General features: G+C 40.3%; 53 protein-coding genes (2 of these 53 running past the window's edge). 1 reads left to right on the top strand and 52 read right to left on the bottom strand.

What is annotated here, in order from left to right:
• The 6 genes from CSV69_RS03350 to yneA form a co-directional block, all read right to left on the bottom strand.
• Positions 1–141 carry the 5' portion of a YneF family protein gene (locus CSV69_RS03350; RefSeq protein ID WP_083035511.1) on the bottom strand. It extends 96 nt beyond the left edge of the window, so the window shows 141 of its 237 coding nt (coding positions 1–141); its start codon is at positions 139–141; its stop codon lies off the left edge, out of view.
• A 111-nt stretch (positions 142–252) separates the two neighbouring features.
• Positions 253–693 (bottom strand): sporulation inhibitor of replication protein SirA, encoded by a 441-nt coding sequence (gene sirA, locus CSV69_RS03345; RefSeq protein WP_085428723.1) that lies wholly within the window; start codon positions 691–693, stop codon positions 253–255.
• 144 nt (positions 694–837) lie between these two features.
• The gene (gene tkt / locus CSV69_RS03340) at positions 838–2,844 is read right to left on the bottom strand and encodes a transketolase (RefSeq protein ID WP_099692694.1); all 2,007 of its coding nucleotides are present in this window, start codon (positions 2,842–2,844) and stop codon (positions 838–840) included.
• Between the two features lie 108 nt (positions 2,845–2,952).
• On the bottom strand, positions 2,953–3,189 hold the full coding sequence (locus CSV69_RS03335) for a DUF896 domain-containing protein (RefSeq protein WP_085428721.1): 237 nt from the start codon (positions 3,187–3,189) through the stop codon (positions 2,953–2,955).
• Positions 3,190–3,256: 67 nt separating this feature from the next.
• Positions 3,257–3,910 carry a YneB family resolvase-like protein gene (locus CSV69_RS03330; protein ID WP_099692693.1) on the bottom strand — a complete coding sequence of 218 codons (654 nt, stop codon included), beginning with the start codon at positions 3,908–3,910 and terminating at the stop codon, positions 3,257–3,259.
• A complete protein-coding gene (gene yneA / locus CSV69_RS03325; protein WP_158232599.1) occupies positions 3,907–4,233 on the bottom strand; it encodes a cell division suppressor protein YneA in 327 nt (108 codons plus the stop codon). The genes CSV69_RS03330 and yneA overlap by 4 nt, the downstream gene beginning before the upstream one ends.
• A gap of 195 nt (positions 4,234–4,428) precedes the next feature.
• On the opposite strand from yneA, the gene lexA reads away from it, so the two are divergent.
• Complete coding sequence (lexA, locus tag CSV69_RS03320; RefSeq protein WP_085428718.1) at positions 4,429–5,049, top strand: transcriptional repressor LexA; 621 nt, start codon at positions 4,429–4,431, stop codon at positions 5,047–5,049.
• A gap of 49 nt (positions 5,050–5,098) precedes the next feature.
• Here lexA and CSV69_RS03315 read toward each other — a convergent pair whose 3' ends face one another.
• The 46 genes from CSV69_RS03315 to CSV69_RS03090 form a co-directional block, all read right to left on the bottom strand.
• Complete coding sequence (locus tag CSV69_RS03315) at positions 5,099–6,358, bottom strand: methionine gamma-lyase family protein (protein ID WP_099692691.1); 1,260 nt, start codon at positions 6,356–6,358, stop codon at positions 5,099–5,101.
• A 94-nt stretch (positions 6,359–6,452) separates the two neighbouring features.
• Positions 6,453–6,677, bottom strand: coding sequence for an RNA chaperone Hfq (hfq, locus tag CSV69_RS03310; RefSeq protein ID WP_085428716.1), 225 nt, complete (start codon positions 6,675–6,677; stop codon positions 6,453–6,455).
• Positions 6,678–6,717: 40 nt separating this feature from the next.
• Entirely contained in the window at positions 6,718–7,650 is a 933-nt protein-coding gene (gene miaA, locus CSV69_RS03305) for a tRNA (adenosine(37)-N6)-dimethylallyltransferase MiaA (protein WP_099692690.1), read from the bottom strand.
• Entirely contained in the window at positions 7,634–8,560 is a 927-nt protein-coding gene (locus tag CSV69_RS03300; RefSeq protein WP_099692689.1) for an alpha/beta hydrolase, read from the bottom strand. Before CSV69_RS03300 ends, miaA begins: the two co-directional genes overlap by 17 nt.
• Positions 8,557–10,197 carry a glycerol-3-phosphate dehydrogenase/oxidase gene (locus tag CSV69_RS03295; RefSeq protein ID WP_099692688.1) on the bottom strand — a complete coding sequence of 547 codons (1,641 nt, stop codon included), beginning with the start codon at positions 10,195–10,197 and terminating at the stop codon, positions 8,557–8,559. Before CSV69_RS03295 ends, CSV69_RS03300 begins: the two co-directional genes overlap by 4 nt.
• A gap of 27 nt (positions 10,198–10,224) precedes the next feature.
• Positions 10,225–12,051 (bottom strand): DNA mismatch repair endonuclease MutL, encoded by a 1,827-nt coding sequence (gene mutL / locus CSV69_RS03290; RefSeq protein ID WP_099692687.1) that lies wholly within the window; start codon positions 12,049–12,051, stop codon positions 10,225–10,227.
• Positions 12,052–12,071: 20 nt separating this feature from the next.
• A complete protein-coding gene (gene mutS / locus CSV69_RS03285; RefSeq protein WP_099692686.1) occupies positions 12,072–14,624 on the bottom strand; it encodes a DNA mismatch repair protein MutS in 2,553 nt (850 codons plus the stop codon).
• Positions 14,625–14,899: 275 nt separating this feature from the next.
• Positions 14,900–15,391, bottom strand: a complete 492-nt coding sequence (locus tag CSV69_RS03280; RefSeq protein ID WP_099692685.1) for an immunoglobulin-like domain-containing protein — start codon at positions 15,389–15,391, stop codon at positions 14,900–14,902.
• A 108-nt stretch (positions 15,392–15,499) separates the two neighbouring features.
• Entirely contained in the window at positions 15,500–16,057 is a 558-nt protein-coding gene (gene cotE / locus CSV69_RS03275; protein WP_085428709.1) for an outer spore coat protein CotE, read from the bottom strand.
• A gap of 120 nt (positions 16,058–16,177) precedes the next feature.
• Complete coding sequence (locus CSV69_RS03270; protein WP_085428708.1) at positions 16,178–16,612, bottom strand: YlbF/YmcA family competence regulator; 435 nt, start codon at positions 16,610–16,612, stop codon at positions 16,178–16,180.
• Positions 16,612–18,159 carry a tRNA (N6-isopentenyl adenosine(37)-C2)-methylthiotransferase MiaB gene (gene miaB, locus CSV69_RS03265; protein WP_099692684.1) on the bottom strand — a complete coding sequence of 516 codons (1,548 nt, stop codon included), beginning with the start codon at positions 18,157–18,159 and terminating at the stop codon, positions 16,612–16,614. The genes CSV69_RS03270 and miaB overlap by 1 nt, the downstream gene beginning before the upstream one ends.
• A 430-nt stretch (positions 18,160–18,589) precedes the next feature.
• A complete protein-coding gene (locus tag CSV69_RS03260) occupies positions 18,590–18,859 on the bottom strand; it encodes a stage V sporulation protein S (RefSeq protein WP_085428706.1) in 270 nt (89 codons plus the stop codon).
• Between the two features lie 92 nt (positions 18,860–18,951).
• The gene (locus CSV69_RS03255) at positions 18,952–19,749 is read right to left on the bottom strand and encodes a TIGR00282 family metallophosphoesterase (protein WP_085428705.1); all 798 of its coding nucleotides are present in this window, start codon (positions 19,747–19,749) and stop codon (positions 18,952–18,954) included.
• A gap of 67 nt (positions 19,750–19,816) precedes the next feature.
• Positions 19,817–21,376 (bottom strand): ribonuclease Y, encoded by a 1,560-nt coding sequence (gene rny / locus CSV69_RS03250; RefSeq protein ID WP_085428704.1) that lies wholly within the window; start codon positions 21,374–21,376, stop codon positions 19,817–19,819.
• Positions 21,377–22,002: 626 nt separating this feature from the next.
• The gene (recA, locus tag CSV69_RS03245; RefSeq protein WP_085428703.1) at positions 22,003–23,067 is read right to left on the bottom strand and encodes a recombinase RecA; all 1,065 of its coding nucleotides are present in this window, start codon (positions 23,065–23,067) and stop codon (positions 22,003–22,005) included.
• 166 nt (positions 23,068–23,233) lie between these two features.
• Positions 23,234–24,490, bottom strand: a complete 1,257-nt coding sequence (locus tag CSV69_RS03240; RefSeq protein ID WP_099692683.1) for a competence/damage-inducible protein A — start codon at positions 24,488–24,490, stop codon at positions 23,234–23,236.
• 16 nt (positions 24,491–24,506) lie between these two features.
• A complete protein-coding gene (gene pgsA, locus CSV69_RS03235; protein ID WP_085428701.1) occupies positions 24,507–25,085 on the bottom strand; it encodes a CDP-diacylglycerol--glycerol-3-phosphate 3-phosphatidyltransferase in 579 nt (192 codons plus the stop codon).
• A gap of 74 nt (positions 25,086–25,159) precedes the next feature.
• Positions 25,160–25,969, bottom strand: coding sequence for a helix-turn-helix domain-containing protein (locus CSV69_RS03230; protein ID WP_158232598.1), 810 nt, complete (start codon positions 25,967–25,969; stop codon positions 25,160–25,162).
• A 28-nt stretch (positions 25,970–25,997) separates the two neighbouring features.
• Positions 25,998–26,792 (bottom strand): DUF3388 domain-containing protein, encoded by a 795-nt coding sequence (locus tag CSV69_RS03225; protein WP_085428699.1) that lies wholly within the window; start codon positions 26,790–26,792, stop codon positions 25,998–26,000.
• Between the two features lie 133 nt (positions 26,793–26,925).
• Positions 26,926–27,660, bottom strand: coding sequence for an elongation factor P 5-aminopentanone reductase (ymfI, locus tag CSV69_RS03220; RefSeq protein WP_099692681.1), 735 nt, complete (start codon positions 27,658–27,660; stop codon positions 26,926–26,928).
• The gene (yfmH, locus tag CSV69_RS03215) at positions 27,657–28,952 is read right to left on the bottom strand and encodes an EF-P 5-aminopentanol modification-associated protein YfmH (RefSeq protein ID WP_085428697.1); all 1,296 of its coding nucleotides are present in this window, start codon (positions 28,950–28,952) and stop codon (positions 27,657–27,659) included. The genes ymfI and yfmH overlap by 4 nt, the downstream gene beginning before the upstream one ends.
• On the bottom strand, positions 28,949–30,223 hold the full coding sequence (gene yfmF, locus CSV69_RS03210; protein WP_099624523.1) for an EF-P 5-aminopentanol modification-associated protein YfmF: 1,275 nt from the start codon (positions 30,221–30,223) through the stop codon (positions 28,949–28,951). The genes yfmH and yfmF overlap by 4 nt, the downstream gene beginning before the upstream one ends.
• Before the next feature lie 385 nt (positions 30,224–30,608).
• Positions 30,609–31,562, bottom strand: coding sequence for an ABC transporter permease (locus tag CSV69_RS03205; RefSeq protein ID WP_085428695.1), 954 nt, complete (start codon positions 31,560–31,562; stop codon positions 30,609–30,611).
• A 1-nt stretch (position 31,563) separates the two neighbouring features.
• The gene (locus CSV69_RS03200; RefSeq protein WP_099692680.1) at positions 31,564–32,610 is read right to left on the bottom strand and encodes an ABC transporter permease; all 1,047 of its coding nucleotides are present in this window, start codon (positions 32,608–32,610) and stop codon (positions 31,564–31,566) included.
• Positions 32,600–34,168, bottom strand: coding sequence for an ABC transporter ATP-binding protein (locus CSV69_RS03195; protein ID WP_085428693.1), 1,569 nt, complete (start codon positions 34,166–34,168; stop codon positions 32,600–32,602). The genes CSV69_RS03200 and CSV69_RS03195 overlap by 11 nt, the downstream gene beginning before the upstream one ends.
• Positions 34,169–34,438: 270 nt before the next feature.
• Complete coding sequence (locus CSV69_RS03190) at positions 34,439–35,527, bottom strand: BMP family lipoprotein (protein WP_085428692.1); 1,089 nt, start codon at positions 35,525–35,527, stop codon at positions 34,439–34,441.
• A 318-nt stretch (positions 35,528–35,845) separates the two neighbouring features.
• A complete protein-coding gene (locus tag CSV69_RS03185) occupies positions 35,846–38,188 on the bottom strand; it encodes a DNA translocase FtsK (RefSeq protein WP_099692679.1) in 2,343 nt (780 codons plus the stop codon).
• Between the two features lie 88 nt (positions 38,189–38,276).
• The gene (locus CSV69_RS03180) at positions 38,277–39,944 is read right to left on the bottom strand and encodes a ribonuclease J (protein WP_085428690.1); all 1,668 of its coding nucleotides are present in this window, start codon (positions 39,942–39,944) and stop codon (positions 38,277–38,279) included.
• Positions 39,945–40,057: 113 nt separating this feature from the next.
• The gene (gene dapA, locus CSV69_RS03175; protein WP_085428689.1) at positions 40,058–40,957 is read right to left on the bottom strand and encodes a 4-hydroxy-tetrahydrodipicolinate synthase; all 900 of its coding nucleotides are present in this window, start codon (positions 40,955–40,957) and stop codon (positions 40,058–40,060) included.
• 36 nt (positions 40,958–40,993) lie between these two features.
• A complete protein-coding gene (gene asd, locus CSV69_RS03170; protein ID WP_085428688.1) occupies positions 40,994–42,019 on the bottom strand; it encodes an aspartate-semialdehyde dehydrogenase in 1,026 nt (341 codons plus the stop codon).
• A 117-nt stretch (positions 42,020–42,136) separates the two neighbouring features.
• A complete protein-coding gene (locus CSV69_RS03165; protein ID WP_085428687.1) occupies positions 42,137–42,727 on the bottom strand; it encodes a dipicolinate synthase subunit B in 591 nt (196 codons plus the stop codon).
• Complete coding sequence (locus tag CSV69_RS03160; RefSeq protein ID WP_099692678.1) at positions 42,700–43,506, bottom strand: NAD-binding protein; 807 nt, start codon at positions 43,504–43,506, stop codon at positions 42,700–42,702. Before CSV69_RS03160 ends, CSV69_RS03165 begins: the two co-directional genes overlap by 28 nt.
• The gene (locus CSV69_RS03155) at positions 43,499–43,777 is read right to left on the bottom strand and encodes a YlmC/YmxH family sporulation protein (protein ID WP_099692677.1); all 279 of its coding nucleotides are present in this window, start codon (positions 43,775–43,777) and stop codon (positions 43,499–43,501) included. Before CSV69_RS03155 ends, CSV69_RS03160 begins: the two co-directional genes overlap by 8 nt.
• 58 nt (positions 43,778–43,835) lie before the next feature.
• Positions 43,836–45,095, bottom strand: a complete 1,260-nt coding sequence (locus tag CSV69_RS03150; RefSeq protein ID WP_099624519.1) for a M16 family metallopeptidase — start codon at positions 45,093–45,095, stop codon at positions 43,836–43,838.
• 83 nt (positions 45,096–45,178) lie between these two features.
• Positions 45,179–47,299, bottom strand: coding sequence for a polyribonucleotide nucleotidyltransferase (gene pnp / locus CSV69_RS03145; RefSeq protein WP_085428683.1), 2,121 nt, complete (start codon positions 47,297–47,299; stop codon positions 45,179–45,181).
• A gap of 139 nt (positions 47,300–47,438) precedes the next feature.
• Positions 47,439–47,708 carry a 30S ribosomal protein S15 gene (gene rpsO, locus CSV69_RS03140; protein ID WP_029053162.1) on the bottom strand — a complete coding sequence of 90 codons (270 nt, stop codon included), beginning with the start codon at positions 47,706–47,708 and terminating at the stop codon, positions 47,439–47,441.
• A 131-nt stretch (positions 47,709–47,839) separates the two neighbouring features.
• The gene (ribF, locus tag CSV69_RS03135; protein ID WP_099624518.1) at positions 47,840–48,778 is read right to left on the bottom strand and encodes a riboflavin biosynthesis protein RibF; all 939 of its coding nucleotides are present in this window, start codon (positions 48,776–48,778) and stop codon (positions 47,840–47,842) included.
• A gap of 12 nt (positions 48,779–48,790) precedes the next feature.
• Positions 48,791–49,702, bottom strand: coding sequence for a tRNA pseudouridine(55) synthase TruB (gene truB / locus CSV69_RS03130; protein WP_085428681.1), 912 nt, complete (start codon positions 49,700–49,702; stop codon positions 48,791–48,793).
• A 97-nt stretch (positions 49,703–49,799) separates the two neighbouring features.
• Positions 49,800–50,150, bottom strand: coding sequence for a 30S ribosome-binding factor RbfA (gene rbfA, locus CSV69_RS03125; RefSeq protein WP_029053165.1), 351 nt, complete (start codon positions 50,148–50,150; stop codon positions 49,800–49,802).
• Between the two features lie 22 nt (positions 50,151–50,172).
• Positions 50,173–50,451, bottom strand: a complete 279-nt coding sequence (locus CSV69_RS03120) for a DUF503 domain-containing protein (protein ID WP_085428680.1) — start codon at positions 50,449–50,451, stop codon at positions 50,173–50,175.
• Positions 50,448–52,733, bottom strand: coding sequence for a translation initiation factor IF-2 (gene infB / locus CSV69_RS03115; RefSeq protein ID WP_099624517.1), 2,286 nt, complete (start codon positions 52,731–52,733; stop codon positions 50,448–50,450). Before infB ends, CSV69_RS03120 begins: the two co-directional genes overlap by 4 nt.
• Positions 52,711–53,061 carry a YlxQ family RNA-binding protein gene (locus tag CSV69_RS03110; protein WP_099692676.1) on the bottom strand — a complete coding sequence of 117 codons (351 nt, stop codon included), beginning with the start codon at positions 53,059–53,061 and terminating at the stop codon, positions 52,711–52,713. The genes infB and CSV69_RS03110 overlap by 23 nt, the downstream gene beginning before the upstream one ends.
• Positions 53,058–53,336: an RNase P modulator RnpM gene (rnpM, locus tag CSV69_RS03105; RefSeq protein ID WP_085429111.1), complete on the bottom strand. Its 279-nt coding sequence runs from the start codon at positions 53,334–53,336 to the stop codon at positions 53,058–53,060. Before rnpM ends, CSV69_RS03110 begins: the two co-directional genes overlap by 4 nt.
• Positions 53,337–53,357: 21 nt before the next feature.
• A complete protein-coding gene (gene nusA, locus CSV69_RS03100; protein WP_099624515.1) occupies positions 53,358–54,551 on the bottom strand; it encodes a transcription termination factor NusA in 1,194 nt (397 codons plus the stop codon).
• Positions 54,552–54,751: 200 nt separating this feature from the next.
• A complete protein-coding gene (gene rimP / locus CSV69_RS03095; protein WP_085428676.1) occupies positions 54,752–55,222 on the bottom strand; it encodes a ribosome maturation factor RimP in 471 nt (156 codons plus the stop codon).
• A gap of 141 nt (positions 55,223–55,363) precedes the next feature.
• A protein-coding gene (locus tag CSV69_RS03090) for a PolC-type DNA polymerase III (protein ID WP_369823931.1) crosses the window boundary here: on the bottom strand, positions 55,364–57,671 show its 3' portion. The gene runs 2,000 nt beyond the window's last position; 2,308 of the gene's 4,308 nt are visible here — the last part of the coding sequence; its start codon lies off the right edge, out of view; it ends in the stop codon at positions 55,364–55,366.

Below are 57,671 nucleotides of genomic sequence, written 5' to 3'. Positions count from 1 at the left end.
CATCATACGTAACATTTGCTCATTAATTGGCGGATTTTCCTTCAAATAATTCATCATATATTTACGTGCTATGAAAAAGCCGAGAGCTACTCCGCCGATCAAAGCGACGACGATCAATAAAATTGCTATCCATAAAGTCATTGTTGCCAAACCTCCCTCATTAAACATAGTTCAATTACATACTACCAAGAGAGATTATACAACATAGCACCAGTGAATAGCAATGACTGTACGCAAATTGTGCGGAAGTTTTTACATCATTGTATTTTCCAGTATCATGCGTTCTGAGTATTTAATAGGTTTTAGCCATCCGCATTCTTCCTGTTCATTCATAATTGCAAAAAAACGATCTGTTGAAGTAGATAATGCTACAAATAAATCTAAGTCCAGCATTCGAGAACCTTGGCAATACACTTGAATACTGTGTGTCCCCATTTTAATGAATACCTCACCTTTAATTAAATGTGTTAATCGATATTCATTATGATAGGAATCCAGGTTATCAAAACTTTTCGCCAAATTATGCTGAATGATGGAATCAAGTTCTCTTTGATTTAACTGGTCACATAAGTATTCAATTTCCTGATAGTTTGTAGAAGGGCCAACCGTTAAAAGTTCGAATAACAAACGTTCACGCCCCATTATGAAGGATTGATAGGCTGACTTAATTTTAAATATTTCATACTTTCTCACAAAGAACACCTCCTGCTATCTATCATAGGACGTGTAGTAGATAAATCATGTCAGTTTGCGGAAAACTTCATCACTATTATTGTCGTAAAGCTGCGCAAAAAAACACACGACTCTTTAGAACTTAGAGTCGTGTGCCCAAAATAATTAGTTATTTAGTAAATTTTTCATTTCTTTAACAACATTTTCTACGGTAAAGCCATATTTTTCAATGACTAAGTCACCTGGCGCACTTGCACCGAATGTGTCGATTGCCATGACAGTACCTTCATCACCAGAGTATTTATGCCATCCAAGTGAAGCACCCATCTCAATCGCTACTCTCTTCTTGATATTCTTTGGTATAACAGAATCTTTGTATGCTTGATCCTGCTTCTCAAAGAGATCCCATGAAGGCATTGAAACGACACTGACGTCGATATCTTGTTCTTTAAGTGCTTTCTGTGCTTCCACAGCAAGACTTACTTCAGAGCCGCTTGCTAGCAGTAAACCATCTGCTTGCTCTTTAACAGCAGGTGAAATGACGTACGCACCTTTTGGTACGTATTCCATAGCAAGCTCTTGTGATTTTGGCAATACTTCAAGATTTTGTCTAGACAATACCAACACAGTTGGTGTGTCTTTTGAAGTAGCAGCTATATGCCAAGCAGCAGATGTTTCATTTCCGTCAGCCGGACGAATGATAGACAATCCAGGCATCGCACGTAATGAAGCCAACTGTTCAACAGGTTCATGTGTTGGGCCGTCTTCTCCGACTGCAACGCTGTCATGTGTAAAGACGTATGTCACAGGTAATCCCATTAGCGCCGAAAGACGAATAGCAGGTCGCACGTAATCGCTGAACACGAAGAATGTTCCGCCGAAAACTTTCACTCCGCCATGAAGAGTCATACCGTTAAGTGCAGTCCCCATCGCGAATTCACGTACTCCAAACCAGATATTCCGTCCCGAATAATCACTAGCGGAGAAATCACCCGTATTTTTAATTGTTGTCTTATTTGATCCTGCAAGATCCGCACTACCCCCAAATAAAGCGGGAACAGCTTTCGCTAATGCATTGATTGAATCACCAGACGCAGAACGTGTCGCCACAGAAGCACCTGCTTCATAAACTGGCATTTGGTCCTGTAAGTCAGCTGGAAGTTCATTTGCAATCGCTTGTTTAAATTGTGCAGCTAATTCTTTGTGTTCGTTTTGATAACTTTCGAACAAGTCATTCCATTGTTGCTCTGATTGCACGCCTAATTGATCTGTTGCTGAATTGAATCGGTCATAAACTTCTTCAGGAACATGGAAGTCTTCTTCGAACGTCCACTTATAATACTCTTTTGTAAGAGCCATTTCATCTTCACCTAGTGGCGCTCCATGTGCATCGGCCTTACCAGATTTGTTTGGTGAACCATAACCAATGACAGTTTTCACTTCAATGATTGTCGGTCCGCCTGTGTTGCCTTTTGCTGCTTCAATTGCATCTGAAACAGATTTTATATCATTGCCATCTTCTACTCTTGAGTAGTTCCAGCCATAGGATTCAAAGCGCTTTTTAATGTTTTCAGAGAAAGACATATCCAAGTCGCCATCTAAAGAAATATCATTACTGTCATATAATACGATCAATTTATCTAATTGAAGATGGCCAGCCATAGAAATAGCTTCCGCTGCTACGCCTTCCATTAGATCGCCATCACCACAAAGTGCGTATGTGTAATGGTCTACAATATCAAAACCTGGTTTATTGTACGTTGCAGCAAGATGTTTCTCTGCCATTGCCATACCTACAGACATACCAATGCCTTGTCCAAGAGGTCCTGTAGTCGCTTCCACTCCTGCTGTGTGTCCGTATTCCGGATGTCCTGGAGTTTTTGAATCCCATTGTCTGAAGTTCTTTAAGTCATCAATACTCAAGCCATAGCCGCTCAAGTGTAACAAGCTGTAAAGTAACATCGAGCCGTGACCCGCTGAAAGTACAAAACGATCACGATTGAACCATTGTGGGTTGGATGGATTATGATGCAAATGCTTCGTCCATAATGTATAAGCCATCGGTGCTGCGCCCATCGGTAATCCTGGGTGACCTGAATTTGCTTTTTCAATCGCATCGATTGATAATGTTCGGATTGTTGTTATTGCCAGTTGATCGATTTTTTCGGTCATGCTGTACATCCTTTCCGTCCTGTCTCATATGAGTGTTTTATAGTACATATTCCTACTCTAGTGTAGTCAATTCCAACGCTAATTACAATATTAATCCTTTACCTATCATCAATTTAGCGGTTTTTGGTTCGCACGAGCTTGTTTGACTTTTTCAGGTGTTACATCATTTCCTTCTGGATCCAACACTTTGACCGATTCAATTGTCTCACGCATACTTGAACGGAATGTTTCTAAGTATTCTTTTCTTAGTTGCGTTTGTTCTTTGGCTTCTTCAATCGATAATCCTGTTGTTTTCTTTTTTTTCGCAAGTTCATTGATACGTTGTATTTTCTTTTCTGATAGCATTATTAAAAGCCTCCATAAATAAGTCGTTTAGTAAAATGTAAACAACCTGAAGGAAAAGTGCAACCTATTAGTGTTGCTGTGTTATAAACTCCCTATACCTTCTATGAACCGTCGCTTTGCTAACCGCATGACCTAACCCATTTAATACAGTTGCAATTTCTTCGTATGTTAGACCTTTGTTGCGTAGTGAAACAATTTCTTCTATTGGAACCTCAAGTCGCTCACGCCCTGGAGCTTGGTCGATATTACGTAAATTCTTCGAAGGGTCATACCCTTTGTCAACAGCACGTTTCATCCCTCTACGTATTTTTGCATTATGTAATTTCCGTTGATATTCTTCTACGATTGCAAGAATTTCAAGCAACATCGTATCCATTTCATTCAGTTCTATCGTACCGTTAGAATGATTGGTAATTACAGTAGTCTCACTTTTAGCAATCACATGTAAAATTGCGACCCTGGCATTGCCTCGTCCTAAACGTGTTTCGTCTTGAATGAACAGTGCATCGACTGTGCCATCTTGGATTTGATCTAACATAGATAAAAGACCTTCGCGATCCATGTCATAGCCACTTTGCCGATCTGTATAGATTCCAACACAATCATAAGACAACTCAGATGCTAATTTTTCAAGTTCTTCTTGTTGCCTAATAATAGATTGTTCTTGTGTCTCCTTTTCTGTACTCACACGGCAATAGATTACACATCTCTTTTCTGTCATCTGGATCCCTCTCCTACTTCAGCTACTCGGATATCTGTCTGTTTATCCATTTTAACAGGCACACGTAGTAATTCACCCGAAACGATTTGATCAGTAGGTAATTCATTTAATGAACGTACTTGTTCGATCCAGTGGCTAGTTGGTATATCTTCAGAGTAGTTGGACGCTAGCTGCCAAAGTGTATCTCCTTCATTAATAACGATTTCTATATAGTGATCTTCTTCAGCCATTTTATCGAACTGAACCCAAGCGAATGAAACACAAACAGCTAATAATACTGCAAAATAATAATTATTTTTGATAAATTCTTTAATATACTCCATCATAATTCCTCCTCTATTTCCTGCATTTAGAATACACGTTCGGAATGCTTGTTCTTAATTATAAGAGAACATACGATTCCATGTCAAGCAAAATTAGAACCTTTGTTTGATTAGTAGCCGAACACATGTTATACTATATTCAAAATAGTGGTTCAGTATTCCATTGCTCGTAAACTAGTAGAAGAGGTGAATCTGTTGAAGAAAATATCAAAAAGACAAGAAGAAATACTCGCTTTCATAAAAGATGAAGTTCGTTTAAAAGGCTATCCACCTTCCGTTCGTGAAATTGGAGAAGCTGTCGGACTGGCATCAAGTTCCACGGTTCACGGTCACTTATCAAGACTCGAGAGTAAAGGTTTCATACGCCGGGATCCAACTAAACCCCGCGCCATCGAGATCTTGGATCCAGAAGGATTGGATGAATTAAAAAGTGGTGTTATGCATGTACCATTAATCGGGAAAGTTACTGCTGGTAATCCAATCACAACAATTGAAAATATAGAAGAATACTTCCCATTACCAGATACGTTCGGTTCATCAGAAGATGAAATCTTCATGTTAGAAATTGTAGGAGATAGTATGATAGAAGCGGGAATTCTTAATGGAGACCGTGTAATTGTTAGACAAACACACTCTGCAAGTAATGGTGAAATTGTTGTTGCCATGACAGAGGAAGACGAAGCAACTGTTAAACGTTTCTTTAAAGAAAAAGACTATTTCCGGCTACAACCAGAAAACTCCTCCATGGAGCCGATCATTGTAGATAAGGTTTCTATATTAGGTAAAGTTGTTGGCGTATTCCGTATGATTCATTAATAAAAAAAGTGTATCGTGAAACCTAGAAGGTTTTCGATACACTTTTTATTTATACTAAGTTCTTTTCAAGCAACTGTTCCATAGAATCGAGAACAGCCGATTTTACATGTTCATATGTCAAACCACCTTGAATATATGCTGTGTAAGGTGGTCGAATCGGGCCGTCAGCTGTTAATTCAATACTGGACCCCTGAATGAATGTACCCGCTGCCATGATGACGTCATCAGCATAACCGGGCATATATGAAGGCTCCGGAGCGTACTGGGCATTGATTGGGGAATTTTGCTGGATCATCTGACAAAATGCAATCATTTGTTCCGAGTTCAAGAAATTAACTGATTGGATTAAATCCGTACGACGCTCACTGTAATGCGGTGTCGTGTCCATACCGAAACTGCCAAAAAATGCAGATGTGAAAAGTGCGCCTTTGACTGCCTGGCTTACTACATGCGGCGCTAAGAAGAATCCTTGATACATCTCCAGTAACGTGTCGAGTGACGCCCCTGCTTCGGCTCCAAGGCCTGGTGACGTCATACGATATGCACACTTCTCAACCAAGTCCTTATTGCCCGCTATATAACCACCTGTTCTTGCTAATCCGCCACCTGGATTCTTAATAAGTGAACCTGCCATTAAATCAGCTCCAACTTCAACAGGCTCTTTCATTTCAACAAATTCTCCGTAGCAATTATCTACAAAAATCACGACATCTTCCTTCATTTTACGTACTTCCTTAATTATCGCTTCTATTTCATGGATTCTGAATGACGGATTGCTTGAATATCCTTTTGAGCGTTGAATGGCAACAATCTTCGTCTTAGAGGAAATAGCTTCTTTTGCTTTTGCGTAATCAACAGATCCATCTTCTTTCAAATCGATATGCTGATAGGATATTTGAAAGTCTTCCAATGAACCTGTATCTTTGCCGTTCCCCGAAATAATGGATTCTAATGTATCGTATGGCTTACCTGTTATGTAAAGCAATTCATCGCCTGGACGTAATATTCCAAACAAGCTGATTGTAATAGCGTGTGTGCCGGAAATAATCTGATTTCTTACGAGACAGTCTTCCGCCCCGAATACATCCGAATAGACTTGTTCCAACACATCACGGCCGCTATCATCATATCCATAGCCAGTAGAGCCTGATAGATGAAAGTCGCTTACTTGATTCTTTTTGAATGCTTGTAATACTTTTCTTTGGTTATAAAAAGCGATTTCTTCCATTGTCTTCACAAACGGAGCGATTTCTTCTTCTGCTTCTTGAGCTTTTAACAGTAATTTCTCATTAATTGGTGCGATTTGCATGTGTAGTACCTCATTTCATATTATCATCTTCTATTTTAGCAGATGGAATGCGTATGCCAAATAAAAGACAACAAAAAAACAGGCAAGCGCCTGTTTATTGTTCATCTTTTAAAATAACCGGTTTCGAAGGAGCATACGTAGAGATTGCATGCTTATAAATCAGCTGTTGTTTACCATCTGACTCGAGTAGAACGGTATAATTGTCATATGACTTGATTAGACCTTTCAATTGAAAACCGTTAAGCAAAAAGATTGTAACGAATGTGTTGTTCTTACGTAAAGAATTCAAAAACGTATCTTGCATATTTCCTTGTGCCATTCAATTGCCTCCTCATTCCTATTATTAAGTTATTCCCTACTTACTTCTGAAAATCCTTTATTATTTTACAAGTTGCTTGAAAAATTTCTTCCGTAGATTGATTAGCATTTACCCATTGAACCGGTAATTTATTACGGAAATAGGTAAGCTGTCTTTTCGCGTAATTACGTGTGTTTTTCATCACAGCTTCAATTGATTGTTCTTTCGTCAATTTTCCATCAAAGTAGGAGATCAACTCTTTATAGCCTATCGCCTGAACTGATTGCGTTTGACGAATTCCCTTATCCCATAATTTCTGGACTTCTTTAAACAAACCTGCTTCTACCATTTGTTCAACACGCAAATCGATTCTCTCATAAAGTAGTTCGCGGGGAAGATCAAGTCCAATAATCAACGAGCGATACATCGGCTGATTTCCTGACTGTTTTTCGTGATCTTGTTTTGTCAGACCAGTCACTTCAAGGATCTCAAGCGCACGCACAAGACGTCTGTGATTGTTTGGGTGTATTTTCTCCGAGCTTTTCGGATCTAACTCCGTCAGTCTTGCATGCAATACATCAGCACCTTTTGCTTCAAGCTCTTGCTCCAGACGCGCACGCACTTCAGAATCAGCAGCCTGTTCTGTAAATCGATAATCGAATAGCACCGATTGTACATACATTCCGCTACCACCTACAATAATCGGCAATTTCCCGCGAGATTGAATATCTGCAATCCATTGTCTAACTGCCTGTTGATATTCCGCCACAGAAAACGACTCTGTCGGTTCTTTTACATCAAAGAAATGATGTGGAATTCCATTCATTTCAGATGCATGGATCTTAGCCGTACCGATATCCAGTTCTTTATAGACTTGCATAGCGTCTCCATTAATGATTTCTCCATTAAATGATTTGGCAAGCGCTGTACTTAGTGCTGTCTTCCCTGAAGCTGTAGGTCCTACTACTGCTAGTACATCAAATGGCAGATTCATGTTTTTTCATCCACTCCACTATAGTCGTATACACTTGTTTATAATTAGTTTCTTGTAGCATTTCATGTCTGCCGCCTTTAAACAGCTGAACAGTAACATGTCGTTGATTCGCTTTATCAAATTGTTTGGCTACTTTCCAAACACCCTTCGCTCGATTCCCAACTAAATCATCGGTTCCTGATAATAATAAAATGGGCAGTTCATTTGGAATATTTAACAAGAATTCAGGAGCTTCTATAGAGTTCATTCCTTCAAGCACCACACGGAACATTTGAGCAGTCGGCACAAACCCACACGCTTCATCGTCTTTATAATCGCTGACACTTACCGTATCGCGTGATAACCAAGAAAATTCACCTTCGTCTGGGAATTGCTTTGAATAATTACCGAAGACTAAACTGTTTAAAAGCTCATCTGGTTGGTCTTTCGGATATTTGTCTTCTCTATATGCAGCTAATGCAATCGCTGCATGCGCTGTAAGCTCAGAATTCGATCCAGTGCCCGATAGAACCACACCACTAAGCGTAGAACCATATAACTGAATATAGCGCCTCGCAACGAATGAGCCCATGCTGTGCCCTAGTAGCACTAACGGAAGTTCAGGGTTTTGTTGTTGATAGGCTTGGTTGACTTCAAATGTATCATCTACTAATTGATCGAATGTGGCAGATTGACCCAGATAACCATACGTATTACCGTTTTCGATAGCCGTCTTACCATGACCACGTTGATCGTGGAGCGTCACAACATATCCTTGCGATTGTAAATGTTTTGCAAAACGATCATACCGACGACTATGTTCCGCTAGTCCATGAATGATATGCACACGTGCTTTCGGATTCGTTGCTGTTGTATAAGCTCTACTGTACACTTTTGTACCGTCACGCATCTCTATCCATTGATCCGTCATGAGCTTACACTCCCTTTCGCTTCCGCTATTGCATTCTTCAAATCATTTTCGTGAATTGATTTCTCACTGTCCGTGTAGTGCAATAACGTAGCCATATAGTCTGTTACTTGTGCTGCCAATGATTCTACTACATCGATTTGAAAATACAGATCTCCTTTTCGGCGAATAAAGAAATCACTTGGTGAAGTAATCATTTCATAATGAATGCCATATAAAATCTCTGCACGTAAACTAATAGGCAACTCATTTTCCTCTGCTGAAACTACATGGGCAAATTGGAATACTTGATCACTATTTCTACCATAAAACGAAGCAAGACGTGCGCCTTGCTGTGAAGTTAAACCAAATTGGGGTGCACGTTCAGCCTGTTGATGAATAAACTGTTGCAAATCCTCATCATTTTCGAAATCACTTCCGGACACACAGATGTTTTTAGTTTCACAGTGTTTGATAAAAGGCTTTTCTAATCGTTCGGCAATTCGATCCACTACGACTTCAGCCATCTGTCGGTAACCCGTTAACTTTCCGCCAGCAATTGTTAGCAGCCCAGGTGCCGTTTCCCACACTTCATCTTTTCTTGAAATTTCAGAAGCATCCTTGCCTTCTTGAGCAATCAGTGGACGTATTCCAGCCCATGTGGATTCTACATGATGACGTTGCAGGTGAACACTCGGGAAAATTTGATGAACTGCCTTAATAATATAATTAATATCTTCTTCTGTGGCTACAGGGTTCTGTTTATCATCTGAGTAAAATGTGTCCGTCGTTCCGATGTACGTCTTATTCTCTCGTGGAATTGCAAATAGCATTCGACCGTCTGAGTTATCAAAATAGATTGCTTGTTGGAGTGGGAATATGGATTGATCAACAACGATATGAACGCCTTTCGTAATATGCAATTGTTTCTTGTGTTGGCTACTAACCTTTTTCTGTAATTCATCAACCCATGGACCGGAAGCGTTGATGACCATTGAAGCCTTAACCGAAAACCGTTCGCCCGTCTGTTGATCACTTAAGACAGCTCCCACAATATGTTTGTTTTCAAAATTGAATTGTTCACATTTCATATAATTTAAACAAAGAGCACCTTTTTCTGATGCTTTCTTTAACACTTCAATCGTCAAGCGCGCGTCATCAGTTTGATATTCTACATAATGTCCGCCGCCTTTTAAATTTTCTTTCTTCAACAATGGTTCAAGTTCAGCTGTTTCTTTTTTTGTTAGCATTTCACGACGTTCTGCATGCTTAACCCCTGCCAGTAAATCGTAAACGAGAAGGCCAACCGAAGTAGAATATTTGCCATACGTTCCTTTTTTATAGATCGGCAATAACATCGGCCTGGATTTCGTAATATTACGCGAATTGCGGAAAACGATTTCCCGTTCTTTCCCCGTTTCCGCCACGATCTTTACTTCAAATTGTTTTAAATAACGTAAACCGCCATGTATCAATTTTGTTGAGCGACTAGAAGTGCCTGCAGCGAAATCCTGCATATCAACTAGGGCAACCGAAAATCCTCTTGCAGCCGCATCTAATGCGATACCCGCCCCTGTAATCCCTCCACCGACAACTAATACATCGAATGATAAGTTTTTCAGGTTCTGAATTCTGCTTGATCTCTCTAATGTTGAAAACATAAAATCGCTCCTCTCTGACTTGCTTTGTTACATCACTCGTTTAAACATCTTCTCTAATTCATAAGTTGTAAAGTGGATTAACACAGGACGACCGTGTGGACATGTGTACGGATTGCGACAAGCACCAAGATCCGTGAGCAAACGTTCCATGTCTTCTTGTCTCAAATAGTAATTTGCCTTAATAGATTTTTTACAACTCATCATGATAGCACTTTCTTCGCGTAATTTCTCAACATCCACTTTTCGTTTCTCAAGCACTTGTTCAATCATTTCTTCAATGATTGAAGTAGCCTGTCCTTCAGGAAACCAAGAAGGATATTCTTTTACTGTATATGTGGCAGGACCAAATGATTCTAAAAACACACCGACTTCTTCCAGTGCGCTTTTGCATTCCTCAATCTTCACTTGTTCATCAGCAGAGTAATGAAAGACGAGCGGCAAAAGTAATTGCTGGCGCTCACCTGAATCTACTTGACCAAGCTTCACCTTAAAATATTCATATTTGATTCTCTCTTGGGCTGCGTGCTGATCGATTAAATAAAACCCATCCTCATTTTGCGCAACAATATACGTTCCGTGAACTTGTCCTATAGGCACAATGGACGGAAAATGGTTTCCTTCTTGCTGCTCTTGTTCATACACAACAGGCTCTTCCGGTATAGATTCATCCCGCTGCTCAAAAATAGCTTCTGGAAATACCGATGTTGTCAGCTCTGTTTCAGGTTCTTCCACGGGCATAATGGTCGGTGAAACTTCTAGACCACCTAATGGAACGCTCACTTCTGGACGGCGATAAGAAGGTGTCCAAATAGATTGCTGTTCAGAATCCCTTTTTATTGGCTTCTCTTTCTTTACCGCGTCAGGGATTATGGTGACTCCTTGAATCGCTTCTTTGATTGCATTTTTTATAAGAGAAAGTAATTCGCCTTCTTTACTAATACGGATATGGCGCTTTGCTGGGTGAACGTTAACATCCGTCAAAATAGGATCGGCTGTAATATCAATGACCGCAATTGGAAATCTTCCAATTGGTAAGTACGTATGCATCGCATCTATTGCTGCTTGCGTCCCCGCATAGCTTTTAATCCATCGCCCATTCATTAGAAGTGAAATATAGTTTTTCGAAGCACGTGTCATTTCGGGAAGTGTAATAAACCCCTTCACCTTGAAATCAGCATCCTCTTTTTGAAATGGAATCATTTTACGCGCAACTCCAACACCGTATATATCTGATAATACCCGTAATAAATCTCCTGAACCTGATGTTCTGAGAATTTTATGCTGATCGTGCGTTAATGAGAAGGATATGTCAGGGTGACTCAGTGCTAATCGGTTTAATAAGTCAATGGTATGTCCCAGTTCCGTTTGAATTGTTTTCATATATTTTAAGCGTGCTGGTGTATTGAAGAATAGATGTTGTATGAGAAAATCTGTACCTTTTCTTAAAGCACCTGCTTCATATTTCAGTACTTTCCCACCTTCAATCTCTACTACAGCACCATCTTCACCATTCGATGTCCATAATGAAACTTTCGACACAGCCGCAATACTCGCTAATGCTTCTCCGCGAAATCCAAGGGTACGGATACGAAATAGATCATGTTCATTGGATATTTTACTAGTAGCATGCCGTTCAAAACAGCGGATAGCATCGTCTTCAGACATACCGTTACCGTTATCGGTTACGCGAATAGAAGAGAGTCCCGCTTCTACTAGAGATACTTCTATTTTTGTACTCTGCGCATCAATCGCATTCTCCACTAGTTCTTTGACGATTGAAGAAGGCCGCTCCACTACTTCTCCCGCTGCGATTTTATTGGCTAGGGTGTCATCCATAATGTGAATTTGATTCATCCCATTCACTCCTTCTTGTCTTACATCAAACGTTCTTTCCATTCCATTAATTTTTGCATCGTTTGCATGGGTGTCATGTTCATCAAATCTATCGCTTCTATCTCTTCAAGCAACGTTTGTGTTTCTGGTGAAAAAATCGGTTCGCTAGTGGTATCAAAGAAAGCCAGTTGCTCCGATACAGAAGAAGCCCCTTTAGTTGTACTGTCTTCTTCAAAACGCTGTAGCAATGTTTTCGCACGTCCGACTACATCTGCAGGGAGACCTGCAAGTTCAGCTACATGGATTCCGTAGCTTCGATCGGCTGCACCTGGTAATACTTTGTGTAAGAACACAACTTTACCATTTTGCTCTTTGGCTGCAACATGAACATTCAGCAAGCGATCCAACACATCTTCTAATTGGGTCAATTCATGATAATGCGTAGAAAACAGTGTATTGGCACCAATTTCTTCGTGGATATATTCCATCATTGCTTGTGCAAGTGCCATCCCATCATATGTTGAAGTGCCGCGTCCGATCTCGTCAAACAATAACAAGCTGTGAGACGACGCATGTGCAAGTGCATATTGAGACTCCATCATTTCCATCATAAATGTACTTTGGCCAGACGCTACATCATCTGCTGCCCCAATCCTCGTGAAAATTTGATCTGTAATAGGCAATACAGCCTTTTCACAAGGTACGAAACAACCGATTTGCGCCATCACTACAGTCAGTGCTACTTGGCGCATATATGTACTCTTACCGGACATATTTGGACCTGTTATGAGCAGCATATTTTCATCTTCAGCAAGCGTGCAGGAATTTGGAATATATAGAGAATGATTCATCATTTTCTCTACGACAGGATGCCGGCCATTTTGTATATCGACTGCTTTCCCTGCATGGAATTCGGGTCGAACGTATTGATTTTTCTCCGACACTTTCGCAAATGCTAGAAGTACATCCAGTTCACTGATGACAGCAGCCAGTTGTTGAATTCTTTGTACGTCTCCTTTTACTTGTTCACGAATGGATTGGAACAATTCAAGTTCTAATGTCTGGCTGTCTGCTTCCGCATTTAGAATTAGCTCTTCTTTTTCTTTTAACTCTGTTGTTATATATCGCTCCGCATTGGCGAGTGTCTGCTTGCGTTCATAGCGTGACAGATCAGCTAAATGAATATTGGATTTTGTAATCTCAATATAATAACCAAATATACGATTATAGCCAATTTTCAACGTTTTAATCCCCGTCAGCTGCCGTTCTTTTTGCTCGAGCTGCGCTAACCAATTCTTTCCGTTACGTGACGCATCCCGAAGCTCATCCAATTTCTCATGATAGCCGTCTAGTATTAATCCACCATCTTTGGCTGATATAGGTGGGTTAACTGCGATTGCATCCGTTAGTAATTGAAAAGTTTCTCGACACGGGTCCATTTTCTCAGCAAACTGTTGCAACATTGGACGTTTAGATTCCTTCAGTAATTGTTTAAGTTTCGGTATATGGGACAATGAATTCCTTAACTGCGCCAAGTCACGAGCGCTCGCACTGCCCATAGAGATTCTTCCAGCAAGTCGTTCCACATCATAGACGTCATGTAATTCTTCCAGTAGTTCTTCACGTAAGAAATATTCATCAATTAAGTTATTTACAGTTTCCAGACGATTTTCAATCGCCTGACGCTGAGCTAGCGGCTGGTGAATCCACATGCGTAATTTTCTTGCCCCCATCGCCGTAACGGTTTCATCCAATACCCAGAACAATGTACCTTCTTTTTTTCCAGAACGAATGGTTTGTACAAGTTCTAAATTCCGCATTGAGTTCGCATCGATCGATAGTTTTGTATTTTTCTCTATATAGATAAAAGGACGAATGTGACCGAAAACCATTTTCTGCATACGCAACAGATACGATTGTAATTTGCGACAAGCTTCTTGTAGTTCTACCGGCAAATGTTCATATGTGTCGTGACCAATCGATCCCGAATGCTCTGTGTCTTCAATCGAAAGCATAATTTCCCGACTTTCGAACAGTTCTGCGAAAATGACATGAAGTTGCTCATCTACAATAATCTCCTTCATGCCAAGAGCTTCGATTTCAGCAAGCAGTGTACGCTCACTTCCTTCTATCAGTTCTACTTTTCCTTCGCCTGTACCCACATCTAGATAAGCTAATGCATAACATTGATTACCGAGACTATCGACGGCACCGATAAAATGATTGGCTTCTGTGTCAATCGTTTTACCTTCTGTTAATGTGCCAGGTGTAATCACTTTGACTACTTCACGTTTAACAATTCCTTTTACCGATCGCGGGTCTTCCATTTGCTCGCATATCGCTACTTTATGACCTTTATGAATTAATGTTTCAATATATCCTGTGGCGGAGTGATACGGAATACCGCACATTGGTATACGATCACGTGCGCCTGAGTCCCTACTCGTTAATGTGATTTCTAATAATGCAGATGCGTTAACAGCATCCTCAAAAAACATTTCATAGAAATCTCCCAAACGAAAGAATAAAAACGCGTCCGTATATTGCTCTTTAATTTTCAAATATTGTTGCATCATTGGTGTATGTTCAGACATGGTAAACCCTCTTTTTCTCGCTCATTTTCTATACATTATACCAAACCCCCTTTGAGTTAACGAATCAAAAGGGGCTGAGGTATTTTAAAATGTAGAAGGGATGTAATGAATTGAATACAAACTACTTTAAAAACAACAAAAAACCATCTCGGTTGTTAACGGCCCGAGATAGTTTTCAATCTTGAAAATCAGTATTCTGTTATTAAAATAAAAAATTGGCCGAACAGCTCCAAATAAAGTAAGCTACCAACTTTAATGACATATGATTGTGCTGTCTATACTGCAGAAATCACTGTGAACGGAACAGCAAGTGTTACTACATAATAAGGGGCTACCGGTTTCAAAAACATTTTGACTAGGCGATACTCTCCTGGCATGAGGGTCACACCTATTATTTCCACGGAAAACAATTGATGAATCACTTTTGCCGGTGCAATTAAACGACCCAAATTAGTGAACTGTGGATTTTCATAAAACACAAAATCTGAATGTGCCAACGTATACCATTCGTTATTTTTCAGTATTTCTATATGATAGTATTCGCCATATTCATAACTAATTTGGCTATCATTTCTTAATGTCGTGTGGAATATCGGCATACCTTCTTTATATTGTTGTGCCGAAATCGATAGCGTCAGACCACTTCTACTTGCCCCTAATTCTTGTTCAGGAGAAGGAGCCGAAAGAGTTTGCATATCATTTCCTTTGCTACATGCTGACAGTATCATTAGAAGTGCTGGAATTATAAACCATTTTATTTTCACCATAGGATCTCCTCCTATCCTAAGGCTACACCCATTACCGCAAAGTAAACTTGATACAGATCATTTTTATTAACGTATAGCAAATAAAAAAAGCCGGTGAAACTCCCGGCTTTAAAATGGTGAATCTTTACGCTGAGGCGGTTGATGCGGTCTCTCTTTATTCGGAACCTCTTTATTCTTTTTATCTTCCATCACAATAGAAGAAGATTCAGCTTCTAGTATTGGCCATTCTTCATCGTACGGATGTGGATGAATCGTTACAGATACTTTTGTTTCACCAATCATCTCAACCAATAACTCTCTTTCAATCGAAATCGAGAAGTTTTGTCCGCATTCAGAAATACTAGCTTCTGTACAATTCGGATGCTGTAATACTGTGACAATCGTTTCCTCTTTTGCTGATGTCGGCTCATCGCGATAATGCAATGCAATCTTATCTTTATAAGGAATCGATTCAGTAAAGACGGAAGTTTTAGAATGATCATGGTGTGAGTACCAAACATTCACATCAAAACTACCGGTCACTTCCACGTACTTACCAACTTTCTTTGCTTGTTGCGTGTGATTGATCACCCAACAGCCCAATATACTTGAAGGACGATTAGGTGGCTTCAGCATCTCAGTAGACTCTGATCGATGCTTCCCTTTGGCAATAACAGCTTTAGTCACAATTTGTCTTAAGTTTTTCAGTTTTCTTCCTCCTTCTTTGGCTTCTATCCATCCTATGCAACAGCAGCCCAGAAATTGAAAAAAATCGGCAAGGAATTTTCTCCTTAGCCGATTTATTATTTAAGACAATGATTTTTTCTGTGTATTTTCTACGTATGAACCTGTTTCACCACGTAAAAGGTCGCCGCCAGTAGACTCGATAATTTCATCCGTTACACTGTTCGCAATCGTATTAGATACCAATTGTAGTAAATCATTCACTTCATCTTGAGACTGTTTGAACTCTTGTACCAATGGAATCGCATCGATTTCAGCTTGGACTTGATCAATTTTCTTCTCAATTGCTTTTAAAGCGCGTTCTTTTTCATAGTTTTGGAAATTTACTGCCTGCGTTTGAAGTGATTTCATACTAGCGATTTTTTCACGTACTTTTTGATTTTCATTAATTTGTGCTTCTGCACGTTTATAAAACTCGACTTCTTCTGTATTTGCCAACATATGTGCCAAATCGCGTGCTTTTTGTATGATTTCGTCTTTTGTAAATTTCTTCTCCATTATCCTATCACCTTTTCTTTCTGGACTACTCCGATGAATTCACCATTGAGCGACCATGATTTTGCTTCTACTATTTGCACTTCTACGATCTCACCGATTACAGAACGTGGGGCTACAAAATTAACCAACTTACTTTTTTCTGTATAGCCCGCTAGTACGTCAGGATTCCTTTTACTTTCTCCTTCAACCAGCACTTTGACAATTTGTCCCTCATATGGCTTCATAGCCTCTGCAGACATATCGTTCACTAGTTTAAGAAGTCGTTGCAAACGTTCCTTCTTCACTTCCATTGGTATATTATCTTGCATCTTTGCAGCTGGTGTTCCTTCACGGGGTGAGTAAATATACGTGAACGCCATATCAAAACCAACTTCGCGATAGAGGGACATTGTTTCTTGAAATTGTTCTTCGGTTTCATTTGGGAATCCCACAATAATATCCGTCGTGAGCGATAGATTAGGAATTGCGGTTCTAATCTTATCGACTAGTTCCAAATAGCTTTCCCGAGTATATTTACGAGCCATAATCTTTAGCATATCAGATGACCCCGATTGTACTGGCAAATGAATATGGTCAACTAAATTTCCGCCTTTTGCAAGAACTTCGATTAAATGATCATCGAAGTCACGAGGATGACTCGTCGTGAAACGAATTCTTGGGATATCAATCAACCGCAATTCATCCATCAAATCACCTAATCGATAGGTGATATCATCAAAATCTTTACCGTATGCATTGACGTTTTGACCAAGCAAAGTGACTTCTTTATATCCTTCAGCAGCCAACTGACGAACTTCTTGAATGATGTCTGACGGTCGTCTGCTACGTTCTTTACCACGCGTATACGGTACGATACAGTACGTACAGAACTTATCGCAGCCATACATAATATTAACCCAAGCTTTGATTTTTCCATTACGCACTTTAGGCAAGTCCTCGATCACGTCGCCCTCTTTTGACCACACTTCAATAACCATCTCTTTAGACATGTATGCTTCATGTAAAATGTTCGGTAGGCGATGAATATTATGTGTACCAAAAATCATATCTACTTGATCATACGTTTTTAAAATTTTATTTACAACGGATTCTTCTTGTGACATACAACCACATACACCGATCAGTAAATCTGGGTTTGTCAGTTTAAGTGGTTTGTAGTGGCCCAATTCTCCAAATACTTTATTTTCTGCATTTTCACGGATTGCACATGTGTTTAGTAATATGACATCTGCTTCTTTTACATTGTCAGTTGCATTATAACCTAACGCCATTAAAATGCCTGCAATCACTTCCGTATCGTGTTCATTCATTTGACAGCCAAAAGTACGTATGAAGAATTTACGGCCTTGTCCCATTCCTTTAAAGCGTTGATCTATTTGAAAGTTATCGTGATATTCCACTTCTTCTTTCCCGCGTTTTTTTGCGTCTTTCAGAGAAGGCCCGCTGTAGACAGACTCGAAATATTTGCTATAGTCTTTTTCTGTGATGTTTGATTTCGATTTGTTTTCTGCTACGAGTCCAGCTTGCAAGCGCTGTTCTTCATTCATTGCAGTAGCCCCTTTCTATTACTTATCGGGAAATAAGCATACATGATGTTATTATACTGAAGTTTTGATTGATATGACAGCAAACGGTTAAATTGTCGCTGGTTTGTCATGAAAAAGGAGATGCAATGAATATATCAGAGCATCTTTTTGCTTGATGGTGGGCATTTGAAAGTAATAAGGAAAAAGAGAGTGAGTTTTTTAATGCGAGGGGGTAGAAGCTCCAGTTGGCGGACGCTTTCCCATGGGCCTGCGGGAAGAGCCGTAACGAAGAACGGCTTTTGCGAGTAAAAGCGCAGTGTTAGGAGCTTGTCTTTGCATTCAATCCCCTACTATCTGCCACCAGACAACAATTATATTATTTCATAAAAAAAAGAGCTATCTTCAGTTGTCATTTAAACTAATGACGACTTGGACAGCTCTTTTTTATATTCTACTTACGTTCCTTTTTTTCGACGAGAAGTTTGAGTGCAGTCCTAGCTTCCCCGTTGATTTCGATATCGGTGAAAGCAGGCGCGCAAATTAGGTCGCCTCCACTTGGTGCTACGAATCCTCTAGCGATTGCAATTGCTTTTACTGCTTGATTTAATGCTCCAGCTCCGACCGCCTGTATCTCGGCAAAGCCTTGTTCACGAATAACCGCAACTAATGCTCCTGCTACTGAGTTCGGATTTGAGCGAGAAGATACTTTCAAGGGACTCACGATATTTCCTCCTTATTTTGCAATGTCTATGGAACGCGTATATTCCATACAACATCCTATGATTGGTAAGGAGGATTTAGACACTTGGAAAATTAGTTTTTAAACGGATGATCTTCGTTAATCCTAATACGCTCAATTTTGAGAGCTTTACCAGTTTTATCATCCAATTCTACGAACATTCCGTTAAGCTGTGGTCTTCCACTTTTCGGTACTTCAAATCGAGTAGGCAAGTTCGTATAGAAACGATACAATACATCTTCTTTTTTCATTCCTAATATCTCATCGTATGGACCCGTCATGCCTGCGTCAGTTAAATATGCTGTTCCTCCTGGAAGGATTCGCTCATCGGCGGTTTGCACATGTGTATGTGTTCCGACAACGACTGATGCTTTGCCGTCCAGATGCCAGCCCATCGCAATTTTTTCACTTGTTGCTTCTGCGTGAAAATCTACAAAAACGAGTGGAGATGTTTGCAAAGCTTCTTCTAGTAGTTCATCCGCTTTGGCGAATGGATCATCGTGTGGTGGTAAGAATGTTCGACCATGTAAGTTGATAACTGATAAAGTAACACCATTCTTTGTAATGGACGTCATGCCTTTACCAGGAGCTTGATCAGAAAAATTCGCAGGTCGAATCAAGTAATCCACTTCATCTATAAAATCATAAATTTCACGTTGATCCCATGTATGATTACCCATTGTGATGACATCTACTCCAGCATGTAATAAATCATGATAAATTGATTTTGTAATCCCTCTGCCTGAAGCTGCATTTTCTCCATTTGCTATAATGACATCGGCTTGATATTTACGTTTTAAACGTGATAAGTAATCAATTACCATTTCTCTTCCCATAGATCCAACGATATCTCCAATAAAAATTACTTTCATCTGTAACAACCTCTTTCCAAAATGAAAACAGCTTCCAAACGAACCGGAAGCTGTTTTGTGTTAGGTATTATTTTGCATATTCTACTGCACGGGTCTCCCGTATGACCGTCACTTTAATATGCCCTGGATAGTTTAATTCTTCTTCGATTTGTTTTCGTATATCACGTGCTAAGCGATGTGCGGTAATATCATCGATCTGTTCGGGGCGGACAATGATACGCACTTCCCGTCCTGCCTGAATGGCAAATGACTTCTCCACACCTTCATATGATTCCGAAATTTCTTCGAGTTTTTGCAAACGTTTTATATAGTTTTCTAATGTTTCACTTCGTGCACCTGGTCTTGCTGCAGATAATGCATCCGCTGCTGCGACTAGCACTGCGATAACAGATGTTGCTTCTTCGTCACCGTGGTGAGAAGCAATACTATTGATGACAACCGGATGTTCTTTATACTTCACTGCAAGCTCTTTACCGATCTGCACGTGACTTCCTTCTACTTCATGATCGATAGCTTTACCGATATCGTGAAGTAAACCGGCCCGTCTAGCAAGTGTAACATCTTCACCCAACTCAGCTGCAAGCAAGCCTGTTAAGTATGCTACTTCAATGGAGTGCTTCAAAACATTTTGTCCGTAACTTGTACGGAAGTGTAGACGACCCAAAATTTTGATCATATCCGGATGTAAATTATGAACACCCACATCGAATGTAGTTTGTTCTCCTTTTTCGCGAATCAGCTCGTCCACTTCTCTTCTAGACTTGTCGACCATCTCTTCGATACGTGCAGGGTGGATACGGCCATCCTGAACTAATTTCTCAAGAGCTAATCTTGCTGTCTCTCTACGAACCGGATCAAAACCAGATAGGATAACTGCTTCTGGCGTATCGTCAATAATCAAATCAATACCCGTAAGTGTTTCGAGTGTACGAATATTTCGCCCTTCACGACCAATGATGCGACCTTTCATTTCATCATTCGGTAAATTAACGACGGAGACTGTTGTTTCTGCCACATGATCTGCTGCAAATCGTTGCAGTGCCAATGAAAGGATTTCCCGTGCTTTACGCTCGGATTCCTCTTTAGCCCGTTGCTCGGATTCTTTCGTCATGACTGCAATATCCGTAGAAAGCTCTTCTTCTACATCTTCCAAGATGACGCGTTTTGCTTCATCTCTTGTTAAGGAAGAGATTCTTTCCAGTTCGGTCTTCTGTGTAGTAACAAGTTCTTCCGCTTTGCGTTCCATCTCTTCAATATGCTGTTGTCTTTCTAATAGCGCATCTTCTTTGCGCTCTAGACCTGCTTCTCTTTTATTGAGCGCATCATCCTTGCGATCAAGGTTTTCTTCACGCTGTAAGAGACGGTTTTCTTGTTTCTGTAATTCCGTCCTTCTCTCACGGACTTCTGTTTCTGCTTCAATCCGCAGTTCGTGAGTTTCATCTTTCGCTTCTAACAGTGCCTCTTTCTTCACTGACTCCGCTTCACGCTTCGCCTCTTCGACGAGTTGGTTGGCAGTATGCTTGGCACCAGTCACTTTTGAATCATTCACATTCTTCAATATAAAAAAGCTAACAACTGCACCGACGATGAGACTTAGCAAAACGGAGATGAGTATTTCAATACCCATTGAGGTCACCTCCTCCTGCTTATTCTTTTCTTTTCAGTCGGCTCGTATAATCAATTTTGCCATGGCGGTTATATTCACGTTACTTGTTACCAGGGTTTCCTGGTAATGTCCCGACGATCTGTGAAAACGCCGAAGGCCTAACTTAATCCAACGGGTAGTAGAAACCCTGCTGTTTCGGGACTAATTTTTATTGTTGTCACTACTTTTTACTTATCTTTTTATTTTGCTGAATTAAGTTAAATCAACATACTGCCAAAAACAATTGATTGGTTTGTTAAATATAGGACGTATATAATACGCCACTTTAATTGTATAGTTGTATTTTTATTGTGTCAAGGAATGATGGAGGAAAAATGATCCTACAGTCGCTTTTGTATTGTTTAACTGAGTCTTTCCACTTTCATTTCCCTTGATTCATTTAAATGACCATTAATTTTCCCGGAAAGCAGAAAATATGTAAAACAAGTAGATGGTGATTATATACGTCGAACCTAGAATTTAATGTGCTTTGTAGTGCGTTGGTTTTATAAAAGAATTAGTTTATCTTATGTAGTTCTATATAAAATTGCATTGGTTCAACTTCATAAAAAAACCGCCAATAGAAATTGGCGGTTTACATGCATAACTTACTTCTCTTCTGGTAGAGATAGTAAGTCATCAAGCTCATCTTCATCATCACCGTGCGCTGCAATCACATAGTTTGTAGCATTTAAACCATATGATTCACGAATCTTCCCTGCAATTTCATCACGCATTTTTAGATTTTCTTTCAAGAATTGTTTCGCGTTTTCACGGCCTTGTCCCAAACGCTCACCTTCATAAGAATACCAAGCACCGCTTTTTAGTACTACTTCCAATTCTGAACCTAGATCTAGAATTTCACCTTCTTTTGAAATTCCTTCACCATACATAATATCTACTTCTGCCGTACGGAATGGAGGTGCGACTTTGTTTTTCACAACACGGATTCTTGTCTTATTACCCATAATATCATTACCTTGTTTAATTGCTTCGCCTCTACGAACTTCAAGACGAACGGAAGCATAGAACTTCAGTGCACGTCCACCCGGTGTTACTTCAGGGTTACCGAACATCACGCCTACTTTTTCACGAATCTGGTTGATGAATACTGCAATCGTATTTGATTTATTAATTGCACCAGAAAGTTTGCGCAAGGCTTGTGACATTAAACGAGCTTGCAAACCAACGTGTGCGTCACCCATTTCACCTTCAATTTCAGCTTTAGGTACAAGAGCAGCTACTGAGTCCACTACGACGATATCTACTGCACCTGAACGTACAAGAGCTTCTGCGATTTCCAAAGCTTGCTCGCCTGTGTCGGGTTGAGATAATAATAATTCATCGATGTTAACTCCTAGCTTTTGTGCATAGACAGGGTCTAACGCATGTTCCGCGTCAATAAATGCCGCTGTACCGCCACTTGCTTGTACTTCTGCAATTGCGTGCAAAGATACAGTTGTTTTACCTGAGCTCTCTGGGCCATATATCTCAATTACTCGTCCGCGTGGATATCCACCTATTCCTAAGGCCGCATCCAGTGCTAATGAACCTGATGATGATGTATCGATTTGAAGATCTGTCTTTTCACCCATTTTCATGACAGAACCTTTACCAAATTGTTTCTCTATTTGTTTTAACGCCATATCTAAAGCCGCTTTACGATTGCTCAATTACAATTCCTCCTCAAACTCTTTTTCTACTCTTATTATACCTTTTTTCAATACAATACACAAGAATTAAACGAACGGGTATTCGATAAATTAATAAAAGGAATTGAAAAAAAGATACAAAATACTAGGATGAATTGAATTTTGGTAGCTAAATCGACTTGGAAATTCAATACTTCAATTCTTTTTTCTCTCTCATCATCTGAATTAAATAATGTAATGCGAACTGTACAGAACGCATACGGTTCGTATTACGTGAACCTGATAATTGAAGCTTGTAAGATGCCGTCTTCATTCCTTCTATTGCAATGCCGATCCAAACGGTACCTGGTGGCTGACCATCATGTGGTTCAGGACCAGCTGCACCTGTCAGACTAATTCCAATAGTAGTTGAACATCTCTCCTTGATACTTTCGGCCATTGCTTCTGCACATTCGGAACTAACCACGCCGTGAAAATCAAGCAACGACGACAAGATACCCAATTGCTCGATTTTCATCTCTTTATTGTAAACTACAACGCCGCCTTTTAGCGCATTTCCAATTCCCGGTTGTGAACCAAGTTCCGCCATAAACATCCCCGAAGTCAAACTCTCCGCTGCTGAAATTGACCAGTCATTTTGCAGCAATAATTCAGTTGTTTTGGAAGCCAGTGTATCATCATCTACACCATAGATAAACTCCCCTACAATAGCACGGATTTCCTGCTCTACAGGTGAAATCAATTTTTGAGCTTCTTCTTCCGTTTTGGCTTTTGCAGTAATACGCAACTTAACCATTCCTGGTGAAGCGAGCGGTGCGATGGTAGGGTTTGTCTGTTTTTCTAATAAAGACTGGAGACGCACTTCCAATTCAGACTCACCAATTCCTTGCAATTTCAATACTTTAGAGGATATTATGTCCTGTTTACCGTACACACCAAGTAAGTACGGAATCGCTTCATGTTCAAACATAGGTTCCATTTCGTGAGGTGGTCCAGGTAACAAAATATACTGCTTATCTGCCTTGCCAATAGCAATACCCGGAGCCATACCATTACGATTCGGCAATACCGTAGATCCTTTTAAAACGAGAGCCTGCTGCTTATTATTTTCTGTCATTACTTTCCCGACATGATCGAAATATTCTTCAATAGTTTTCATCGCTTCTTCGTTAGATACCAGTTCACAACCTAATTCATGTGCAATAGTTTGTTTCGTGAGATCATCTTTAGTCGGACCTAACCCTCCACTAAATATGAGGATATCTGCACGTTGTTGCGCCAGTTTGATCGACTGGGACAAGCGTTCAGGATTATCTCCTACTACGGTATGATAATATACATCAATTCCAGCCTCAGCCAATCTTCCTGATATGAATCGTGCGTTGGTATTCGTGATTTGTCCCAATAGAAGCTCTGTTCCTACTGCAATTATTTCTGCTTTCATGAATACATTACTCTCCTCACATTGACTCGACTAAAATTTTACGATTTTTAACGAAGTAATCTACACCTGACCATACAGTAAATACTAATGCAATATACAACATGATAGTTCCGAACGGAATGCCCAGTGCTTCGAAGAAAATGTTATGCAATAAAAGAAAAGAAATTGCCAATAGTTGCGCCACTGTTTTTATTTTACCTAACTGGTTGGCAGCTACTACTTCCCCGCCACCTGCTAAAATCAAACGTAATCCTGTTACCGCAAATTCTCTACTGATAATAATGATGACAATCCATGCAGGGGCTGTGCCCATTTCCACTAATAAAATAAAAGCGGCTGAGACCAGTAATTTATCTGCCAATGGATCCAAAAACTTACCCATATTAGTTACTAAGTTGTTTTTTCTGGCTAAGTATCCATCTAACCAGTCAGTTGTCGACGCTACGATGAAGATAATTGCGCCTACCAAATGTTCGACAGGCATTTCTACTCCCCCGAGACGAATCATTCCCCAGCCAAAATCAACTGCAAGAAACAGGATGAAAATAGGAATCATAAAGACCCTGGAGAGCGTAATTTTATTTGGTAAATTCATTACATGTCCACCTTTCTAACGATTAAGTCCATTTATTAACAATAAAATAGTCACCCCTTGAGATGACTATTTTTCTATGGCTTTTTTAATACGATGTTTTGTGGAACGAGATCTGTTGGATAATCTACTCGCTGACCGTTAACTGTCAGTTCTGCGTTTTCATAATTCCCAACACGGATTCTCAAACTTTCTGCATCGTTTGCTTCAATTTCAATTGTTTCGCCTTCTTGTAATACACGGGCACCAGCTGGTTGTGGCATTCGTTCTTCTCCATTTTGATCCGTTACTGAAATCCAAGAATTACCCGTAGTCTTAATGACTAATTTGATAGTTTCAGAATCAGACAATTTGTATATAGACGTTTCTCCCGAAGTGGAAGCGTGTTCGAACGGTTGTTTTGGTTTTTCGATTTCAACAGGATCTGTTTGTGGATCCGTTACCACATTTGAATTCGACCCCAATGAGTCACCATCCATCGCTGGATCTGCTGCTTTGTCTTTTAACAATGTATAAACAATAACAAAAATCATAATGATAAATAGTGCAACAATAATTTTCGGCATTGCCTCTTTTAATGTGTTATTCTGTTTCGAACCTGCACTACGTTGCATAGTTGCTGGCACAACTTTCTCTTGCTCTTCTTGTACAGCAGTTTCATACTCGTCTTGATAAAGAGTCAGTATTTCCTCTGCATTCAAGTCCACCGATTCTGCATACTGTTTAATAAAAACCCGAACGTAGAAAGCCCCTGGAATGACTTGAAATTCTTCATTTTCAATTGCTAACAGATAACGCTGTTGAATTTTCGTACTGTCTTGCAAATCTTCCAGCGTCAATCCTTTTGATATTCTCGCTTCTTTCAAACGAGCACCTATTCCGATCAAATTCAACACCTACCCAATTCATCTCAAATCAATTAAACATATTAAAGCCGCCCATAGGACTACGGTTAGAAATAGGATCATTCTTTTCCAGAATGTCGTATGTGATTTCCTGATCTACTGTAGTCCGTAACTCTATGATTATATCAAAGTCATCGATTGTATATTCCGATTGCTTCACAAACATATCTGGATGTTCGACAACTTTAATCGTAGGCAAGCCCATAATTTCGCGTACTAATTGCATATGACGTTCATCTGATGTTTTTCGTGTTACGATACCATCTAGTATAAAGATGTTATCATCCGAAAACTCATCTCCCATCATACTCGTTCTAACTGTTTGCTTAATCATTGTGGAGGATAAAAACACCCATTTTTTATTGGCACACACACTTGCCGCCACTACAGATTCTGTTTTACCTACTCTCGGCATTCCTCGAACGCCAATTAGCTTATGGCCATCTTGTTTGAAAATCTCCGCCAAAAAGTCCACTAAAATCCCAAGCTCGCTTCTTATAAATTGGTATGTTCTTCGGTCTTCGGTACCGCGCTGAATATAATGTCCATGACGAACAGCCAATACATCACGTAATTTCGGTTCTCTAATCTTATGGATGACAATCGCATCCATAGTAGAAGCAATCAACTCGAAACGTTTAATTTGTTGATCATGATCAGTGTGGACAAGCATACCGCGGTATCTTCCATCCACCCCGTTGATGGTTACAATATCGACTCGCAACATACCGAGTAATGAAGCAATATCCCCTAGTAATCCAGGGCGATTGACTTGCAACTCATATTCGACATACCATTCTCCCATTCAACACACTCCTTCATAAAACTACTTTTTTCCAGAATGCACAAGGCTGCACTTAGTTCTATAATAGCGGATTGCTAGAGTGATGAAAAGAAAAAAAGAAAAGGACATCACGTATCGTCCCTTTCCCAAGGCCTTAGATATACCAGCCACCATTTATTTGAATAATTTCACCTGTCATATAATCTGCTTTACCACTCAGCATAAATTCCACCATATTCGCTATTTCCTGCGGTGTTCCGACTGACAATAGCGGAATCTGATCCAGTACCATCTGCCGCTCTTCCGCAGTAAACTCCTGATTCATACGGGTATCGATCCATCCTGGTGCAATCGCATTCACTCGTATACCAGAATATGCAGCTTCCTTCGCATACGCTTTAACAAAGGCATGCTGTGCACCCTTAACTGCGGAATACATTACTTCGCCAGCTGCACCTGCACTTCCCCAAATTGAGCCAATAAACGTAATATAGGAAACTTCATGCTTACGCAGTTTTTCGGATAACAACGCGATTAATCGTGCTGGATTCTGCATATGAACTTGCCACAATTCCAGCATATCCATTTCGCTCGTATCTGATAATAATTTTACGACAGCTTGACCATTAGCTACAACGATCGCTTGAATGCTTAGAATGCTCGCTGCCAGTTTTTCAGCGGCTTCAGCCTCTCTGAAGTCAGCTTGCACACTGCGAAATTGCTGATCCGGATATGTCTCTTCCAGCTCTGTTCTCAATACATCCACCTGATGTTTTCTTGTATTATAATGTAAATACAAAGACCAACCCGCTTCTGCCAGTTGCTTACAAATTACTTCCCCTATGCCGCCAGATGCTCCTAAAACGAGTGCAAATCTTGACTGGTTCATTGAGTCTTAGGTGGTAATACTTTGAAAATTGTATAGCTACTGTCATCAGAGAACGTGGCAAATGCCTTTTTTAACTTATCCATTGATAGTTTTTCTAAAGTTGGTACCACATCGAATAAATTCATATTATTAAATTCATATCGTGTATATTGATTCGCGATGAATTCAATGGAGTTTAAAGAGCGCATAAATTGCCCGATTTTCTTTCTACGCATTCTATCCAAATCTTCTTCTTGCACTGGCCAATTTGTTTTTGCATCTTTAATGGTATGACGAATTAATTCTTCCAAGCGCTCCGGCTCATCTGTATCGGAACCAACCATTGCAAAACCATATCCTTCTTCCAAAGAGAATTCATATGAAAACGATTCATCCACTAAACCTTCCGCGTTTGCTTTTTCATAAAATGCAGATGTACGACCGAATAAACTATCTAGTACGAGGTTTGCTGACAATTCCATTTCAAGCATTTCTTGGCCCTGTAGCTCTGTCTCGGTACATTTCATACCGATATTCAACTTAGGTTTTGAAACATCCATCGTCAAAGTACGTTCAGGCACATCCACTTCTTTCGATTCGGATGGGAATTGGCGTTCGATTGCTTCAGGTTGATCGAATGATTTTTGCGCTTGATCTTCTTTGACAAATGCCATCATTTCCTCGGGTTTTACTGCTCCCACGATAAACAGCAACATATTGGATGGATGATAGAACGTCTCATAGCAAGTGTATAAATGTTCAGCTGTTATGTCCTGAATAGACTCAACGGTACCCGCAATGTCGATTTTCACGGGATGGTTTTCATAAAGGTTTTCAATTGTACCGAAATATAGTCTCCAATCAGGCTGATCGTCGTACATAGTGATTTCCTGGGCAATGATTCCTTTTTCTTTATCGACAGTTTGCTTTGTGAAGTATGGTTGTTGAACGAAGTCAAGTAATACTTTTGTATTTTCTTTTAGTTTATTCGTTGCAGAAAACAGATAAGCAGTTCTACCAAATGTAGTATAAGCATTTGCAGAAGCGCCGTTTAAGCCAAACTTCTGAAATACATCTCCATCTTCCTTTTCAAACATCTTATGCTCAAGGAAATGGGCAATACCATCAGGCACTGTGATAAATTCGTCTTTGCCATGCGGTTTGAACGTACGATCAATAGATCCATACTTTGTTGTGAACGTTACAAATGTTTTAGAAAATCCACGCTTCGGTAGAATAACTACTTTCAAACCATTATCTAATGTTTCAGTGTAGATTTTCTCTTGTAGTTGATCAAAATTTACTTCTTTCATTCGGAAACATCCTCCTTACCTGAAAGCAAATACACAATTTCTAATTGAACTGTATTCGCCATGTCCTTTATATCTTCCAATGTGACGGATTCCCACTTTTCGATAAGTCGATCTGCAGTGAAGTTCTCGTCCAATTCTTTATATTGATCATAAATTTCAATCTGACTACGAGCCGAATCATTTGCGCTCAAAATACTATTTTCAAGAAGAGCGATTGTTTGATTCAGTTCCACTTCTGTACTTTCCCCATTCTGTAGTGAGGTCAGTTGCTCAAGAATTAGTTTTACAGCTTTCTCTTCCAAGTCCGCATCAATACCTGCTGTGACGTAGACTATACCGTAATGCGAAGCAAATGCACTATTCGCATAGTATGCCATGCTTTCTTTTTCCCGCACATTCATGAACAATTTACTGTGAGCGAAGCCACCGAAAATACCGTTTGTTATTTGCATCTTATGATAGTCAGGATGATGGAAAGAAACAGGCGTATGGAATCCAAGATGAAGCTTACCTTGTTTCATATCTTGCTGCTCTCTAATTGTATTCACTGAATCCGACACTTTTACTTCAGGTAAATCCAGTTGCTCTTCTGCATCACGTGCAGTAAACGGTAGGAATTGCTTAATTTGCTCAATAATATATTTTTCATCTACATCTCCTACTACATAAATATCAATCAAATCGTTATTGATCATATCTTCGTATGTAGTATAAAGACTTTCCTTTGTAATTTGAGATACAGCTTCTTCTGTGCCGTAAGCAGAAATAGATGCAGGATGATTAGGTCTCATGATTTCAAGCATGCGCTTCTGAGCGAAGCGCGTTTTGTCGTCATAAATAGAACGAATCCGATCGCGGACATTGCGTTTTTCTCTATCCGTGACATCCGGATCAAATGCTTTATTCGTTACGTTAGGATCGAACACTACAGAACGAATTAATTGCCATAATTGCTTAAAGATATCTTCGCCTGCAAAAAATTCATCGTTTACACACTCTGTATAAAGCGAAACTATATGCTGCGAACTTCTTTTCGAAACGTCAGTAAATAATACCGTACCGTACAACTCGTCCAGTGCTTTGCGCATGGAACTCATTGTTGGATACTGCTTCGTTGAATTTTCCATCACATTCGCCAACACCGTACGTTCAGAAGCTTTCTGCTGATCCAGTGGTGCTTTCCACTTAATTGTCACATTAACCGTTTTGAACTGTTCCGTTTTCCGTATATACAAATGTACGCCATCTTGTAATTTTGTTTTATTGAACATACAAACACCTCGTTTACCTTATTATATGTAATCCTAGTCTCACTATACATTTAAGCCCGCCATTTGGAAAATGATACAACTCTTTCTAGTGCTGATGGTGGCGTTTAGCTGCGACAGACACTGGAAGATGTAAAAATAAAGGCGCCTTTTGCCTTTATCTTTACATCTGAAGTGATCCGAGCAGCTGCCACCATTCAGCCGGATGTTGTTGGTGCTGAGAGCGCTGTTTAGCCTCGACAGGCACTGGAGGACTTAAAAATAAAGGCGTACTTTGCCTTTATCTTAAATCCACATGACTTTTCAGGACATTTAACTAAAAACTTTCTATAACAAACTTAGAAAAGCTATCTGAAGAGTATGCGTCTCCAGATAGCTTTTATAACTTTTATCGATTTCCTTTAACGTACGGCTTACCAAGTGCTTTCGGTGCTTTTGCTTTTCCAAGGAATCCAGCAAGAGCTAGTATAGTCAAGACGTAAGGGAAGATGTGGAAATAAACTGCTGGAATATCAGCTAGTAACTTAATACTTGACGAACTAATCGCAAGTGCCTGGGCAAATCCGAAGAATAACGCGGCTCCCATTGCACCCAGCGGATGCCACTTTCCAAAAATCATTGCAGCTAAAGCCATGAACCCTTGACCATTGATAGTCGCATGCCCAAAATCATTTGTGATGGTCTGTGAATAAACTGCTCCACCAATTCCCGCCAGTCCACCTGAAATAATAACTGCAATATAGCGTATTTTCGTTACTTTAATTCCCATTGTGTCTGCAGCCATAGGATGTTCTCCTACAGATCGCAGACGTAGACCAAACGGTGTTTTGTAAATTACGAACCATGCGATAATTGCAGTAGCAATCGCTATAATAGAAGACCCATATACTAATTTGAAGAACATCGGTCCGATAATCGGAATATCTTCCAAATACGGCACGTTAAATCTAGGAATTTTTTGTTGAATGAAATCTGTTTGTCCTTTACCAAAAATCATTTTCACGGAAAATAATGCAATGGCAAGACCTAACATGTTTATCGCAACACCTGAAACTACCTGATCCGCTCTGAAGGAGATAGAAGCTACTGCATGAAGTGTTGCAAATAGTGCTGAAACAAGCATAGCAACAAGTAATGCGAGCCAAGGTGTCCAAGCGCCAAAGGTATCCGCGAAAAATAGATTGAACAGAATACCGATGAATGCACCCATGATCATAAGACCTTCCAAACCGATATTGATAACACCGGATCGTTCAGAGAAGACACCGCCAATTGCTGTAAAAATAAGAGGGGCTGCTGAAGCAATTGTTATAGGTATGATGAAATATAATACGTCTAACATGTCACTTCGCCTCCTTCTTATTACGTAAACGTATGAGTCCTACACGGATGATGTATCCGCAGGCTACAAAGAAAATAACCAATGCAATAATAATCGAAACGATTTCTACAGGAATTCCTGCCTCATTCGGCATATTATTTGCTCCATATTTCAATGAGCCGAATAACGTTGCACCGAAGATGACACCTAGTGGCGTATTTGCTCCAAGCAAGGCTACGGCAATTCCATCAAAACCGATCCCTGTAAAGCCGCCCATTGAAGACATGTTACCAAACGTACCAAGTGCCTCCATTGCACCACCAAGTCCAGCGAACGCGCCAGAGATGACCATTGCGAGAACAATATTCTTATTAGCGCTCATCCCAGCATAGCGCGCTGCGTGTTCGTTATACCCAACAGACTTCAATTCAAATCCAGTTTTAGTTTTCTCTAAAATGAACCACATGACGATCACCATAGCCAGAGCTACAAATATTCCGTAGTGCAATGTGGAGTAGTCCGTTAGATTAGATAAGAACTCTGACCGGAGTGAGGCTGATTCATGGATACGCTCCAATTTGAATCCACCACCGGAAAGTGTTTTAATTAATGCGTTAACCACATGTAAGGCAACATAGTTCATCATAATAGTGACAATAACTTCATGTACTTTCAATGTAGCTTTTAAAATACCCGGTACTAGTCCCCATAATGCTCCTGCAGCTGCTGCCGCAATGAGCGCGAATGGTAAGTGAATAATTTTGGGAAGTTCAAATGCCATCCCTACGTAAGCCGCAGCAAACCAACCTACGATCAATTGTCCTTCTACTCCAATATTGAAAAGTCCAGTTCTAAATGCGAATGCTACTGCAAGCCCTGCAAGGATGTATGGACTGATCTGACGAATCGTTTCACCTATCGCATAAGAATCACCAAAAATACCATTCCATAATGCAATATAGCCTGTGATTGGATTATAGTCACTGATCAGCATCACGATCGCGCCTACCAAGAGTCCTAAAAAGATCGAAATCACTGGGACCAGTATATTGATCACTCTATTCGACATGATGTTCATCACCATCCTTCGTAGCAGCTAGTACCTTTTTCTCAGCAACATCTTTTGAATGGCCTGCCATCATCAACCCTAATGCTTGTTCCGTAGTTTCTTGCGGAATTACCGTGCCTACAATAGTTCCATCATAAATAACTGCGATTTTATCAGAGACGTTCATGACTTCATCTAATTCAAACGTAATGAGTAAAACCGCTTTTCCACTGTCACGTTGTTCAATCAGACGACGATGAATAAACTCAATTGCACCAACGTCCAAACCACGTGTTGGTAATGCGGCAATCAGTAAGTCTGGATTTCTCAAGACTTCTCTTCCGATGATCAGCTTTTGCTGATTTCCTCCGGATAACGCTCTCGCCAATTCGTGTGTACCTTGAGTCCTTACATCAAATTCCTTGATTAGTTCTTCCGCTTTTTTATTAACAACTTTATAATTCATAATACCGCCTTTAGATAACGGTTCATGATAATACGATTGAAGAGCAGCATTATATGCAACTGAAAAGTCTAATATAAGCCCATGTTTATGACGGTCCTGAGGAATATGTCCAATACCAGTCTCTGTAATTTTTCTTGGCTTTTTATTGGTTACATCTTCTTCATTAATATAAATATTTCCACTTTTCACTTTCGTCAATCCAGTAATTGCTTCGATTAATTCGGATTGACCGTTACCGTCAATGCCGGCAATCCCCACTATTTCACCACGTCGTACAGAAAGGTTAAGGCCTTTTAACTTGGCAACACCTCGGTAGTCATTTACTTGTAGATTTTCTATCTTTAATACTTCTTCAGTCGGATTGGATGGACCTTTTTCCGTTTTAAATGTGACTTGACGTCCTACCATCAACGTCGCCAACTCTTCGGGATTCGTTTCTGATGTGATAACAGTACCGATTCCTTTACCTTTGCGGATGACAGTTACTTTGTCTGAAACGTTCATAATTTCCGCCAATTTATGGGTGATCAAGATGATTGATTTTCCTTCTGCTACAAGTTTTTTCATGATATTCAATAATTCATCAATTTCTTGAGGTGTTAATGATGCGGTAGGTTCATCAAATATTAAGATATCTGCCCCACGATAAAGCGTCTTCAGAATTTCGACACGTTGTTGCATACCTACAGAAATATCTTCTATTTTGGCGTACGGATCAACGTCAAGTCCATACATCTTGGAAATATCCGCAACTTTTTTCGCGGAATCCTTAATGTTGATAATCCCTGATTTAGTTGGTTCACTGCCTAAAATAATATTCTCGGTAACAGTTAAATTCTCCACCAACATAAAATGCTGATGCACCATCCCAATTCCTAGATCATTTGCTACGTTTGGATCAGTGATTTCTACTTTTTCGCCATGAACACGAATTTCGCCACCATCCGGTTGATATAAACCAAATAATACGTTCATTAAGGTAGATTTCCCAGCACCGTTTTCACCTAGCAATGCATGAATCTCGCCTTTTTCCAGTTGTAATGTAATATGATCGTTTGCATAGAAATTCCCGAACTTTTTTGAAACATCTAGCATCTCAATTACATAATCCATCCCAATCACTTCCTTGCCCATAATAGAATTCAATAAATTAAAACAGCACAATTCTTATCTTCAATAATACGTGATAAAGCCCCTATATGAAAAGTTGAAAGCGTTGCTATTTATTAATAAATAGCCTGTCGATATTATTTAGTATATTTTATTATTAATCTTAGAAATTAATAAAATAAAAGTTCCAGAGCAAATACTAAGAACCTTTATTTTATTAACTTAATGAAATGAAGGCCGGATATGAAACCGGCCTTCATCTGTTTAATGACCTTATTTCTTCTTTTCTACAAACTCAGGTACTTCAATTTCACCATTTGCAATTTTTTGTGCATGTTCATCAATTTGATCCAGCACGTCTTGTGGAATCGCTCCACGTGAATCAGCAAGACCTAAACCATCATCTTGAAGACCATATACTTTTGTTTCCCCACCTGGGAAGTTACCAGCCATTGCAAGATCAGCAATGTCTTTAACTGCTACGTCAACACGCTTCAACATAGATGTTAGTGTAACGTTGTCATCTCCAACTTTACCTTCTTCATACTGGTCAGAGTCTACACCAATAACCCAAACGTATGCATCTTTATCTGCTTGCTTACGCTCTTTTGCTTCTGAGAATACACCGTTGCCTGTTCCACCAGCAGCGTGGAAAATAATATCTACGCCTGAAGAATACATACGGCCTGCCTCAGCTTTACCAAGTTCTGCTTTATCAAACGCACCTACATATTTTGAGTCTACTTTAATTTCAGGCTTCACTGCTTTTACGCCTTCAAGAAATCCAGCTTCAAAACGCTCGATTACAGGATTGTCCATACCGCCGATGAAACCAACCTTATCTGACTTTGTCATTAATCCAGCTGCCACCCCAGCTAAGTATCCTCCTTCTTGTTCTTTAAAGAGGATGCTAGCTACGTTTGGAGCATCTACTTCACCATCAATAATTGAGAATTGAGTATCTTTTTGTTGAGCTGCAATATCTTCAATTGCATCTTCCATCAAGAAACCTACTCCGTAAATTAAGTTGAAATCACGACGAGCCAAGTTATTTAGATTTGTTGTATAATCTTCTGGGCCAGTTGACTGAAGGTAATCGTATCCACCAGTTCCCTTTTCCCATCCTTGATCTTCCCCGAATTCTCTTACACCTTTCCATGCAGATTGGTTGAATGATTTATCATCGATACCTCCAACGTCAGTAACCATAGCAACTGAGAATTCGCTTTTCTCACCGCTATCTCCCGTTGCTGGCTTTTCACCTGCATCGTTTTTGCCTTTATCGTCAGAGCCACATGCTGCTAACATCGTACCTGCGGCTAGCACCAAAGACATTGCTAGACCAAACTTTCTTTTTTTCATCAATAATGACCTCCCCTTGATAATTTTGGTATTATGTTAGGACGCTATACGTCTTATACCCCGCAACATTACTTTATATCTGGAATCTCGTTTTAAAAATAATCATTTGATTAGACTATTCAAAATTCCATTACCTTGCACGTTACATAGTATGATAACGCTTTCTGTTCTGCTTACTATTGAATGTCACACTCTATTTCAATAGCCCAAAATGATAATTTCCTTCTACCTTCACTATAACATTTACTTAGGTAGAAGGAAATATCTAGCCATAATCACGAATAACTTTGACTAATCAAAATAAAGACGAATGAATCCTTACATTTCGAACTCAGACTTAGTGAGTAGTACGTGTCTTGGTTTACTGCCCTCAGGCGGTCCAACGACTCCCCGTGCTTCCATTTGATCCACAATACGTGCAGCTCTGGCATAGCCGACACGGAACCGCCGCTGGATCATGGAGACGGAAGCAGTTTGCATATCTACTACCATTTGTACCGCCTCATCATATAAATCGTCAGTTTCTTCATGCGGTGCCACAACTTCTACTTCAGTTGGAATCATTTCTTCTTGATACTGAGCTTTTTGTTGCTCGATCACGAAATTCACAACCGCTTCTACTTCTTCATCTGATACAAATGCTCCTTGTATACGTGTCGGTTTTGAAGCGCCAGCAGGTAGGAATAACATATCTCCACGGCCTAATAACTTCTCTGCACCGCCGCCGTCTAGAATAGTTCGTGAATCGATGGCGGATGATACGGCAAATGCAATCCGAGAAGGAATATTTGCTTTGATGATACCCGTGATCACATCCACACTTGGACGCTGTGTAGCGATAATTAAATGAATACCCGCGGCTCTTGCCATTTGTGCCAGACGCGTGATGGAATCTTCAACATCACTTGACGCTACCATCATTAAGTCTGCCAGCTCATCGACGATGACGACGATATACGGCATGCGTGGGTGTTTCTCGTCATGATCTTCATTCCATTGTTCAATGTGATTGTTATACCCTTCAATATTTCGAGTACCTGTATGGGAGAATAATTCATACCTACGCTCCATCTCAGACACAATACGCTGTAATGCTTGGGCCGCTTTTCTTGGATCTGTGACTACCGGTGCCAATAAATGTGGAATCCCGTTAAAGACATTCAGCTCCACCATCTTGGGATCAATCATCATCATTTTCACTTCATGCGGTTTTGCTCGCATGATGATACTCATAATTATACCGTTGACACAGACACTCTTACCGCTACCCGTTGCCCCAGCAATTAATACGTGTGGCATCTTATTAAGTTCAGTCATCATCGCTTGTCCTGTCACGTCGCGGCCTAAACCTACAAGTAACTTGGCACCCGGTGGACTATTTTCTTTTGATTCAAGCACTTCACGTAAACTAACCATTGCCACAGAATTGTTTGGCACTTCAATCCCAACCGCTGATTTACCAGGGATAGGTGCTTCAATACGAATGCCACTAGCCGCCAATGCCAATGCAATGTCATCTGCTAAACTAACGATACGACTTACCTTCACACCCGTATCAGGCAGAATTTCATATTTGGTGACTGCTGGTCCCAGATGGACTTGTGTCACGCGCGCTTTAACTCCAAAGCTCAAGAACGTTTTCTCTAGTTTCTTTGCGTTCGCCTGAATCAAATCATATTCACCAGATTGATCGCTTGTTACAGGGGGCTCTAGTAGATTAGTTGATGGTAAAATATACGCTTCATTTTCTTGTTCTCCACCCATTACTGGATAATCTGCTGCAGGATCTTTAGGATCTATCGCAGGTGCTTCATTTGCTTGTGTTTTTAATTCTTCTGTATGTTGCGGTTCTGCGGCTTTTTCTATTTTTGCTGTAAAACTAGAAATAATCGGTTCACTAGCAGGTTCAATATACTCTTGAACCGTTTGCGTTTCAGCAGTCTTTTCTACCTTAGGCTTACTCTTCCTATTGGTCCGAGCACTTTCTTTTCTCTTTTCTTCAGGAGACTTAACAGTTTTCTTTTCACGAGCTGCCCACTTCTTTTTTATATCACCAATAAAGATAGGTGTTTGCTCCACCAAAAACGGAATCAGCGCTTTTCCTGTCAAAAGGATAATACCAATGAGCAGTAGCAACACGCCCGCCACAGTAGCACCCGAGGAATCCACTAATGAATAAAACATCGCGAACAGCACAGCGCCTAGCATGCCGCCACCGAGCGTCCCTGTCTGATCATGGATCCCATCATTGGTAATGAGGACTTTCCATGTTTCCTTAAGTGCAGAATTCGACATCAATACTTTACTTTCATACAATGTTTGAAATAAATGTACATGACTGAATAGCAACATGCTTCCTAAAATAAATAAGCAGCCGATAACTATTCGGTGCTTATATCCACCGATCTGTCTCTTAACCATAAAGATCAAGGCTTGCACTATAATCAAAAATGGCAATGCTACATACCAATTACCTAATAAAAATCGGGAAAATGCCGATAAACCTTGGCCTATGATGCCGAATTCAAAGATCATAATTATCGCAATACCAATCAATACAACACCAAGTATTTCAAACCAGAGCGGTTGCATTTGACTTTGCTGATTTTTCTGTTGTTTTTTCTTAGCGGGTGCTCTCTTTTTAGCTCGTTTTTTTGCCATTTGCCAACCCCCTTTCTGAAAAAAAGATTTCCAGCCAGGAAGGCATGGAAATCCAATTGTTATTTAAATCGTCAACAAACGGTATAGATTAGTATTCCATGATGATTGGAATAATCATCGGACGACGTTTTGTCTGCTGATATAAATACGAACTTAATGTTTCGCGGATCTCTTGTTTAATGTTTGTCCATTCAAACGTTTCTTTATTCACATATTTCTCAACAATCTTCGTAATCAATTTCGTCGCTTCTTCAAACAACTCTTCCGATTCTCGAACATACACAAAGCCTCTAGATACCACTTCAGGACCTGCTGCAATTCGTTTTTGTTTTCTATTCAAAGTTACAACGACTGTAAAGATTCCATCTTGTGATAAGAGCTTGCGGTCGCGCAATACGATATTTCCTACATCTCCTACACCAATACCATCAATCAAAACATTGCCCGCCTGAACTCTACCTGCCATACGAAGCTTTTCGTTCTTGAATTCAACGATGTCTCCTTTATCCGCGATGAAGATGCGGTTTTTAGGTAGACCCACTTCTTGAGCAAGTTTGGAGTGTGCAATTAACATACGGTATTCACCTTGAATTGGAATAAAGTATTTCGGTTGCATCAAGTTGAGCATCATTTTCAAATCTTCAGCTGAACCGTGACCGGATACGTGTACATTGCGTGTGGACGTCAGTACAGTCGCTCCAGCTTTAGCTAGTTCATTCATCATCTTGTACATGGAAGTTTCCATGACAGGAGAAGGTGTGAATGTGATCAATACCGTATCTGAACTTTTGATATTGATTTCTCTATGATGTTTACGAACGATTTTCTCCAAAGCATCAAGTGGCTCACCTTGGTTACCCGTTACAATAATAACGATATCTTGATCATCGTATTTTTCCATGTCTTTCACTGGAATGACTACATCTTCTTCTACTTGTAAATAACCTAATTTCAATCCGACTTCAAAGTAGCTCTCCAAACTTTTACCAACAACTGCAACTTTCTTTTTCTTAGCTGCCGCCTGATCTAGTACTTGTTGAATCCGTATAAAGTTAGATGCATACAACGCCACTAAAATTCTACCTTGTGCTTCGTGGAACGTTTTAGAAAGTCGTTTTACAATCACAGATTCAGATGTCGTATAACCTGGACGCTCTGCTTCTGTGGAATCGGACATCAAGATAAAGACGCCTTCTTCACCAAGTGTAGCCATTTTCGCAAAATCAGGGCGATATTTGCCTTTTGCTGCTTGGTCAAATTTAAACTCACCTGTATTGACGATTGCGCCCTCACTTGTGTGGAATACAATCCCTAGAGAATCAGGGATGCTGTGAGTTGTGTAAAAGAATGTCACATGCGTGCGCTTGAAGTTCATGCGGCTTTTGCTTGTCACTTCAAAGAATCGAACATTAGATGGTGCTGGCATTTTCTTCAAATGTTCTTTCGCTAACGCTAATGTCAACTTTGTACCGTAGACAGGTGCTTGTACCTTTTGTAATAAGTATGCAATTGATCCAATTGCATCTTCATGACCGTGCGTTAGGAAGATTCCTTTGACCCGATCTTTATTTTCTTCCAGATATGTCATATCAGGTATTACGAAGTCAATACCTAGCATTTCCGTTTCAGGGAACATTAATCCGGAATCCATAATAAATAGTTCATCGTCAATTTCAACGACGTACATGGACTTCCCGACTTCTCCTACTCCACCTAGTGGAATCACTCTAATTAATTCATTTTGTATTTTCGTCACATTGTTTCCTCCTATATTCTATTCCCGCCCACAACGACTAAACCCCATTATACGAGATAGTAGGTGTTCTGTACAAACAAAAAAAGCCGGATTGGTCGTCCGGCTTTTGTTTATTACAGAATCCGTGTTCTTTTTTCAAAATTTTCAAGTGCAATGTCAATCATTGCCGCTTCACTTGCGTCCATTTCAACAAGTGGTAACCGAACACCACCCGTTGCTACGCCTATCTTTTCCAACGCATATTTTACGGGTACTGGATTTGGCGTTGAGAACAATGCCCGAAATACCGGTAATAATGAACGATGAATGTCAGCGGCTTCTTTTGTGTTACCATTTTGGAAAGCTTGGATCATTTTCTGCATTTCATTGCCTACAACATGTGAAGAAACTGAAATAATCCCCCTACCGCCAATTGAAAGCAAAGGTAATGTCAATCCATCATCACCACTGTATACTTCAAAATCATCAGCGGTTCCTTCAATGATTTCCGCCATTTGCTCTAAGTTTCCACTTGCTTCTTTAATCGCTTTGATATTATCGATTTTTGATAATGCTATAACAGTTTCAGGAAGCAAATTGACGATGGAGCGACTTGGAATATTATAAAGCAAAATAGGCAATGCCGTAACGTGCGCAATCGTTGAGAAATGTGCATACATACCTTTTTGGTCAGGTTTATTATAGTAAGGCGTCACAAGCATGATCCCGTCAGCTCCTGATAGCTCAGCAGCCTTCGTCAGCTCGATTGATTCAGCTGTATTGTTTGACCCTGTACCTGCAATTACAGGTATACGCTTATTCACTACTTTCACTACAAAATCCAGTAATTCCTTCTTCTCAGTGACAGTAAGCGTGGGTGACTCACCCGTCGTACCACTGACGACGACAGAATCTGTCCCATTCGCAATCAAATGCTCAAGCAGAGTTGCTGTTTGAGCGTAATCAATCATACCGTCAGGAGAAAAAGGAGTGACCATTGCTGTTCCTATATTTCCAAGTTGCACATAGATCATTCCTTTTCATTAGCATTCTTGATTCGCCTATACGATTTATTTGATAAGTGCCTCAGCGATTTGTACAGAGTTCAGTGCAGCACCTTTTAATAAGTTATCGGATACGATCCAGAGATGGAAGCCTTTAGGGTTATCCAGATCTTTACGGATTCTTCCGACAAATACTTCATCCTTATCTTCTGCATAAAGTGGCATCGGATATAGTTGTGAAGCTGGATCATCTTGAAGTACAATACCCGGCGCATTTTCCATCAATGACTGGATATCTTTAACCGTGACATTCTCTTGATCGATTTCAATATAAACTGATTCCGAATGTCCAGACACAACAGGAAGTCTGACACAGGTAGCTGCAACTGCCATATTTTGATCACCAAAGATTTTCTTCGTTTCATTGATCATCTTTAGTTCTTCCAATGTATAGCCAGACTCGTCAAATGAGTCAATTTGTGGAATTGCATTAAACGCAATAGGATAATGATTCTTTGCTGAAGCCGAAGGTAATACTTCCGCTTCTATTTCACTACGATTCACAAACTGTTTGCTCTGCTCTTCCAATTCTTCTATTGCTTCAACACCAGCGCCTGAAACTGCTTGATAAGTAGATACGATCAGCTTGCTAAGACCATATTGATCTTTAATAGGCTTAAGTGCTGCTACCATTTGAATTGTAGAACAGTTTGGGTTCGCTATGATTCCTGAATGATTCTGTAATTCTTGAGGATTCACTTCAGGAACTACGAGCGGTGTGTTAGGGTCCATACGGAATGCACTTGTATTATCAATTACTACTGCTCCACTTTTCACTGCATCTTGTGCAAACTTTTCAGAGATACTCCCACCTGCACTAAAGAATGCAATGTCAATACCTTCAAAAGCATCCGGTGTCGTTTCTTGTACAATGTACGTTTTTCCACCTGCTTTGATTTCATTGCCTGCAGAACGTTTGGATGCAAGTAACTTAATCGAAGTTGCAGGAAAATTACGTTCCACCAATTTCTCAAGTATTTTTGTTCCTACCGCTCCCGTTGCGCCGACAATTGCAACATTAACATTCTTCATCTATATCTTCCTTTCAATGATTAACAAGTATTATTTGGGACAGTTGGTAATGTCCACGTCTCGTTAATTGTTATTGAACGAATTATAACATATTTTGCGGTATTTAAAAATCTATTTTCATGCATTATTATGAATTATTAGTAAGGGTTGCAATTGTTTGCTTTTTATTGCAGAAGCCACAGTAGTAGGTAGTAATGAGAAGTCCGATATTAAAGAGTTCGGTTTTTTTATACAGTCATCTTGACCGAACGGAATAAAAAAGACATGTTTCATATTTAATAACTTCATAAGATTCATGCCATTGAGACCTAGTGCATCATTAGTCGAAATTCCGAGTACTACCGGTTTTCCGTTTCGCAAAGTCGCTTTTGCTGCCATCAATACTGGTGAATCAGTAGCAGCATTAGCGAATCTACTCATTGAGTTACCTGTAAGTGGCGAAATAACCATGCAGTCAAGTGGATTGGACGGACCGAATGGTTCTGCTTCAACGATACTCGTCACTACTTTCTCTCCTGTCGCCTCTTCTATTCGTTTGATCCATTCTTCACCTGTACCAAAACGTGTAGCAGCATGGAGGACTGAATGTGTAATGATTGGAACAACGATCGCTCCTTCTTTTTGTAAAGAATGAATCATTGGAAGTAATTGGTCATACGTGCAGTGTGAAGCAGTGATTCCTAATCCGATTCGTTTTCCTTTGAGCATTTAGTTCCCCTTTCGTCTATACTCATTCTCAAAACCGCGTCAACCAAGACAGCTGCCGCGTCCTTAGGAAAGTGCTTCCCAGGCAATTTGAGGTGTATTGTATAGTATTCAGAGGAATCTCCCTGCTTTAGGCACCCAGGTGCTGAAGACACATCAAAAACAGGCACAGAACCACTTTGTTTTATATCTAGCCACTGGGCTGGAACCGTATTCACTAAGTAGCCGTTTGTGAACATAGTCGTTTCATTCAGCTGCAGCGTGTTATAACCTAGTACTCCCGCTTCTGCTAACTGTTCTTCTGAACGGGCAACTACAGTAACAGTAGCTTGCAATTGGTGCAATGTATGCGCAATTGCTTTGCCAACCCTTCCAAATCCCGCAATATAAAAATGCTTACCTGCAATTTGCCGCTTCGTTTGCTCATAAAAAATATGGACGAAGGCTTCTGCAGTCAATTGAGCATTTCTCCAAATGAACTGTTCTTTTTCCAAATAATTAGTATGTCGAATGCTTTTTTCAACTAGCTCTTGTCTCCATACCGCAGACGTATTGCCGGAATAAACAGAAGAGCCTTCTTTCAAATATTCGATGGGTATGCTTTGTTTCATCGACAGCAATGGAAGTAGAAGACAATCTGGCTTTGTTTCTAACAGAATCTTCTTCAACTGGTCGTCAAAGGTATCCGTTGAAATATACACACTGTCAATTCCCGATTCCACTAATAGTTCATTCGCTATCCGCAACCGTTGATCTGTGCCTACTACAAGCCATTTAGTCATAGCCTTCTACCTCCTTTTTGTTTAGTTCATGCGTTTTTCCAAATAAAATTCGATCTTCGCCTACCAACACAATTTCATGCCACGGAATGTATTCGATAATATCCTGATCTTTTTGCCGAAAAAGTGTTTTTCCTAACTTTTTGCGGATTTCAAATCCAATAATGGCTCCAGTTTTACGGTCAAAAAGTAAATCTGTTTCTGCTAGAAAGCCATATCTCATACCTTCTTCTACTTGTATCAGCTCTTTTTGTGCCAGCTCAGATAATCGCATGGAAGTCCTCCTTCATATTAGATCTCTATCATCTTATGTGTAGGAAGTGAGAAGTCGACTAGTTCTGTAGTTTTTTAAATTGCTGAATATTGGTTTTAGGCGCGATAATTGATGTGGCGCGTTTACTTTCTAACATTTGCTGGCCAAGTCGATAGACACTTCGCTTTTCAACGTTTTCAATATGATTGACCACTTGTTCAATTGTTTGATGCTTACCAAGCACTAATTCATTGCGACCATTTCTATACATGCGTGATTCAGAACTTTCTAAACCGAGCACAAAGCTACCTTTTAGCTGTTCCTTAGCATTTCTTAACTCTTTATCTGTCAAACCATCATGCAGCACTTCACCTATAACTTGATCGATTGTACGATAGGTTTCTTCGAAGTTCTCAGGAGAAGTTCCACAATAAATCACAAAGGAACCAGCGTTTTCATATGCAGCATAATAGGTGTATACCGAATACGCCAGTCCACGGTTTTCTCGGACTTCCTGAAACAATCTAGAAGACATGGTTCCCCCGAGTATACTATCGAATAAACTTAACTCATAAATTTTATCATGAGTAGAAGGTAAGGACGGATAACCAAAACAGACATGAGCTTGTTCAATATCTTTTGCTTTGATAATTTGTTGAGCAGTGAAATTCGGAACTCTTTCTTCATGCAATAAAACAGGAGCTTGTTCCTTGCTTTGATAATTTCCAAAGTTTGCTTCAATCAATTTAATCAATCGTTCATCATAATTTCCCGCAATCGAAATGACCAAGTTTTCAGGTCGATAGTGTTTCACCATGAATTGTTCAACCATTTCTTTTGTGAAAGACTTGATGGTTTCGATTCGTCCCCCTACCGGTCTTCCAATTGGATCTTCCGGAAACATTGCTTCCCATAATCTTTCATCTACATCTTCGTCAGGCATATCTTCAACTGAAGAAATTTCATCTAATATGACGGATTTTTCTTTTTCCATCTCTTCTTCTTTAAACTTTGAATGGAAAAACATATCAGCTAGAACAGTCAGTGCGTATGAGGCATGATGACTTAAAACTGTAGTGTAATAGCAAGTCATTTCTTTAGAAGTAAACGCGTTAAGATCGCCTCCAATCTGATCGAATTGTTCGGCAATCATTCGCGCACTTCTTGTATCTGTTCCTTTAAATAGCATATGCTCTATAAAGTGAGCGATTCCCTCTTGCTCTTTTGTTTCATTTGCTGAACCTGCATGTACCCAAATACCGATCGCTACGGACTGTACATGGGGCATCTTTTCATGAATAATACGAACACCATTTGAACAATTATACTTTTGTATCATAGACTTCACTCCTTATGTAAAGTACAAAAAGCCTCCTTCGCCGCAACTTGTGCAGGAAGAGGCTTTTTGAATAATTCATTTGATTACTCTTTGCTAGCTTGTTCTTTTTCTTTTTCTTCTAGAATGACTACTTTACGTGAAAGATTGACTCGACCTTGTCTGTCGATTTCAATTACTTTTACAAATAGCTCATCATCTAATTTAAGTACATCTTCCACTTCTTTCGTGCGTGCTTCTTGAATTTCAGAAATATGAAGCAAACCATCTTTGCCAGGGAAGATTTCTAAGAATGCGCCAAATTTCTCAATACGTTTAACTTTTGCCAAGTAGTACTCGCCTACTTTTGCTTCACGTACGATATTTTCAATCATCTTCTTAGCTTTCTCATTCATTTCAGAGTTTGGTGACGAGATGTAAACCGTTCCGTCTTGCTCTGTATCGATTTTCACTTGAGTTTCTTCGATAATTTTATTGATTACTTTACCGCCAGGTCCGATTACATCACGGATTTTGTCTGGTTTAATATGAATCACTATAATTTTCGGTGCATATTCAGACAATTCTTCACGTGTTGAAGAAATTGTTGTCAACATATGATCAAGAATTTTAATACGGCCGATTTTTGCTTGCGCAAGAGATTCTTCTAAAATCTGACGAGATAATCCGTCGATTTTAATATCCATTTGAAGTGCAGTGATACCTTTACTTGTACCTGCTACTTTAAAGTCCATATCGCCTAAATGATCTTCCATTCCTTGAATATCCGACAGAATAGAATAATCTTCATCCTTTTTGATCAAGCCCATAGCAATTCCTGCTACTGGTGCTTTAAGTGGTACGCCAGCATCCATCATAGCCATTGTAGAGGCACAGATCGATGCTTGTGAAGAAGAACCATTAGACTCCAATACTTCTGCAACGAGACGCATTGTGTAAGGGAATTCTACTTCATCCGGAAGCATAGGCTGCAACGCTCGCTCTCCTAACGCACCGTGACCAATTTCACGACGGCCAGGACCACGAATTGGTCCTGTTTCCCCAACACTAAAGTTTGGGAAGTTATAATGGTGCATGAAGCGCTTAGACTCATCTGAGCCTATACCATCAATAATTTGGTTTTCACCAAGCGCACCTAATGTACATACGCTTAGCACTTGCGTTTGTCCACGTGTGAATAATGCGGAACCGTGAGAGCGAGGTAGTAGACCCGTTTCAGAAGATAATGGACGTATTTCGTCAAGTCCACGGCCATCTGGGCGTACTTTGTCGACTGTAATCAGACGGCGTACTTCATCTTTCACCATTTGCTCTAGAACTGCTTTCACTTGCTTGATTGTAGTTTCATCTGCTTCGATTTCTGTATAATGCTCAAGAACGGATGCTTTCACTTCATTGATCGCTTCTTCGCGTGCATGCTTCTCTTCAGTTTGTATCGCTGTTATTAATTCTTTTTCACAACGATCTTTCACTTCTTTACTGATGTCTGTATCCAATTCGAATAACTCAATCTCAAACTTTGGCTTACCGATTTCAGCTATTATCATTTCTTGGAATTCGACTAATTTCTTAATTTGATCATGACCAAACATAATTGCTTCTAGCATGATATCTTCAGTCACTTCTTTAGCTCCTGCTTCTACCATGTTGATTGCATCTTTTGTTCCTGCTACGACCAAATCAATTTCAGATGTTTCAAGTTGGCTAGGTGTAGGATTAACGATGAATTCTCCATCGATGCGACCTACTTGAACACCTGCAATCGGACCATCAAATGGAATATCCGAAATGGAAAGAGCTAATGAAGAACCGATCATTGCCGAAATCTCAGATGAACAATCCTGATCTACAGACATAACAAGTGAAATAACTTGAACATCATTACGGAAGCCGTCTGGGAATAAAGGTCTAATTGGACGGTCAATTAATCGACTAGTCAATACCGCATTTTCTGAAGGACGCCCTTCACGCTTAATAAATCCACCCGGAATTTTACCTACTGAGTACATACGTTCCTCATAATTTACTGTTAGGGGGAAGAAATCTAAAGGCTTCGGCTTTTTAGAAGCAGTCACCGTAGAAAGTACTGTTGTTTCGCCATAACGAACGAGCACAGCACCATTAGCTTGCTTTGCAAGTTGGCCGGCTTCGATTGTTAGCGTACGTCCAGCCCAATCGAGTGTATAAACTTTTTTCTGTTCTGACATTGTAGAACTCCTCTCTATTGTAAAACTTTCTACATCTAGTATGTAATTAGTAATAGTGTATCAAAAGTGACACATTTATGCGAAATATATTATCTTTAGTCCATAGAAAAAAGCGGGCAAAGCCCGCTTTTCAGTCTTATTAACGGCGTAAGCCAAGTGATGCAATAAGATCACGGTAACGTTGAACGTTAGTTTCACGTAGATATCTCAATAGACGACGACGTGTACCAACCATTTTGTACAAACCACGACGTGAGTGGTGATCTTTCTTGTGCGTACGTAAGTGGCCGTTCAAGTTGTTGATCTCTTCAGTAAGGATAGCAATCTGAACATCAGCCGATCCAGTATCATTTTCATGAGTCTTGAATTCGTTGATCAATTCAGCTTTGCGCTCTTGTGTAATAGCCATCCTTTTCACCTCCTAAATAAAAGTATCCCCGTCTCCCGAGCAAACGTTGGTGACTCGTGTTGCCAAGAAGAGGTTCGTGTATTGAACACTATTGTATCATATCACGGCATTATGTCAGTTGCAACAACCAACTAGTCGATTAATAAGTCCTTTGCCGTTTGTTTGTCTTTGCCAATTTGTGTTTTCAATGCATCAAGCGAATCGAATTTTTGTTCTGAACGTATGCGGTGTAGCCATTCAATCGCTATTTGCTGTCCGTAAAGATCCATGTTTACATCAAGGAGATGTACTTCAGCCGTAGGAATACGATGTTCTGGATCATGAAATGTCGGCTTCACGCCCATATTACAAACTCCACGATACCAGGTATCTCCGATTAGACAACGCACAGCGTATACCCCATTGGCGGGAACGATATGTTCTTCAGCTGTTTGAATATTAGCCGTAGGAAAACCCAATTGACGCCCTCTTTTTTCACCATGTATCACTTCACCGAATGTACGGAATGGCCGCCCAAGAAGCACTGCTGCGGCCTCTACATCACCATTAGATAACAACTGTCGAATTTCAGTCGATGAGACTTTATATTCTTCATTAAATGTTACTTTAGAAATGACCGTAGTGCCGTACTTCCCTTCTGACAGTTCCTGCATGTCTTTCATCGTACCTAAACCCTTCGAACCGAACGTAAAATCAAATCCTGCCGTCACATGCTTAACATTGAGTCCTTTAATAAAGATGTCTATGAATTTTTGCGGCGAAAGACTAGCCAGTTCCCAATCAAAGCTAACGATGAATAACGCATTCACTCCGAGCGACTCGAGTACTCGGTTTTTTTCTTCAGCCGGTGTAATATAGCCAATATTCTTTCCCGAAAAGAGTTGCGATGGATGAGGATCGAATGTCATGACAGCCGTTTTTATCGCTAATTCATCTGCAACTTTTTTTGCACTACGGATGACTTCCTGATGTCCTTTATGTACACCGTCGAAAAATCCAATAGCTAAAGAATAAGCATGTTGTTGTTCAATTTCTACCTGATCTGGATATCGTAATCTGTAGATTTCCATTTCTATCTCTCCTTACTCACTAGCCAGTAGCATTTTTTCTGGTTTCATTAATCCAGGCTTTGTTGGGTGGTTTTGATAGATCGCCAATACGCGACCCTCGAACATCATCATGATGGAAGGGTGATCGTTGAGCAGTGGTACTGCTGGGAGCACTTGACCATTTCGTATGGATTCTACTAAAGATTCTTCCAGTTCTAGCTGTGGAAATTCAGTCAACACGTCTTCGATAGGACGCAAGATGGTCTGCACTTGTCCTTGGTCCATTATTTGCGCTACTTCAGCTAAAGTTTTACAATGGGATTCATTAAAATTACCCGAAACGGTACGGATTAAAGAATGCATATGTGCTGGATATCCGAGAAGTTCACCAATTTGCACTGCTAGCGTTCGAATATAAGTTCCTTTTCCACATCGTACTCTAATGGAAAATGTCACTTCTTCACCAGTAAACGATTGTTTCTCATCCAATAAATCGATTTGATCGATCTGCACTTTACGAATCGGTCTTTCTACTTCGATGCCTTTCCGCGCGTATTCATACAGTCGTCTGCCGTTTACTTTTACCGCTGAGTACATAGGAGGGATTTGTGTAATTTCCCCTGTCAATTGCTCTAGTGCTTCCATAATTTGCTTCTTCGAGAATTCCTTATGTGTCAAATCACTAGCGACCGTCTCACCTTGCGCATCCTCAGTTTCTGTTGAGCGGCCTATCGATACAGTAGCAATATATTCTTTTCCCGCATCGGTAATATAAGAAGCCACTTTTGTAGCTCTTCCTATGCAGATGGGCAAAACGCCTTCTACTTCAGGATCCAACGTACCGGTATGACCTACTTTTTTCGTCTTTAATATTTTCCGAAGTTTAAAGACACAGTCATGCGATGTCATGCCCTTCTCTTTCCATAAAGGCAAAATCCCGTTCATCCTATCCCTTCTTCCTAAATTCATTCAGAAATACTTGCTCTATGTAAGAAGAGAGGAAGCCATACCGCGTAAGCGACTATGAACTTCCTCCTCATGTTTATTGTTCGTTTTCATCATTTACTTTGCGGATTAAGCTTTCGATCCGGTTACCGTAAGCAACTGATTCATCGATTTCAAATTCGATTTCAGGTGTTTTACGCAAACGAATTCTCTGACCAATTTCTGATCGTATGAAACCTTTCGCTTTAGAGAGCCCAAGTAACGAATCTTCCTTTTCTTTATCTGTCCCTAAAACAGATATGAAAATCTTCGCTTGTTGCAAGTCTCCAGTAACATCTACACCCGTAACAGTTACAAAACCGATACGTGGATCTTTAAGTTTTTGGCCGATGATATCGCCCAATTCTTTTTTCATTTGTTCAGCTATACGATTAGCACGCACTGACATGGCAATTCACCTCGTTCTTCGCTCATAAGTAGTCAACTGTACACGCGGTCATTTCCCAATCAGGATTGGATTCAAACAGACGAATCGCACGTCTTACTTCTCGTTCTGCTGCGTCTTTCGAAGATGCAACAGCAACTAAAGCAAAAGTGGTACGTTGCCATAAATCCTGATGATCAATTTCTGCAACAGATACATTATAGGAATTTTTCACCCGATCTCTCATCCGGTTCAGCACTGATCGTTTATCTTTTAACGAAGCTGCTGACGGGATGTAGAAAGAACATTCCGCGTAAACAATCATACTCGCTTGATTTCTTCCATAATGTACGCTTCGATGATATCTCCTTCTTTGACATCATTGAATTTCTTAATGGTAATTCCACATTCATAGCCTTTTGCGACTTCTTTTGCATCATCTTTGAAACGCTTCAATGTATCAAGTTCGCCTTCAAAGACTACAATGTTATCGCGTAATACACGAACGCCAGCATCACGAGAGATCTTACCATCGATTACATAGCTTCCTGCAATCGTACCGATCTTCGATACTTTAAATGTTTCACGAACTTCCGCCTGACCAATTACCTTTTCTTCATACTCAGGATCAAGTAATCCAGTCATAGCAGATTCAATTTCTTCAATTACTTTATAGATGACACGGTGTAGACGGATGTCTACGCCTTCTGCTTCCGCAGCCCGTTTTGCATTGGTATCAGGTCGTACGTTAAACCCAATAACGATTGCGTTGGACGCAGCAGCCAATGAAATATCGGACTCATTGATAGCACCTGCACCAGTGTGGATGATTTTAACGTTAACGCCTTCAACTTCGATCTTCATTAGAGAAGCCGCCATTGCCTCAACCGCACCTTGTACATCTGCTTTAACAATCAAGTTCAATTCTTTCATTTCACCTTGTTTCATTTGGTCAAATAAGTTATCAAGTGTCACACGAGTTTTTTCTACGCGTTGTTCTTGAAGAGCTTCTCCGGCACGTGTTTCCCCGATTTGACGAGCAGTCTTTTCATCTTTAAACACAACGAAACGATCTCCTGCAAATGGAACATCACTCAATCCAGTAATTTCTACCGGTGTGGATGGGCCTGCTTCTTTTACGCGACGTCCAAGGTCACTGACCATTGCACGTACACGACCATACGTATTTCCGACAACGATTGGATCTCCTACATGTAATGTACCATTTTGTACAAGCAATGTAGCTACTGAACCTTTACCTTTGTCGAGCTGCGCTTCAATTACAGTTCCTCTAGCTCTAATAGATGTATCCGCAGTAAATTCTCCTACTTCTGCAACTAGTAAAACCATTTCAAGTAACTGTTCAATTCCTTCACCTTTTAGTGCGGAAATCGGAACGAAAATGGTGTCGCCGCCCCAATCTTCTGCGACTAAACCGTGTTCAGTCAATTCTTGCATGACGCGGTCTGGATTTGCTGCTGGTTTATCCATTTTATTAACTGCTACAATGATTGGAACTTCAGCAGCTTTCGCATGATTGATCGCTTCAATCGTTTGCGGCATTACACCGTCATCCGCTGCAACAACTAAGATTGTCAAGTCTGTGACTTTTGCACCACGTGCTCTCATTGTTGTGAAAGCTTCGTGACCTGGCGTATCTAAAAATGTGATTTTCTTGCCATTAGCTGTTATTTGGTATGCACCAATATGCTGAGTAATACCACCCGCTTCACCTTGAGTTACTTTAGTGTCACGAATCGAGTCAAGCAATGTTGTTTTACCATGGTCTACGTGACCCATGATAGTGACGACTGGTGGTCGCTCTGTCAACTCGCCTGCTACTTCTTCTTCCTCTTCAGGATCTTCGAAGTAGATCTCCAAGTCTGTTACGTCAATACGGATCTCTTCTTCTACCTCAACCTCGTATTCAGCACAAATCAATTCAATTGCATCTTTATCTAATTCTTGGTTAATGGTAGCCATTACCCCAAGCATGAACAACTTTTTAATGATCTCGGAAGGCTCTTTACCTAACTTTTTAGCTAGCTCGCCAACTGACAATGATTCATAAAATGTGATTTTATCCGGTAAAGGTATTTCAACCTTTTGTGCTGGTACTGCCGGACGATATCTACGGCGCCCTTGGTTGATTCCGCGTGCTGGTGGTCTTCCACCGCGACCGCCGCCTGGACGACCGCCTCCACCAGCTGGACGTGGTCCGCCGCCTTGTGCTTGACGAGGTGGCGGAGTGCTACCCGTTTTTGGAGCTGATGTAGATTGCCCTTGTGGACGTGTTGATGATGGTCGGTTCGATCCGCCTTGGTTACTAGCAGGACGATTAGTACCTTGTGTTGAGGCTGGTTTGTTTGTATTGCTTGGACGATCTGTTCTTTGGTTCGCTGGCTTGCTCGCCGGCTTAACTGTAGCAGTTTTTACCTCAGGCTTTTTCAGGTCTCCAAACTTTTCATCTAATTTTGCAATTGAAACTGGATCTAGTTCTTCCATATGGCTCTTAATCACAATATCACTCTTAAGTAATTCTTCAGCAAGATCTCTACTTGTTTTTCCTATTGATCTGGCATATTCATGTACTTTCATTTTCGTCATTAGCCCACCCCCGGTTATAATCGTTGAGTAGCTCGGATAATTTTTTTGCGAATCCTTTATCTGTTAGTGCCAAGACAACTCGGGCTTCTTTTCCAATTGCATGCCCCAGTTCTTCACGACTTCCAAATACATGCTTCTCAACGTTGTACGTAATACATTTATTCGTTAATTTCTTCATTGTATTCTTTGATGCATCGCCTGATAGGATGACCAGATGTGCTTCACCTGAACGAACCGCCTGTACGACTAAATCTTCACCCGTTGCAATTTTACGTGCGCGGGCAGCCATACCTAGCAGTTGATATATTTCTGTCGGATCTTTTGTCATTTGATTGCCTCTCGTCGAATTGCATGTAAAAGGTCATCGTAGACTTGTTCCGGTACTTTAACTCCCAATTGATGTTCAAATGAGTGTTGCTTACGTGCTTTCTCCACGGCATCCTCCGTTTTAGAAACATATGTACCGCGGCCTGACTTCTTTCCTGTCAAATCTACGGATACTTCTCCTTCTTTCGTACGGACAATTCGTATCATTTCTTTTTTAGGTAACATGTCACCAGTCGCTGCACATTTACGCAAAGGGATTTTCCGATTGTTCGACATCAGCATGCAATCCTTTCCAAATCAATCTTCTTTGTCTTCATCTGCGTATAAATCAAAGTCTTCAGCTGTTTCAACAGGTGTTTCTTCTTCATACTCGTATGTTTCCAAGAACTCATCTGTTTCGACTTCAGGTTCTTCTACTAGAACTGCAAGAGATTCTTCACGAGGATAGATCCCTAATTCTCTAGCGTCAGTTTCGCTTTTGATGTCGATTTTCCAGCCTGTTAATTTAGCAGCCAATCTTGCATTTTGCCCTCTTTTTCCGATAGCTAATGAAAGTTGGTAATCCGGCACGACAACTGTTGTCGAGCGTTCTTCTTCATTTACTTGTACATCAATTACTTTAGAAGGACTTAGAGCATTTGCAACGAAGACTACAGGGTCTTCTGACCACTCTACGATGTCCACTTTTTCGCCATTTAATTCATTTGAAATAGATTGTACGCGCGCCCCTCTTGAACCTACACAAGAACCGACCGGATCTACTTCTTCATTTGTTGTGTAAACAGAGATTTTCGAACGATCACCGGCTTCGCGTGCAATCGATTTAATTTCCACTGTTCCATCATAGATTTCTGGTACTTCAAGTTCGAATAAACGACGTAGTAGCCCTGGGTGTGTTCTAGAAACAAACACTTGCGGTCCGCGTGCTGTTCTTTCGACTTTTGTAATATACACTTTAATGCGATCGTGCGGAGCATAGTTTTCTGTTTGGATTTGTTCGCTTGTCGGCAATACAGCCTCCACTTTTCCTAATCCAACGAATAAGTTTTTCGGATCCATACGCTCTACGATTCCGTTTACGATATCTTCTTCACGGTCGATATACTCTTCATAAATCAAACCGCGTTCAGCTTCACGTACACGTTGTGTCACAACTTGTTTAGCGGTTTGCGCAGCAATACGGCCAAAGTCACGTGGTGTAACTTCTTCTTCGACGACATCTGTTAGTTCATAGACTGGATTGATCATTTGTGCATCTTCCAATGAAATTTGCAAACGATCATCTTCCACTTCTTCTACTACGTCTTTTCTTGAATAGACAGCCATAGTGCCTTTATTTAAGTTCAAATCAACACGGACGTTTTGCGCCTGGTTAAAATTTCGTTTGTACGCTGTTACAAGCGCTGCTTCAATCGCATCAACTATTACTTCTCTTGATATACCTTTTTGCTGTTCAAGAGCTGTCAATGCCTCGAGTAGCTCACTACTCATGTTCATCACTCCTACATTCCGATTGTCATTACTCATGGTGATTTAGTCGCTAGCACAGGGCTAGACGGTGTTTGTGCTTTTGTTTACATCTAGCTTCAAGCACCAGGGGTCACTTCGAAATTCCCATAAAGGCAAAAAGCGCCTTTGTGGGAATTTCTCCAACGCCTGTCGAGGCTAGATGGTTCTTTGCGCTTTTGTTTTTAAAAGTCAATCGCCAGTCGCGCTAAAGCAATTTTTGTTTTATCGATTTCTACTAGTACTTTTCTTGTCTTGATCCGTATTTCCACTTTTGCATGGTCCGGTCCGTATCCGAGTAAGTAGCCTTCGAATTCTTTCATTCCATCAATCGGTTCATAAGTTTTGATGAACACATATTGGCCTACGGCTTTTTCAAAATCTTCATCTTTTTTCAATGGTCTTTCCGCTCCGGGAGAAGACACTTCAAGGAAGTAATTTTGCGTAATCGGGTCCACACGGTCCAGTTCCTCGCTTAGCTTATTACTAACAGCCGCACATTGATCTATGTCAATGTTACCTTCCGGCGTATCGATGTAGACGCGTAGAAACCAATCGCTACCTTCTTTTAAGAACTCAACATCAACCAGCTCAAGACCCAATTCTTCAACGATCGGTCTTGCCAACTGTTCGACTTCTTCTGTAATTTTACTCAAATGGTATCCCTCCCGAAATTCAAAATAACAACAGAAAAGAGCGGGGAGCCCCACTCTTTTCCGCAAGACGTATAGCAAAAGTTGTTTTAATCGTATCACATGGCCTTTTACAATGCAACTGAAGCAACCGCCACGAGCCCATTAGAATAGGGATAATTGGTTCGCTTCTGGCATTCCTTCCATACAACCAAGATTATCTAGATACTCAACTACTGTTTTAGAAACACGGCCTCTCTTCTGAAAGTCCTCTTTCGATAAAAACTCGCCATCTTTTCTTGCTTCAACAATCGTCTTCGCAACGTTCGTTCCGAGTGACGGAATCGAGTTAAATGGTGGAATTAATTTATTACCTTCAATAATAAACTGCGTTGCATCTGATTTATAGAGGTCGGGTTTAGCAAATGTAAATCCTCGCTCGACCATTTCAAGTGCAATCTCTAAAACAACTACTAAGTTCTTTTCTTTTGGAGGTGCATCCAATCCCTTAGCATTGATCTCTTTAATCATCGCTCGAATACTTGCTGAACCTTTACACATCGTCACTAAATCGAAGTCAGTCGCACGAACGGTAAAGTATGTCGCATAGTACATGATAGGATGATGGACTTTGAACCAAGCGATTCGAAGTGCCATTAAAACATATGCGGCTGCGTGAGCTTTCGGGAACATATACTTAATCTTCTTACATGAGCCGATATACCAAGCAGGTACTTTATTTTCTTTCATTGCTTCTTCAAATTCAGGTGTTAGCCCTTTACCTTTTCGAACTGATTCCATTATTTTAAATGCAAGCGAAGGTTCTAGACCCTGATAGATCAAATACACCATAATATCATCACGACAACCGATTACCTCTGACAGTTGACATGTTTTATTTTGGATTAATTCCTGAGCGTTCCCCAGCCAAACATCGGTGCCGTGTGACAATCCCGATATCTGGATCAACTCGGAGAACGTAGATGGTTTTGTTTCTTCCAACATTTGACGTACAAACCGAGTACCAAATTCCGGCACACCAAGCGTCCCAGTTTTACAATCAATTTGTTCTTCTGTGACACCAAGTGAAGACGTGCCGCTAAATAATTCCATAACACCTTTATCGTCGGGCGGTATGGTTAACGCATCGATGCCAGACAAGTCTTCTAGCATTTTGATCATCGTCGGATCATCATGTCCTAAAATATCTAATTTCAATAAGTTATTATCGATGGAGTGGAAATCAAAATGCGTCGTTTTCCAGCTGGATTCAAGATCATTGGCCGGGAATTGAATGGGTGTAAAATCAAAGATGTCCATTGTATCCGGTACAACAATAATACCACCAGGGTGCTGTCCAGTATTTCGTTTAACACCTGTGCAGCCCTGCACAAGCCGATCGATTTCAGCACCGCGCATTTGGATATCATTATCATTCATATATCCTCGAACATATCCGTAAGCAGTTTTTTCAGCTACTGTCCCAATTGTCCCTGCACGAAATACATAATCTTCACCGAATAATTCTTTAGTATAGTTATGTGCGTGTGACTGATACTCACCACTAAAGTTCAAGTCAATATCTGGAACTTTATCACCGGCAAAGCCAAGGAACGTTTCGAATGGTATATCTTGACCATCCTTTTTAAACATTGTCTGGCAATTTGGACATTCCTTATCCGGCAAGTCATAACCTGAGCTAACTGAACCGTCGTCGAAGAACTCATATGTCTTACAAGATGGGCACACATAATGTGGCGGCAAGGGATTTACTTCTGTTATTTCCATCATCGTTGCAACAAATGAAGAACCGACTGATCCACGCGAACCAACTAAGTAGCCGTCATCCAAGGACTTTTTGACAAGCTTATGTGAGATAAGATAAATAACTGAGAAGCCATTGTCAATAATAGAAGTCAATTCTTTTATGATACGGGCTTCAACAATTTCAGGTAATGTTTCTCCATATATTTGATGTGCCATAGAGTAAGTTAAATCTCGCACTTCGTCTTCCGCACCATCGATTGTAGGAGTATATAAGTCATCTTTGATTGGTTTGACGTCACCTACACGCTCCATTATTTTCACCGGATTATCAACCACGATTTCTTTTGCTACATCTTCACCTAAAAACTCAAACTCCTTCAACATTTCATCTGTTGTACGAAAATGAACTTCAGGTAAAGAGTGCCGATTCAACGGATTCGCCCCACCCTGTGAACGAACAAGTACTTGGCGATAGGTTGCATCAGTTTCATCCAAATAATGAACATTTCCCGTAGCACAAACGGGCAAGCCAGTTTTCTTACCAAGCTTAATCATCTTACGCATGATATCTTCGAGGTTCCACTCATCGCGAATCAAATCGAGTTCAAGTAAATGAGAGTAGACTGGCTTCGGATGAATTTCTAGGTAATCGTAGAAACTCGCAATTTCTTCTACCTCTTCCATCGGTTTTTGCATTAAACCTTCA

The organism is Sporosarcina sp. P26b (assembly GCF_002743245.1).
Classification (GTDB): Bacteria; Bacillota; Bacilli; order Bacillales_A; family Planococcaceae; genus Sporosarcina; species Sporosarcina ureae_C.
Note: the sequence above shows the minus strand (reverse complement) of the source record. Positions and strands in the feature narration are given on the sequence as shown.

Coding starts and splice junctions, on each gene's coding strand:
- miaB (WP_099692684.1), bottom strand. CDS start 18,159: ATGAATGAAGAACAGCGCTTGCAAGCTGGACTCGTAGCAGAAAACAAA.
- rpsO (WP_029053162.1), bottom strand. CDS start 47,708: ATGGCTATTACACAAGAGCGCAAAGCTGAATTGATCAACGAATTCAAG.
- CSV69_RS03295 (WP_099692688.1), bottom strand. CDS start 10,197: ATGTTTTCAACATTAGAGAGATCAAGCAGAATTCAGAACCTGAAAAAC.
- CSV69_RS03335 (WP_085428721.1), bottom strand. CDS start 3,189: ATGCTATCAGAAAAGAAAATACAACGTATCAATGAACTTGCGAAAAAA.
- CSV69_RS03110 (WP_099692676.1), bottom strand. CDS start 53,061: ATGACAAAAGATCCGACAGAAATATATCAACTGCTAGGTATGGCTGCC.
- infB (WP_099624517.1), bottom strand. CDS start 52,733: ATGACGAAAATGAAAGTACATGAATATGCCAGATCAATAGGAAAAACA.
- CSV69_RS03205 (WP_085428695.1), bottom strand. CDS start 31,562: ATGTTAGACGTATTATATTTCATCATACCTATAACAATTGCTTCAGCA.
- truB (WP_085428681.1), bottom strand. CDS start 49,702: ATGAACGGGATTTTGCCTTTATGGAAAGAGAAGGGCATGACATCGCAT.
- rbfA (WP_029053165.1), bottom strand. CDS start 50,150: ATGTCAGTGCGTGCTAATCGTATAGCTGAACAAATGAAAAAAGAATTG.
- tkt (WP_099692694.1), bottom strand. CDS start 2,844: ATGACCGAAAAAATCGATCAACTGGCAATAACAACAATCCGAACATTA.
- CSV69_RS03270 (WP_085428708.1), bottom strand. CDS start 16,612: ATGGAGAAGAAATTTACAAAAGACGAAATCATACAAAAAGCACGCGAT.
- miaA (WP_099692690.1), bottom strand. CDS start 7,650: ATGAATCTGCCATTTGATGTACTAGCAGTAGTAGGACCTACAGCTTCA.
- mutL (WP_099692687.1), bottom strand. CDS start 12,051: ATGAATCAAATTCACATTATGGATGACACCCTAGCCAATAAAATCGCA.
- mutS (WP_099692686.1), bottom strand. CDS start 14,624: ATGTCTGAACATACACCAATGATGCAACAATATTTGAAAATTAAAGAG.
- CSV69_RS03330 (WP_099692693.1), bottom strand. CDS start 3,910: ATGACAGAAAAGAGATGTGTAATCTATTGCCGTGTGAGTACAGAAAAG.
- rny (WP_085428704.1), bottom strand. CDS start 21,376: ATGGGTATTGAAATACTCATCTCCGTTTTGCTAAGTCTCATCGTCGGT.
- CSV69_RS03255 (WP_085428705.1), bottom strand. CDS start 19,749: ATGAAAGTAATTTTTATTGGAGATATCGTTGGATCTATGGGAAGAGAA.
- hfq (WP_085428716.1), bottom strand. CDS start 6,677: ATGGCACAAGGAAATATGCAAGATACGTTTTTGAATTCTTTACGTAAG.
- CSV69_RS03185 (WP_099692679.1), bottom strand. CDS start 38,188: ATGGCAAAAAAACGAGCTAAAAAGAGAGCACCCGCTAAGAAAAAACAA.
- CSV69_RS03120 (WP_085428680.1), bottom strand. CDS start 50,451: ATGATTGTTTACGCGGAATGTTCTTTCTACATCCCGTCAGCAGCTTCG.
- yneA (WP_158232599.1), bottom strand. CDS start 4,233: ATGGAGTATATTAAAGAATTTATCAAAAATAATTATTATTTTGCAGTA.
- CSV69_RS03160 (WP_099692678.1), bottom strand. CDS start 43,506: ATGACTAAATGGCTTGTAGTAGGCACAGATCAACGGTTGCGGATAGCG.
- CSV69_RS03315 (WP_099692691.1), bottom strand. CDS start 6,358: ATGCAAATCGCACCAATTAATGAGAAATTACTGTTAAAAGCTCAAGAA.
- CSV69_RS03300 (WP_099692689.1), bottom strand. CDS start 8,560: ATGACGGATCAATGGATAGAGATGCGTGACGGTACAAAAGTGTACAGT.
- dapA (WP_085428689.1), bottom strand. CDS start 40,957: ATGATCTATGTGCAACTTGGAAATATAGGAACAGCAATGGTCACTCCT.
- pgsA (WP_085428701.1), bottom strand. CDS start 25,085: ATGAATTTACCAAATAAAATTACGCTCTCCAGGGTCTTTATGATTCCT.
- CSV69_RS03190 (WP_085428692.1), bottom strand. CDS start 35,527: ATGAAAAAAAGAAAGTTTGGTCTAGCAATGTCTTTGGTGCTAGCCGCA.
- CSV69_RS03195 (WP_085428693.1), bottom strand. CDS start 34,168: ATGGATTATGTAATTGAGATGCTAGATGTTTCAAAAAAGTTCGGGAAT.
- CSV69_RS03200 (WP_099692680.1), bottom strand. CDS start 32,610: ATGTCGAATAGAGTGATCAATATACTGGTCCCAGTGATTTCGATCTTT.
- yfmH (WP_085428697.1), bottom strand. CDS start 28,952: ATGAAAGAAGTAAATTTTGATCAACTACAAGAGAAAATCTACACTGAA.
- CSV69_RS03150 (WP_099624519.1), bottom strand. CDS start 45,095: ATGATACAAAAGTATAATTGTTCAAATGGTGTTCGTATTATTCATGAA.
- ymfI (WP_099692681.1), bottom strand. CDS start 27,660: ATGAACCAGTCAAGATTTGCACTCGTTTTAGGAGCATCTGGCGGCATA.
- ribF (WP_099624518.1), bottom strand. CDS start 48,778: ATGGAAATCTACAGATTACGATATCCAGATCAGGTAGAAATTGAACAA.
- rnpM (WP_085429111.1), bottom strand. CDS start 53,336: ATGTCGAACAATCGGAAAATCCCTTTGCGTAAATGTGCAGCGACTGGT.
- pnp (WP_085428683.1), bottom strand. CDS start 47,299: ATGTCAGAACAGAAAAAAGTTTATACACTCGATTGGGCTGGACGTACG.
- yfmF (WP_099624523.1), bottom strand. CDS start 30,223: ATGTTCAATAAAACAAAATTACAAGATGGCGTACATTTGTATATACGG.
- CSV69_RS03225 (WP_085428699.1), bottom strand. CDS start 26,792: ATGGGAGAATGGTATGTCGAATATGAGTTGCAAGTCAATCGCCCTGGA.
- CSV69_RS03155 (WP_099692677.1), bottom strand. CDS start 43,777: ATGCGATTATCTGAGCTGGCACAAAAAGAGCTGATACAAGTAGAAGAA.
- asd (WP_085428688.1), bottom strand. CDS start 42,019: ATGAAGAATGTTAATGTTGCAATTGTCGGCGCAACGGGAGCGGTAGGA.
- CSV69_RS03240 (WP_099692683.1), bottom strand. CDS start 24,490: ATGAAAGCAGAAATAATTGCAGTAGGAACAGAGCTTCTATTGGGACAA.
- nusA (WP_099624515.1), bottom strand. CDS start 54,551: ATGAGTAGTGAGCTACTCGAGGCATTGACAGCTCTTGAACAGCAAAAA.
- CSV69_RS03165 (WP_085428687.1), bottom strand. CDS start 42,727: ATGCTCAAAGGAAAACGAATCGGATTAGGAATCACTGCTTCACACTGC.
- CSV69_RS03280 (WP_099692685.1), bottom strand. CDS start 15,391: ATGGTGAAAATAAAATGGTTTATAATTCCAGCACTTCTAATGATACTG.